The sequence below is a fragment of the Eubacteriaceae bacterium Marseille-Q4139 genome (assembly GCA_018223415.1).
Classification (GTDB): Bacteria; Bacillota; Clostridia; order Lachnospirales; family Lachnospiraceae; genus CABSIM01.
In genome coordinates this window covers 2,578,163-2,635,833 of the sequence record JAGTTQ010000001.1, presented here as the reverse complement: position 1 = coordinate 2,635,833, position 57,671 = coordinate 2,578,163, and the positions used below count along the sequence as shown (strand labels likewise).

The 57,671-nt window shown below is 53.9% G+C and carries 53 protein-coding genes, 1 tRNA gene and 1 pseudogene (2 of these 55 running past the window's edge); 10 read left to right on the top strand and 45 right to left on the bottom strand.

What is annotated here, in order from left to right; all coding sequences use genetic code 11:
* Positions 1-1,332, top strand: partial view of an excinuclease ABC subunit UvrA gene (locus KE531_12410; GenBank protein MBR9954403.1) — the 3' portion only. Its footprint begins 1,203 nt before the window's first position; only the last 1,332 of its 2,535 coding nucleotides appear in the window; its start codon lies beyond the left edge, outside the window; it ends in the stop codon at positions 1,330-1,332.
* 16 nt (positions 1,333-1,348) lie between these two features.
* Entirely contained in the window at positions 1,349-2,125 is a 777-nt protein-coding gene (locus KE531_12405; protein MBR9954402.1) for a protein-ADP-ribose hydrolase, read from the top strand.
* Positions 2,126-2,216: 91 nt separating this feature from the next.
* On the opposite strand, the gene KE531_12400 is transcribed toward KE531_12405, so the two are convergent.
* The gene (locus KE531_12400) at positions 2,217-2,891 is read right to left on the bottom strand and encodes a hypothetical protein (protein ID MBR9954401.1); all 675 of its coding nucleotides are present in this window, start codon (positions 2,889-2,891) and stop codon (positions 2,217-2,219) included.
* Between the two features lie 111 nt (positions 2,892-3,002).
* Positions 3,003-3,812, bottom strand: a complete 810-nt coding sequence (locus KE531_12395; protein MBR9954400.1) for an SDR family oxidoreductase — start codon at positions 3,810-3,812, stop codon at positions 3,003-3,005.
* Between the two features lie 137 nt (positions 3,813-3,949).
* On the opposite strand from KE531_12395, the gene KE531_12390 reads away from it, so the two are divergent.
* A complete protein-coding gene (locus tag KE531_12390) occupies positions 3,950-4,819 on the top strand; it encodes a LysR family transcriptional regulator (GenBank protein MBR9954399.1) in 870 nt (289 codons plus the stop codon).
* 43 nt (positions 4,820-4,862) lie between these two features.
* Here the strand turns inward: KE531_12390 and KE531_12385 are convergent, their stop codons facing one another.
* The 14 genes and pseudogenes from KE531_12385 to gap form a co-directional block, all read right to left on the bottom strand.
* Complete coding sequence (locus KE531_12385; protein MBR9954398.1) at positions 4,863-6,605, bottom strand: ABC transporter ATP-binding protein; 1,743 nt, start codon at positions 6,603-6,605, stop codon at positions 4,863-4,865.
* Positions 6,606-8,408 carry an ABC transporter ATP-binding protein gene (locus tag KE531_12380; protein MBR9954397.1) on the bottom strand — a complete coding sequence of 601 codons (1,803 nt, stop codon included), beginning with the start codon at positions 8,406-8,408 and terminating at the stop codon, positions 6,606-6,608.
* Between the two features lie 118 nt (positions 8,409-8,526).
* The gene (locus KE531_12375; GenBank protein ID MBR9954396.1) at positions 8,527-9,144 is read right to left on the bottom strand and encodes a TetR/AcrR family transcriptional regulator; all 618 of its coding nucleotides are present in this window, start codon (positions 9,142-9,144) and stop codon (positions 8,527-8,529) included.
* A 148-nt stretch (positions 9,145-9,292) separates the two neighbouring features.
* On the bottom strand, positions 9,293-9,421 hold the full coding sequence (locus tag KE531_12370; GenBank protein ID MBR9954395.1) for a hypothetical protein: 129 nt from the start codon (positions 9,419-9,421) through the stop codon (positions 9,293-9,295).
* A 338-nt stretch (positions 9,422-9,759) separates the two neighbouring features.
* Entirely contained in the window at positions 9,760-10,023 is a 264-nt protein-coding gene (locus tag KE531_12365; GenBank protein ID MBR9954394.1) for a Txe/YoeB family addiction module toxin, read from the bottom strand.
* A complete protein-coding gene (locus tag KE531_12360) occupies positions 10,016-10,246 on the bottom strand; it encodes a type II toxin-antitoxin system Phd/YefM family antitoxin (protein MBR9954393.1) in 231 nt (76 codons plus the stop codon). Before KE531_12360 ends, KE531_12365 begins: the two co-directional genes overlap by 8 nt.
* A gap of 306 nt (positions 10,247-10,552) precedes the next feature.
* A pseudogene (locus tag KE531_12355) lies at positions 10,553-10,968 on the bottom strand (PIN domain-containing protein).
* Positions 10,946-11,185: a UDP-N-acetylenolpyruvoylglucosamine reductase gene (locus tag KE531_12350; protein MBR9954392.1), complete on the bottom strand. Its 240-nt coding sequence runs from the start codon at positions 11,183-11,185 to the stop codon at positions 10,946-10,948. Before KE531_12350 ends, KE531_12355 begins: the two are co-directional and overlap by 23 nt.
* A gap of 638 nt (positions 11,186-11,823) precedes the next feature.
* Positions 11,824-13,794, bottom strand: a complete 1,971-nt coding sequence (gene lysS, locus KE531_12345; GenBank protein ID MBR9954391.1) for a lysine--tRNA ligase — start codon at positions 13,792-13,794, stop codon at positions 11,824-11,826.
* A 26-nt stretch (positions 13,795-13,820) separates the two neighbouring features.
* Positions 13,821-14,303: a transcription elongation factor GreA gene (gene greA, locus KE531_12340; GenBank protein MBR9954390.1), complete on the bottom strand. Its 483-nt coding sequence runs from the start codon at positions 14,301-14,303 to the stop codon at positions 13,821-13,823.
* A gap of 100 nt (positions 14,304-14,403) precedes the next feature.
* Complete coding sequence (locus KE531_12335; GenBank protein ID MBR9954389.1) at positions 14,404-14,826, bottom strand: DNA-binding protein; 423 nt, start codon at positions 14,824-14,826, stop codon at positions 14,404-14,406.
* A 70-nt stretch (positions 14,827-14,896) separates the two neighbouring features.
* Positions 14,897-15,649 carry a triose-phosphate isomerase gene (gene tpiA, locus KE531_12330; protein MBR9954388.1) on the bottom strand — a complete coding sequence of 251 codons (753 nt, stop codon included), beginning with the start codon at positions 15,647-15,649 and terminating at the stop codon, positions 14,897-14,899.
* A 22-nt stretch (positions 15,650-15,671) separates the two neighbouring features.
* Positions 15,672-16,877, bottom strand: a complete 1,206-nt coding sequence (locus KE531_12325) for a phosphoglycerate kinase (GenBank protein MBR9954387.1) — start codon at positions 16,875-16,877, stop codon at positions 15,672-15,674.
* A gap of 73 nt (positions 16,878-16,950) precedes the next feature.
* Positions 16,951-17,967, bottom strand: coding sequence for a type I glyceraldehyde-3-phosphate dehydrogenase (gap, locus tag KE531_12320; GenBank protein MBR9954386.1), 1,017 nt, complete (start codon positions 17,965-17,967; stop codon positions 16,951-16,953).
* Positions 17,968-18,254: 287 nt separating this feature from the next.
* Between gap and KE531_12315 the strand changes: the two genes are divergently transcribed.
* From KE531_12315 to KE531_12295, 5 genes are all read left to right on the top strand, one after another.
* Positions 18,255-19,871, top strand: a complete 1,617-nt coding sequence (locus KE531_12315; protein ID MBR9954385.1) for a GHKL domain-containing protein — start codon at positions 18,255-18,257, stop codon at positions 19,869-19,871.
* The gene (locus KE531_12310) at positions 19,856-20,542 is read left to right on the top strand and encodes a response regulator (protein MBR9954384.1); all 687 of its coding nucleotides are present in this window, start codon (positions 19,856-19,858) and stop codon (positions 20,540-20,542) included. Before KE531_12315 ends, KE531_12310 begins: the two co-directional genes overlap by 16 nt.
* A 199-nt stretch (positions 20,543-20,741) precedes the next feature.
* Positions 20,742-21,992, top strand: coding sequence for a sodium:glutamate symporter (locus tag KE531_12305; protein MBR9954383.1), 1,251 nt, complete (start codon positions 20,742-20,744; stop codon positions 21,990-21,992).
* Positions 21,993-22,151: 159 nt separating this feature from the next.
* Positions 22,152-23,177: a TAXI family TRAP transporter solute-binding subunit gene (locus KE531_12300; GenBank protein ID MBR9954382.1), complete on the top strand. Its 1,026-nt coding sequence runs from the start codon at positions 22,152-22,154 to the stop codon at positions 23,175-23,177.
* Positions 23,178-23,205: 28 nt separating this feature from the next.
* On the top strand, positions 23,206-24,012 hold the full coding sequence (locus tag KE531_12295) for a histidinol-phosphatase HisJ family protein (protein ID MBR9954381.1): 807 nt from the start codon (positions 23,206-23,208) through the stop codon (positions 24,010-24,012).
* A gap of 95 nt (positions 24,013-24,107) precedes the next feature.
* Here KE531_12295 and KE531_12290 read toward each other — a convergent pair whose 3' ends face one another.
* The 9 genes from KE531_12290 to nifS form a co-directional block, all read right to left on the bottom strand.
* Positions 24,108-24,587: an ATP-binding protein gene (locus KE531_12290; protein MBR9954380.1), complete on the bottom strand. Its 480-nt coding sequence runs from the start codon at positions 24,585-24,587 to the stop codon at positions 24,108-24,110.
* A gap of 42 nt (positions 24,588-24,629) precedes the next feature.
* Positions 24,630-25,367, bottom strand: a complete 738-nt coding sequence (locus KE531_12285; protein ID MBR9954379.1) for an N-acetylmuramoyl-L-alanine amidase — start codon at positions 25,365-25,367, stop codon at positions 24,630-24,632.
* A 140-nt stretch (positions 25,368-25,507) separates the two neighbouring features.
* Positions 25,508-26,848: an MATE family efflux transporter gene (locus KE531_12280; GenBank protein ID MBR9954378.1), complete on the bottom strand. Its 1,341-nt coding sequence runs from the start codon at positions 26,846-26,848 to the stop codon at positions 25,508-25,510.
* 202 nt (positions 26,849-27,050) lie between these two features.
* Positions 27,051-27,500 carry a DUF5320 domain-containing protein gene (locus KE531_12275; GenBank protein ID MBR9954377.1) on the bottom strand — a complete coding sequence of 150 codons (450 nt, stop codon included), beginning with the start codon at positions 27,498-27,500 and terminating at the stop codon, positions 27,051-27,053.
* 101 nt (positions 27,501-27,601) lie between these two features.
* Positions 27,602-27,692, bottom strand: a tRNA-Ser gene (locus KE531_12270).
* Positions 27,693-27,790: 98 nt separating this feature from the next.
* The gene (locus tag KE531_12265; GenBank protein MBR9954376.1) at positions 27,791-29,203 is read right to left on the bottom strand and encodes an N-acetylmuramoyl-L-alanine amidase; all 1,413 of its coding nucleotides are present in this window, start codon (positions 29,201-29,203) and stop codon (positions 27,791-27,793) included.
* On the bottom strand, positions 29,200-30,276 hold the full coding sequence (mnmA, locus tag KE531_12260; protein MBR9954375.1) for a tRNA 2-thiouridine(34) synthase MnmA: 1,077 nt from the start codon (positions 30,274-30,276) through the stop codon (positions 29,200-29,202). Before mnmA ends, KE531_12265 begins: the two co-directional genes overlap by 4 nt.
* Positions 30,277-30,278: 2 nt before the next feature.
* On the bottom strand, positions 30,279-30,719 hold the full coding sequence (gene nifU, locus KE531_12255) for a Fe-S cluster assembly scaffold protein NifU (GenBank protein MBR9954374.1): 441 nt from the start codon (positions 30,717-30,719) through the stop codon (positions 30,279-30,281).
* Between the two features lie 62 nt (positions 30,720-30,781).
* Positions 30,782-31,981: a cysteine desulfurase NifS gene (gene nifS, locus KE531_12250; protein ID MBR9954373.1), complete on the bottom strand. Its 1,200-nt coding sequence runs from the start codon at positions 31,979-31,981 to the stop codon at positions 30,782-30,784.
* A gap of 288 nt (positions 31,982-32,269) precedes the next feature.
* Between nifS and KE531_12245 the strand changes: the two genes are divergently transcribed.
* Positions 32,270-33,787 (top strand): oligosaccharide flippase family protein, encoded by a 1,518-nt coding sequence (locus tag KE531_12245; protein MBR9954372.1) that lies wholly within the window; start codon positions 32,270-32,272, stop codon positions 33,785-33,787.
* Positions 33,788-33,872: 85 nt separating this feature from the next.
* Here KE531_12245 and KE531_12240 read toward each other — a convergent pair whose 3' ends face one another.
* From KE531_12240 to KE531_12215, 6 genes are all read right to left on the bottom strand, one after another.
* Positions 33,873-36,977 (bottom strand): AAA family ATPase, encoded by a 3,105-nt coding sequence (locus KE531_12240; GenBank protein ID MBR9954371.1) that lies wholly within the window; start codon positions 36,975-36,977, stop codon positions 33,873-33,875.
* A complete protein-coding gene (locus KE531_12235; protein ID MBR9954370.1) occupies positions 36,974-38,146 on the bottom strand; it encodes an exonuclease SbcCD subunit D in 1,173 nt (390 codons plus the stop codon). Before KE531_12235 ends, KE531_12240 begins: the two co-directional genes overlap by 4 nt.
* A gap of 16 nt (positions 38,147-38,162) precedes the next feature.
* Positions 38,163-38,393: a hypothetical protein gene (locus tag KE531_12230; GenBank protein MBR9954369.1), complete on the bottom strand. Its 231-nt coding sequence runs from the start codon at positions 38,391-38,393 to the stop codon at positions 38,163-38,165.
* A gap of 27 nt (positions 38,394-38,420) precedes the next feature.
* Positions 38,421-38,753, bottom strand: a complete 333-nt coding sequence (locus KE531_12225) for a hypothetical protein (GenBank protein MBR9954368.1) — start codon at positions 38,751-38,753, stop codon at positions 38,421-38,423.
* Between the two features lie 35 nt (positions 38,754-38,788).
* Complete coding sequence (locus KE531_12220) at positions 38,789-40,048, bottom strand: DNA polymerase IV (GenBank protein MBR9954367.1); 1,260 nt, start codon at positions 40,046-40,048, stop codon at positions 38,789-38,791.
* A 176-nt stretch (positions 40,049-40,224) separates the two neighbouring features.
* Entirely contained in the window at positions 40,225-40,749 is a 525-nt protein-coding gene (locus KE531_12215; protein ID MBR9954366.1) for an adenine phosphoribosyltransferase, read from the bottom strand.
* Positions 40,750-41,095: 346 nt separating this feature from the next.
* Between KE531_12215 and KE531_12210 the strand changes: the two genes are divergently transcribed.
* Positions 41,096-42,232 (top strand): M23 family metallopeptidase, encoded by a 1,137-nt coding sequence (locus KE531_12210; GenBank protein ID MBR9954365.1) that lies wholly within the window; start codon positions 41,096-41,098, stop codon positions 42,230-42,232.
* Positions 42,233-42,363: 131 nt separating this feature from the next.
* Here KE531_12210 and KE531_12205 read toward each other — a convergent pair whose 3' ends face one another.
* The 14 genes from KE531_12205 to KE531_12140 form a co-directional block, all read right to left on the bottom strand.
* Complete coding sequence (locus KE531_12205) at positions 42,364-42,774, bottom strand: DUF3842 family protein (protein MBR9954364.1); 411 nt, start codon at positions 42,772-42,774, stop codon at positions 42,364-42,366.
* 4 nt (positions 42,775-42,778) lie between these two features.
* Positions 42,779-43,693 (bottom strand): ketopantoate reductase family protein, encoded by a 915-nt coding sequence (locus KE531_12200; protein ID MBR9954363.1) that lies wholly within the window; start codon positions 43,691-43,693, stop codon positions 42,779-42,781.
* A 30-nt stretch (positions 43,694-43,723) separates the two neighbouring features.
* Entirely contained in the window at positions 43,724-44,635 is a 912-nt protein-coding gene (locus KE531_12195; GenBank protein ID MBR9954362.1) for a TPM domain-containing protein, read from the bottom strand.
* Positions 44,632-45,660 (bottom strand): TFIIB-type zinc ribbon-containing protein, encoded by a 1,029-nt coding sequence (locus KE531_12190; protein MBR9954361.1) that lies wholly within the window; start codon positions 45,658-45,660, stop codon positions 44,632-44,634. The genes KE531_12195 and KE531_12190 overlap by 4 nt, the downstream gene beginning before the upstream one ends.
* A gap of 20 nt (positions 45,661-45,680) precedes the next feature.
* Positions 45,681-46,991, bottom strand: coding sequence for an SPFH domain-containing protein (locus KE531_12185; GenBank protein MBR9954360.1), 1,311 nt, complete (start codon positions 46,989-46,991; stop codon positions 45,681-45,683).
* Between the two features lie 33 nt (positions 46,992-47,024).
* Complete coding sequence (locus KE531_12180; protein ID MBR9954359.1) at positions 47,025-47,861, bottom strand: deoxyribonuclease IV; 837 nt, start codon at positions 47,859-47,861, stop codon at positions 47,025-47,027.
* A gap of 13 nt (positions 47,862-47,874) precedes the next feature.
* Complete coding sequence (locus KE531_12175) at positions 47,875-48,774, bottom strand: ABC transporter permease subunit (GenBank protein ID MBR9954358.1); 900 nt, start codon at positions 48,772-48,774, stop codon at positions 47,875-47,877.
* Positions 48,764-49,714: an ABC transporter ATP-binding protein gene (locus KE531_12170; protein ID MBR9954357.1), complete on the bottom strand. Its 951-nt coding sequence runs from the start codon at positions 49,712-49,714 to the stop codon at positions 48,764-48,766. The genes KE531_12175 and KE531_12170 overlap by 11 nt, the downstream gene beginning before the upstream one ends.
* On the bottom strand, positions 49,714-52,185 hold the full coding sequence (locus KE531_12165) for a hypothetical protein (protein ID MBR9954356.1): 2,472 nt from the start codon (positions 52,183-52,185) through the stop codon (positions 49,714-49,716). The genes KE531_12170 and KE531_12165 overlap by 1 nt, the downstream gene beginning before the upstream one ends.
* The gene (locus KE531_12160; protein MBR9954355.1) at positions 52,182-53,309 is read right to left on the bottom strand and encodes a HAMP domain-containing histidine kinase; all 1,128 of its coding nucleotides are present in this window, start codon (positions 53,307-53,309) and stop codon (positions 52,182-52,184) included. Before KE531_12160 ends, KE531_12165 begins: the two co-directional genes overlap by 4 nt.
* A gap of 1 nt (position 53,310) precedes the next feature.
* Positions 53,311-54,015, bottom strand: a complete 705-nt coding sequence (locus tag KE531_12155; protein ID MBR9954354.1) for a response regulator transcription factor — start codon at positions 54,013-54,015, stop codon at positions 53,311-53,313.
* 424 nt (positions 54,016-54,439) lie between these two features.
* Entirely contained in the window at positions 54,440-56,011 is a 1,572-nt protein-coding gene (locus KE531_12150) for an ABC transporter substrate-binding protein (GenBank protein MBR9954353.1), read from the bottom strand.
* A 115-nt stretch (positions 56,012-56,126) separates the two neighbouring features.
* Positions 56,127-57,107, bottom strand: a complete 981-nt coding sequence (locus KE531_12145; protein ID MBR9954352.1) for an ATP-binding cassette domain-containing protein — start codon at positions 57,105-57,107, stop codon at positions 56,127-56,129.
* Positions 57,104-57,671, bottom strand: partial view of an ABC transporter ATP-binding protein gene (locus KE531_12140; GenBank protein MBR9954351.1) — the 3' portion only. It continues 419 nt past the right edge of the window; only the last 568 of its 987 coding nucleotides appear in the window; its start codon lies off the right edge, out of view — the gene reads right to left on this strand; it ends in the stop codon at positions 57,104-57,106. Before KE531_12140 ends, KE531_12145 begins: the two co-directional genes overlap by 4 nt.

The window sequence follows — 57,671 nt, the reverse complement described above, 5'->3', positions numbered from 1 at the left end:
CAGACAACGGGCGTTCTGTATGTTTTGGACGAGCCTTCCATTGGCCTGCACCCGTCCAATGTGGACGGCCTTCTGGCTGTGATCCAGGATTTGATTGCCCATGGAAATTCGGTTGTTCTTGTGGATCACGATATTCGGGTATTGAAGGCCGCGGACTGGCTGATTGAAATGGGAGCCGGTGCTGGCGAATATGGCGGAAATGTCATATCAACGGGAACGATTGATGAAACCATGCATAACCCCCAGTCTTTGATCGGGAAATTTCTTTCCGGGGAAGAACGGGTATCTGTCCAGCAAAAGACGGAGAAATCCAGGATTTTTGAAAACGGAACAATCTCACTTGCTACAAACCCGCTGCATACTGTCCATGCACTCGACCTGAAAATTCCAAAGGGGCGGCTGATTGCCGTTACCGGCGTGTCCGGCTCCGGTAAAACCACCCTTGTTTTAGAAAGCCTTGTCCCTGCATTGCAGGCTAAAATCAATGGAGCGGCATTTCCTAAACATATCAGAGAACTTCAAGCGGATGGAATCCGGCGTGTCAATGTGATCGACGCAACCCCGATCGGAACCAATATCCGCTCCACCGTTGCCACTTACAGCGGTGTTTTGGATGATCTGCGCCGTATTTTTGCCGCTGCTCCGGCAGCAAAAGAGCTTGGGTATAAGGCCGGAGATTTTTCCTATAATACCGGCTTCCTGCATTGTCCTACCTGTGACGGCACAGGGCAGATCACGATGGATATTCAGTTTCTTCCTGATGTAGAAATTGTCTGCCCGGACTGCGGCGGCTCCCGCTATGCAAAAGAGGCGGAGAAAATCCGCTATCTGCCAAAGAAAGCGGACGCCGGTAGAGGAATTTCTCTGCCGGAGCTGATGTCCTGTACGGTAAAGCAGGCGCTGGATCAGATGTCCGGCGTCAAAAAAGTGCGGGAACGGTTACAGGTGCTTTACGATTTAGGACTTGGCTATCTCACGTTAGGGGAGGCCACCCCTGCTTTATCAGGCGGGGAGGCGCAGCGGTTAAAGATTGCCTCCGAAATGGGAAAATCCCAGGAGGACGCTGTTTTCATCTTTGATGAACCCACCATCGGCCTGCACCCCCTGGACACGCGGGTGCTGATTCAGGTGTTTCAAAAACTGATTGACAATGGCGCAACAGTGATTGTAATCGAGCATGACCTTGATATGATTGCCAACGCCGATTATGTCATTGATATGGGGCCGGGCGGCGGGAAATCCGGCGGGCAGATCGTCGCTGCCGGTACGCCGAAAGAAATTGCTGAAAATGAGAACAGTTTGACCGGACGATATTTGAAAAGTCTTGTTTAGAGGGAGGCGGTAACATATGACGCACCGTGAGCGATTGATTTTTCTCATTCAGGCGTTGTTGGCAGAAAGGGAGGAATATACAGGCATCGCCATCCCTTCTGATTACGGCGAACAGAAACAACTGCTGCGGGCCTTGATGAATGTACGGCCGCCGCAGCCCATCGCCCCGGAGATTTTACAGATACAGGACGAATATCTGCAAGCGGAGATCGCCAGTAAGGGAATCACGGAATTGGAATCCTTGCATGAGGTTCAAAAAGGCATTTACCTGTGGAAAGGCGATATTACAACGCTGCGGGTAGATGCCATTGTGAATGCGGCGAACAGCGGCATGACAGGGTGCTATTATCCCTGCCACGGCTGTATTGATAATGCCATACACAGCTTTGCCGGTGTGCAGCTTCGTTTGGAATGTGCAAAGCTGATGAAACGGCAGGGGCATGACGAACCGACAGGAAGTGCGAAAATCACGAAAGCCTATAATCTCCCCTGCGGCTATGTGATTCATACCGTGGGGCCAATCGTAGGACACCAGCCAACGCCCAAAGACCGGGAAACGCTGATCTCCTGTTATCGCTCGTGTATGGATTTAGCCAGACAAAACCATTTGCAGAGCATCGCTTTCTGCTGTATTTCTACGGGAGAATTTCATTATCCCAATCGTGAGGCGGCAGAGATAGCGGTGCAAACCGTCCAAAATTATAAAAGGCAGGCGGCTTGCCCTGCAAAAGTTGTTTTCAATGTTTTCAAAGATGTGGACGAGCAAATTTATCAGTCTATTTTTTCTTCATAAGGGAACAAAAACGGTATGGGGGATATCACAAATACAATTTGTTCTCCTTATAAGACTCCGCCTAATACCTGGCTCTGCTTTTTCTTCCCTCTTATCGTCTCTTTCCCGCCAGCTTTTCGATCTGGCCCGGGCCTGCCTGCGGAAGAAGGGAGGTCAGATACGCTTTTATTCTCTGCCCCGATTCCTCCGGCTCTCTGGCGTACACATGATCCGTAAATTCACGGCCGAAGGCTGTCTCAGGAACCGCGTACCTGGAAATCCCCCATCCGTAGGCATTGCCGTACCGGTCTTTTGCGTATTCAAAGCCCACCGTTGTGACATAGCCCTGCATCTGGAGGCGGCTCACGATCCCATCGAATTCGCCCCGCTTTTTTACGCCGGAAAGCCGTCTCCACTCCTTTGACAAAAGAGACGTGCTGCCTGCCAGGACATCGTAAACGGCCTTGTCCAGGCGGCGGGCGAGGCCATCCTCGTACCGCGCGTCCATATCATAACCGTCCCGGCGGTAGTTGGCAAAATCCAGGAACCACTCCCGGCTGATGAAACCGGCTTTGCCGCTGAAAAACTTCCCATAGGCACAGCCGGTTTCCGCTATGACCGGCCCTTTCCATTCCCAGGGGCCGTCCACACCGTCGGCGAACCACAGCTCCGGCGGCGTATGTTCCTCCACGGAAAATCCTGGGATGCTGTTCTTTAGGAGCGGAAGAAAACCATACGTTTCGACCATGGCCGCAAGGTCTTTTTCTGAACCGATCATTTCTGTCATCTGATGCGCCTCCCATCCGGCGGTATGGAATGCAGGCTCTGTTTTCCATCTGCCTTTTTACATACAGTATATTGCAGATGCGGCGTCCTGAAAAGAGTGAATGTTAAAATCTTATGCTTTCTCCTCTCTGCCGCCGAAAATGCGGCTGTAAAAGGAAAGCTTAAACTCCTCCAGCTTCATGCTCTGGTACTGGTCGTAAAGCTTCCTGCATACATGGTCTGCGGGATAGTTGATCTGATCCTTTCCGTCGTTTACAGCCTCCCATACCGTCTCTGCGGCTTCTTCGGGCCCCGGAAATTCAGCGCCGCCGTCCAGTAAATATTCCCTCTGTCTGGCCGCCGGCTCCTCATAGCCGTCCAGGATATTGACAGGAGTCTGGAAATTGGTCTTCGTGCCTCCGGGAATCAGGGCCGCTGCCTTGACGCCGAAGGGCTTCAGCTCATAGTACAAGGATTCTGTCATCCCCTGCTGCGCTCGCTTGGCCGCACCATAAGCGCCGTCGCGGGGCAGCGCGACGATACCGGCCAGGGAGGTCGTCGTAAGGATAACGCCGGCTCTCCGTTTCTTAAAATGGGGAATGAATTCCTTCGTCACCAGCATTGTGCCAATCACATCCGTATCGAAAAGACGGCGGATCTCCTCATCCGGCAGCATTTCAAACGGCCCCATCATGCCGTAGCCCGCGTTATTAAACAGCACATCCACATCGTACTCCGCCAGGGCTTTCCTGCTGGTTTCCCGGATCTCCTCCGGCTTCGTCAAGTCTAAAGGCATGACAACCAGGTTTGGAAGGGATGTCAGTTCCTCCGCTTTCCTGGGATTTCTCACTGCCGCAATCACACGCCAGCCGCGGCCTGCAAAATACCTGGCTGTTTCCCGGCCGATGCCGGAGGATGCACCTGTGATAAAAATTGTTTTCATGACTGCTTCTCTCCTTACTTTCTTAAAAATTCCGGGACAGCATAATCCGAATCCCGGCTGTCCATTGATTCCGCCTTTATTATATGGTAAGATAGATCATAAGTAAAATTCGTTTTTTATGATATGGAGATAAGCAAATGATGATGAATCGAAATCTGGAACTGTTTCTCAGGGCTGCCGAATACAGGAGCATTACCCAGGCAGCCAGAGCCCTGTACGTCACACAGCCGGCCGTCAGCAACGCCATTGCAAAGCTGGAGGCGGAGCTGGACGTCCGGCTGTTCTACCGCGACAAAAGGAATGGCCTGCTTTTGACCGATGCGGGAGAAAAAATTCTGCTTCTGGCAAAGCAGATGGAGGATCTGGACAACCGGATTTTTCAGACGGCCTACAAGGCAAATCATCTGATCGAAGGCCGCCTGCGGATTGCCGCTCTGACGTCCCTCGTGTCGACTGTCCTCTCGAAAGCGCTGAAGGAATACCGCAGCGCCTTCCCAGGCGTAACCGTTGAAATCCGGGAGGGCACGCCAAAGGATATTTTCCGCATGACCGAAGAGCACGACGTGGATTTTGCCGTCTCCTGTTCCCCTTTCGGGCGGTTCGACGCCATCCCGCTGCGCCGCGACCGCATAGCCGCCATGCTGCCGGGGGAATATCCCGGCCTGTCTGCGGTGGATTTAAACGCCCCGCCGGATCTTCTGATTATCAACCGGCCGGCTTATGACACGATCCAGGAACAGCTCCGCCGTCCGCTTCCATCGGAACAGATTCTCCTGGTGCAGACGGCGGAAACGGCCGTCCAGATGGTCTTAGACGGCGTCGGAATCGGTATCCTGTCCGAATATACGATGGATACCCTGGCCGCCGGGTATCAAAAATATCCCGTCGCGCCGGAAATTTCCTTTGATATCGGCGTATTCGCAAACGACATCCACGACATGACGCCTGCGGCCCAGGAATTCCTGAATCGGATCCCTCTGGTTTTTTCTTCCGAATACGCCGGCTAAACCAAAGTCCCACGGGCTTCTCCGGCTGTCTCGTGAGCAGCTCCTACTTTAGCCGCCACTCAGCGCTCTGTCTCTGAAGCTCTGCCATCCGGCGGTACAGGCCGCCTTTTTCCATGAGCCCGGCCGGAGAGCCTTCCTCCGCCACTTTCCCGTCTGCCAGGACAACAATCTTATCCGCTGCCTCTACCGTCCGCATCCGGTGGGCGATCACCAGCACGGTCTTTCCTGCCAGGAGGCGAGAAAGGGCGCCCTGCACTTTCGTCTCATTCTCCACATCGAGGCTTGCGGTGGCCTCATCGAGAAGGACAATGGGTGCATTCTTAAGAAGCGCCCTTGCGATGGAAATCCGCTGCCGCTCCCCGCCGGAAAGCTTTGCGCCGTTTTCCCCGATGGGCGTATCATACCCTTTTGGCAGACGCCGGACAAATTCGTCGCAGTTTGCTGCTCTGGCTGCGGCCCGCACCTCTTCATCCGAGGCGCCGTGCTTTCCCAGGCGGATGTTTTCCATCACCGTATCGTCAAACAGCACCACATCCTGAAAAACCATGGAATAATCCCGAAGGAGCACCTCCGGATCCACCCCGGAAATATCTACGCCTCCCACCTTGATGGTGCCTTTGGAGACATCCCAGAGCCTCGCCGCCAGACGGGCGCAGGTACTTTTTCCCGAGCCGGAGGGGCCCACCAGGGCCGTCACCTCGCCCTCCTTCGCCGTAAAGCTCACGTCATGGAGAACCTCCTTTTTATCGTAGGAAAAGCATACATGCTCAAACACAATGTCATGGCCCTGGGGATGGAACTCGTCCGCGCCCTCTGCAATGGGCGTTTCATAAATCTCATTCATGCGGTCTGCCGACACCTGGGAAACGAACATTTCCGCAATCAGCGCCAGGCTCTGATCAAAAGGTGCGTAAACGCGCGTGATTACCATCAGGAACAGGAAGAACAGCATGAAATCAATGCTTCCGGAAAGGATCAAGTCTGCGCCCACAAGGATGGTTGTCGCCACGCCGAGGCGCATGATGACGCTTGCGGCATTGACGAAAATCCCGGTGCCAAGCTCGCCCCGGATCGTGACCCTTTCATGGTCGTCGATCTTCTTATTCAGTGCTTCCAGATACCGTTCCTCCTGGTTGGAGGCCCGGATTTCCCGGATATTTTCAAGGGCCTCCTGGATTCCGTCGGAGACGCGGACGGCCGCCTTTTTTGTCCGTTCGGCGCTCCGCCCGGCCATTTTCCGGCTGCCGAACAGCAGGCCGAAGGCCACCGGCACGCCCCACAGGCAGGCGACGGCCAGTCTCCAGTCATAAAAAAGCAGGCAGACGGCGATGACAGCCGTGGAAATGTATGCGCCGTACAGATACCCCAGTACATGCGACCAGACGTGCTCCATGCGGTTCACATCCCCCATGATGGTTTCCGTCAGGTCTGCCAGATCCCGCTTTCCGAAGTAGCCGAGAGGAAGCCTGCGAAGCCGCTCCGCCAGCCCGAGGCGCGTGGCCCTGACCTCGTCGTACACCAGACCGTAGGTGGCCCTGTACTGCTGGTAATGGGTCACAAATGACAAAAGGACAAATAAGAGCACGCCGCCGGTTACAGGGACTGCGCCGGGAAGCGGCTTTCCCTCCGTCAGGGTTTCCATGAAAGCGCTCATGACAAGATACAGGATGCTGACGCCGCCCATGGTAATCAGATTGACGAGAACCGTCCAGAAGGTGCCCTGCTTCGTATTTTTCAGTCCCTGGTCAGTCAGCGCATATTTCCGTTTAAACTCTTTCCCAAACATTTACTCCGCCTCCTTTTCGCTTGTGATTTTCCACCGGACAGCCTGGTTATAGTCGGCCCACATCCTGGCATACAGCCCGCCCGCGGCCGCAAGCTCTTCGTGTGTCCCCTGCTCGGCGATGCGCCCCTGATCCAGGACAACAATCTTATCGGCGCCCACCACCGTGGAAAGCCGGTGGGCAATCATAAGTACCGTGCGCCCCTTTGTCAGCGCATGGAAAGCCTTCTGGATCAGCACCTCATTCTCGGGGTCTGCAAAGGCCGTGGCCTCGTCAAGGACGATGATGGGCGCATCCTTTAAAATTGCCCGCGCCAGGGCGATCCTCTGCTGTTCACCGCCGGAGAGGTACGTCCCTTCGGTGCCGATCTGCGTATCGAGCCCCTCCGGCAGCTTTTCCAGGATATCCCCGCACTGGGCGGCCATGAGCGCGTCCTGTACCTGTTCTCTTGTCGCCTCCGGCCGTGCAGCCCGGACATTTTCCAGGATCGACGTCTTAAACAGGCGGTTATTCTGGAACACGAAGGCCACCTGATCCATGAGGACATGGGGATCTATCTGCTTTACATTGACGCCGCCGACCTCCACCGCACCTGACGTCACATCCCAGAACCTTGGAATCAGGCTGGCTGCCGTCGTCTTTCCGCCGCCGGACGGCCCCACTAGCGCCACGGTCTGCCCCGGCTCGGCTGTAAAGGAAACATGGGAAAGGGCCGGAACCTGTGCGCCGTCGTATGTGAAGCTCACATCCTTAAACTCCACCCGGTTGTCCCTGGGCACCTGCGGGTTTTCCGGCTTTTCAAGGACAGGCGCGCACATCACCTGGTTAATCCGTCCCAATGCCGTGCCTGCCAGCATCATTCCGGAAGCGACAAACATGATTTTTGCAAGGGCGGTGGAAATAATGGAGGAAAACACCGCATAAAAGGCAAAATCCGCAGCAAAGCCTGCAAACCTCCCGTCCGCCCGCGCGCCGGGGGCAAGAAACAGCGCCGCCGGAACCAAAAATACAAAGGCGCCTTCCGTAAACGTCAGGTTGACCGACTGGGGGATCCGGCACACGGCCCCCTGGTAATGCCCGGCTTTGGCGCTGTACTCGTCGATGGCCTGCTTGAACGCCCGGAAGGAATACACCGTCTGCTGGAAAATCTTCACCACCGGGATGCCGCGGACATATTCCGTTCCGGCTTTTGTCATGCGGTCCTGGGCTGCCTGGTATTCTGCCATGATACCGGCGTTTTTCCCGCCCATCATGGAGAACATGGCAATCACCGAGATCACTGCCGCCAGAAGGCAGGCCGCCCCCATACGCCAGTCAAACACCAGCATCATCACCAGCATGGCCAGAAACAGGACAATGGTGCCCACAATGTCCGCCAGGTTGTGGGCCAACAGCGTCTCCGTGTCGGCCGCCGCCGCATCGAGACGGCCGCGGATTAAGCCGGACGCATTGGCATCGAAAAATCCCAGGGGCGCCTTCATCACATGGGCGATGCCCTGCTTCCGGATGTTGGACGCAGTGCGGAAGGCCGCCAGATGCGTGCACATCAGTCCGGCGAAATAGATGAGAATGCCGCCCACCGCAAAGGCAAAAGCCAGCCAGCCGTATCTGGTGACATTCTGCGCCTTCGTCCACTCCGGCGCTGCGGCGATCAGATCTCTGGCCGCCAGCCAGATGCAGAGATACGGCGCCATGCTGAAAAGCATGGAGACTGCCGACAGCGCCAGCCCCAGAAAGGTCAGACCTCTTCGGCTCCCTGCATATGCTAGCAGGACTGCCGCATCGCTCTTTTTTTCTTTTTTCATCCGAGTTACCTCCTTAAAATATTTTTAGTTAGTTTTAGCTAACTTATAGGCAAAAAAAATTGCGTGCAAAACCCGCAGCCGCCCTGCCTGAGAAGCGGGGCGGCCTCACCGTTTTCTGTCACGGCTCCATGAGCTTCATCCAGCCGGCCGTGTAAAATTCCCTGAGCTGTTCCACGTCCTTCATCGCCTGCTCCCGCGGCATATCGTGAATTACGATTTCAAAAAGACCGTTGAGCATGCCACTAGCAATGATATGGCACAGGGATTCGCTGAGGTTTGGGATCTCATGTCCCAGGCGGCGGAGCGTCTCCATGTATTTGAGCGTGCTCTCCACTTCCACCTCCACCATGTTGTGAACGAAATGCTCATAGCCGGTACCCTCAGCTCCGCACAAAAGCAGCTTCACCGGCTCCCGGTGTCCGCAGATATAGTCCACCATCCAGTGAATGCAGGCGCCCGACTCCACGCCCATATGCGACGGCTGCTCTTCCTCCGGCAGTTCGGCAAAGGTCGTGTGCGCCTCCATGAATTTTCCCATGAGGGCGGCGGCGTGCGGCTCTACAATGGAGGCGAACAGGGCTTCCTTGCTGGAAAAATAACCGTAAAAGGCGCCGGTTGTTACTCCCGCATGCTTTACGATCTGCCGCAGGGACGCGCCGAGGAAGCCCTTCTCCGAAAACTCGTCGAGCGCGGCCTGCTGAATCCTTTCTAATGTGTCGGGTGATTTCTCTTCCATGGCAGCCTCCATGTAACAGTGATATATAACAATTTTATAATACATCTATGGGGAGAGGTTTGTCAAGATGGAGTAGGGATGTTGAATATATTTATCATTTATCTTTTTCTTTAAAATAATATGGCTGGTTGTCATAAGGCGTCCTTACTTATCCACCCAACGCCTGTTTTTCCTGCACCCAACTTCCGTCTGACGCCACCAGATACCCGTCCGGTGTTGTGGTATCCGCAAGCATCCTGCCATTGGAATCCAGGTAATAATAAACGCCCTCATCCAGTACCCATTGAGAAACCGCGTATTTCCCATCTTCCTGTCAATACCGATAAGAGCCGTTATCCTGCTCCCAGCCGGCCATCGCCGGAACTGAACTGGAAAACGAAAGAATGACAGACTGGATACACGCCTTTACATAGTTTTGCCTCATCAAACTTCTCTCCTTCCATCTCCCGTTTAGCAAACCCCTGTTTTCCATGTCGAAGGCACTTACAATTTTTTCAGAAATCAGAAATTTTTCAACGCCATATCGTAAAAGCAGAAAAAACCACTTGAATCAGATATGCCCTAATCCAAATAGTCTTATTCTCCATGAAACATATTTCTACCCCAGCATACTTTTTATGAATCAGAATAGTGATACCTGCACGCCAGAATATAAATATTCGATTCATCAATTTTATAAATCAGACGTTCTTTGTCATTGATTCGCCGGCTCCAATAACCAGACAAATTTCCAACCAACGGCTCCGGTTTTCCAATTCCTTCCTTTCCGTTTCTTGAGATATCGTCAAGCAGCTGGTTGATTTTTTTCAAAGTTTTTCGGTCCTTCGTCAGACAGTACACACAATCTTTCCAGCCATTATCCGTAAATACTTTATTCATCCACGTCTGCCTCAACCAAGCTGTGAATGGATGCCATTCCTTTTTCCAACTGTTCTTTCGACTCCATGAGCCAGTCATAATTTGCCTGACTTCCCATCACATAAAGGTTTTCCATCAAATTATTGTAGGCTTCTTCCGACATCATGACAACATTCCGATTATCCTTTCTTGTAACGACCAGAGTTTCATAATCATCGTTCACACGATCCATGTAGAACTTCATAATTTGTCGTACCCTCGCCAGGCTTCGATCTTTACCTTGGAAAGGTCAATCTGTACGCCTGACGCGGGCACGCTGGTAGCCGGTACTGACGTTACGGAAGCCGTTTCTGCCACTGCCCTTTCCACTTTTCCATCGCTCTTTTTCGCGCCCAACGACTTCATTATCAGAATTTTTTTGATTTCTCTAATCCTGTCTTCCCCTATTTGTACCACCATTTGGTACAAAATGGCACAGAATTGGTACAGTCCTATGGAAGTTTCTGTCTGTAATCATCCGCTAATCAGCGTTCTCATTACTCGCTCACCGTCAAAGCAGCTTACAAAATTCGTCCGGTTCTATGCACGGAATACTGCTGCCGCGAAAATCGTCAATATTTCTTGTTACAATATAATCTGCCTGAAAAGATATTGCACACTCCATCTGCAAACAGTCCTCAAAGTCAGAAAACCGTTCGTCTGCTAATGCAGCCAGGATTTTTTCCTTATCAATTCCCTCTACTTCAAACAGCTCGCACACACTTTTCAAGATATTTTTTCGCTCTTCCACACAAAATGCCTTCCTCAGTATAAAAACATATTGGATATGGAATGAGCGGCGATACAGCCTACTGCCTCACCCTGCTTACATGCAAGCAGGATCCTCCTGGCTGCCGAATCGAAAGGTTCCCGGCACAGCAGGTAGTCCAGGAGGACACTGGTATCAACTAATATCCGAAATCCCATACTTTTCCTCCCTGTAATTTTCTAATTCCTTATCATAATCAAGTTCAGGAACCTTTTTTCTGATACCTTCCAGCATTTCAAACGCCTGGTCTTTCGCAGCCTGCTTCTCTGTTCCATAAAGTCCCTTTACGCCCTGCATAATCTGTACGATAAAATACAATTTGTCTTCCGGCATCTGTTCCAGCAAATCCATCGCATTCTTTCTAAGTGTCGTCATCGTCATCACTCCTACTACAACCTTTCATAGGTTATCGATACAATTTTCTGTCACTATCCACTTAATTCTCTCCAAATCCTTTATACTATTATTATATACAACAATCATCCCCTCTTCAATGTTTTCCAGCTAACGATTTTATAAAACATAGATATAAAAATAAGGGCAAGGTTCTATCCCGCCTCGCCCTCTGTGATATCTTCCAAAGCGATTGAAAAGTTGAAGTCCTCTCCTATATCTGCGAGGCTTTAGGCATCTCACTGCACGATTTCTTTGATGAAAAAACCGTCAGTACCCTTTCCACCGACCCGCTGTTAGCGGCTGTCTATCGGTTAAACCCCGAACAGCGCAGCGCACTCACCGCCTTTTTAAACACCTTGCTCAGTGAATAGCAATTTCAAGATACTCCCTGAGATCCGGCAATTCAATCTCTGCTCCCTGAAAGCAAGTATGACGCCGCTTACCAGGCTTGTGTAACAAAAAACAGCCAGATACCGCCGGTTTCCCACAGCAGTATCTGGCTGAATTTCTTCTCCACTCCCGACTTACTCATTTTCAAACAGAATCGTTTTCATAAGCCTACGGATTTTTTTCAAATTGGTACAAAATCTTACGAATAAGATCAGACGAATTTCCTTCTAATAAAGCTTCGCCCCCGCCGGAATCACATCATCTAACATCAGCAGATTCAGTCCTTCCCGTCCGTCATACTCGTACACGGCGGAAATCAGCATTCCTTCAGACGGCACTCCCATCATCACTCGCGTCGGCAGGTTGGTAATCGCCACGCAGGTCTTCCCAACCAGCTCCTCCGGCTCGTAATACTCATGGATACCGCTTAAAATCGTCCGTTTCCTGTCGCTTCCGTCGTTTAACGTAAACTTAAGAAGCTTTTTGGACTTCGGAACGGCCTCGCAGGCTTCGATCTTCACCACGCGGAAATCCGACTTGGCAAAGGTCTCAAAATCCACAAAGTCTTCAAACAACGGCTCGATCTTCACCTTGGAAAGGTCAAGCTGTACGCCTGACGCGGACACGCTTGCGGCCGGCGCCGGCGTTGCGGAAGCCGTTTCTGCCACTGCTTTTTCCGCCTTCCCATCGCTCTTCTTCGCGTCCAACGACTTCATTGTCGGAAACAGCAATACATCCCGGATCGCCGGCGAATTTGTAAGCAGCATCACAAGCCGGTCAATCCCATACCCAATCCCGCCAGTCGGAGGCATGCCGATCTCCAGGGCGTTCATGAAGTCCTCATCCGTCGTATTTGCTTCCTCATCACCTGCGGCGAGGGCTGCCTCCTGGGCCTTAAAACGCTCTCTCTGGTCAATCGGATCGTTTAACTCGGAATAAGCGTTGCACATCTCACGGCCGTAGATGAAAAGCTCGAACCGCTCCACGTACTCCGGCTTATCCGGCTTCCTCTTCGTGAGCGGGGAAACCTCCACCGGGTGATCCATGATAAACGTCGGCTGGATCAGGTGCTCTTCCACGAACTCCTCGAAGAACAGGTTGATAATATCGCCGCGGACATGGCGCTTCTCATACTTGACGCCCTTTTCATCAGCTAACTTCTTCGCTTCCTCGGTCGTCTTAACCTCGTCAAAGTCGATGCCCGTATATTTCTTGATGGCGTCCACCATGGTAAGCCGCTCGAAAGGCTTTCCAAGGTCGATCACCGCATCGGCGTAAGGAATTTCCGTCGTCTTGCAGACCTCCATGGCAACATGGCGGAACATGTTCTCCGTCAGATCCATCATGCCGTGGTAGTCGGTGTACGCCTGGTATAACTCCATCAGCGTAAACTCCGGATTATGTCTCGTGTCGAGGCCTTCGTTGCGGAACACGCGCCCGATCTCATAGACCCGCTCCATACCGCCGACAATCAGCCTCTTTAAGTAAAGCTCCAGAGAAATGCGCAGCTTCACATCCTCGTCCAGCGCATTGTAGTGAGTCGAGAATGGCCTCGCCGCCGCGCCGCCTGCATTTGCCACGAGCATCGGCGTCTCCACCTCCAAAAATCCCAGGCCGTCCAGGTACCTGCGGATGCAGCTGATGATCCTGGAACGCATGACGAAGGTCTTCTTCACGTCCTCATTCATGATTAAATCCGTATATCTCTGGCGGTAGCGCACATCCGTATTCGTAAGGCCGTGGTATTTCTCCGGCAGAATCTGAAGGCTCTTGGAAAGCAGGGTCACGGAATGGGCATGGACAGAGATCTCGCCCATCTTCGTCGTGAACACGATGCCGCGGATTCCAACGATATCGCCGATATCTAACTTCTTAAAATCCTTATAGGCATCTTCACCCAGGTCATCCCTGGAAACATAGCACTGGATATTTCCCTTTAAATCCTGCACATTGCAGAAAGATGCCTTTCCCATGACACGTTTGGACATCATGCGGCCTGCGATGGAAACTTCTTTTCCCTCAAACTCCGCATACTGCTCCTTGATGTCCATGCTGTGCGCCGTCACATCATACTTCGTGATCTGAAACGGATCCCGGCCGTCAGCCTGGAGCTCCGCCAGCTTTTCACGGCGCACCTTAAGGAGCTGGTTTAAGTCCGGCTCCTGATGATTTCCCTTCTGATTCTGCTGTTCTGCCACTTTTTTCTCTCCTCACTATCGGTAAATTAGTCGACTCTCTTGATATCCAGAACCCGGTACTGGATCACGCCTGCCTGGGTCTCCACGTCCACAACGTCTCCGACCTTTCTGCCAAGCAGCGCATGGCCCACCGGGGACTCGTTGGAAATCTTGTTCTGAAGGCTGTTGGCCTCCGTGGAACCCACGAGACGGAACTCGATCTCCTCATCAAATTCCAGGTCATATACCTTCACCTGGCAGCCGATGCTGATCTTGTCTAACTCAATTTCATCCTCTACTACAACCTCGGCGTTCTTAAGAAGCTTCTCCAGCTCCTCAATCCTGGCCTCGATATCTCTCTGTTCATCTTTCGCAGCGTCATACTCTGCGTTCTCGGATAAGTCGCCCTGCTCTCTCGCTTCCTTGATTTTCTGGGCAACTTCCTTACGGCGGTTTACCTTCAGATCCTGAAGTTCTTCTTCGTACTTTTTAAGTCCTGCGTAAGTCAAAATATGCTTCTTATCTGCCATGACGTCTTACCTTCCTTTAATTCTGGGGGCATACTGCCCCTTATGATACATTCAACGTATTATAGCGTAAAGATGCCCCCTTGTCAAGAAGCCTGGCCGACTACAAAAATTTAAAAAGATTAAGCCCGGTCACATCGTCCTTTTCCCTCTCCACGGTGCCGTCAATGACCGTAATCACCATCTCGCAGGTGGCGCTCACAATCCCCTTGTTCATGTGGCCGCCGAACACGTTCCCCTTATCGTCTGCGGCCGCCAGATGGATGTGGCTGTAATATTCGCCGTTCATGGTGGTGATGGTGCCTGTTAAGGACACAATCTCAAGGGCCCCGGAAAACTCGTTCCCGAAATACTGCTTTTTCTCCACGTCATAGACGCCGACAGCCATGGAGCTTAAAGCGCCCAGGGCGCTCACCGTCGCCAGCTTCACATGTTCCGCCTCGGCCGCCTTTTTCATTTCCTCTAAAATTTCCTCTCCCCGGTCAATCCGCACGAACATCGTATTTCCAAATCTTTGATACTCCATAAAACCTCTCCTCCGTCTAAAAAGACGCCCGGGGCCATGGCCGCAGGGCGTCTTTCCTCTGAACCTGTTCTTACTTATTATAATTGACGATATTTCCGAACTCAGCCTTTAAGGACGCGCCGCCCACAAGGCCGCCGTCGATGTCCGGCTCAGCGAACAGTTCGGCCGCATTGCCTGCGTTTACGGAGCCGCCGTACTGGATGCGGATGGCTTCCTTCGTGGCTTCATCGTAGATCTCGCCGATGCAGGCACGGATGGCGCCGCAGACTTCCTCTGCCTGCGCCGTCGTGGCAGTCTTTCCTGTTCCGATGGCCCAGATCGGCTCGTAGGCGATGACCGCCTGCTTTGCCTGGTCTGCCGTCACGTTCTGGAAGGCAATCTTCACCTGCTTGCGCACCCAGTCGATGGTGATGCCCTGTTCCCTCTGGGTCAGAGTCTCGCCGCAGCAGATGATCGGGATCAGGCCGTGCTCGAAGGCCTTTAAAACCTTCTTGTTGACCGTCTCGTCAGTCTCCGCGAAATACTCACGTCTCTCGGAATGGCCAAGGATCACATATTTTACGCCGGCATCTGTCAGCATGTTCGGGGAAATTTCGCCCGTATAAGCGCCCTTTTCCTCAAAATACATGTTCTCCGCGCCAACGGCGATGTTGGTGCCCTTTACAGCCTCTGCCACCGGAATGATGTCGATGGCCGGCACGCAGAAGACTACGTCGGCCTCTTCTGTCGCCACAAGCGGCTTTAAGGTCTCAGCCAGAGCCACGGCCTCGCTCGGCGTCATGTTCATTTTCCAGTTTCCTGCAATGATTTTCCTTCTTGCCATGTTCCTTACCCCTCTTTACAATCTATTTGTCGTTGGCTGCTGCCACGCCCGGAAGCTCCTTGCCCTCTAAGAACTCAAGGGAAGCGCCGCCGCCGGTGGAAATATGCGTCATCTTGTCGCCGAAGCCAAGCTGGTTCACGGCTGCTGCGGAGTCACCGCCGCCGATAACCGTCGTGGCATCCGTCTCAGCGAGAGCCTTTGCAACGGCGATGGTGCCGGCTGCTAACGTCGGGTTCTCGAAGATACCCATAGGCCCGTTCCAGACGACCGTCTTCGCGTTCTTCACGGCATCCACATAAAGGGCGCATGTTTCCGGCCCGATATCAACGCCCATCATGTCTGCCGGCATGGCGTCAACGGAAACGTACTTCGCATCGACAGGAGCGTCGATGGGGTTCGGGAACTCGGCAACAACGGCCGTGTCCACCGGAAGAAGCAGCTTCTTTCCGAGGCTCTCTGCCTTTGCAATCATTTCCTTGCAGTAGTCAAGCTTGGTTTCGTCCACCAGGGAGGTTCCGACTTCCTTGCCCTGTGCCTTTAAGAAGGTGTAGGCCATGCCGCCGCCGATGATTAAAGTGTCGCATTTTTCCAGCAGGTTGGAAATGACGTTTAACTTATCGGCTACCTTTGCGCCGCCTAAGATGGCAACGAACGGGCGGACCGGGTTCTCCACGGCGTTTCCGAGGAAGTCGATTTCTTTCTGCATTAAGTAGCCCACAACGGAGGTGTCTACGAACTGGGTCACGCCTACGTTGGAGCAGTGGGCACGGTGTGCCGTACCGAAGGCATCGTTTACAAATACGTCGCAGAGGGAAGCCAGGTCTTTGCTGAAGGCCTCGCCGTTCTTCGTCTCCTCGGCGCGGTAGCGGGTGTTCTCAAGAAGGATCACGTCGCCGTCCTTCATAGCCTCAACGGCTGCCTTCGCGTTGGGGCCGACTACCTCGTTGTCAGCCGCAAACTTCACTTCCTGGCCGAGAAGCTCGGAAAGCCTCTTTGCAACAGGCGCCAGGGAAAGCTCCGGCTTCGGCTCTCCCTTCGGCTTTCCAAGGTGGGAGCAGAGGATGATCTTTCCGCCGTCGTTTACTAATTTTTTAATGGTCGGAAGGGCAGCCACGAGACGGTTCTCGTCGGTGATCTTTCCCTCCTTTAACGGTACGTTGAAGTCGCAGCGCACCAGCACGCGTTTTCCCTTTACATTGATATCGTCAACGGATTTCTTATTTAACATGGATCCATATCTCCTTTTAAAAAATATTGCAAAAGAGGCCGGCCATCCATGACCGGCCTCTTACTATGAGCCATTAACCTAACTCTGCAAAGTATTTGATGGTGCGTACCATCTGGCTTGTGTAGGAGTTCTCGTTGTCGTACCAGGAAACAACCTGTACCTGATAGGTGTCCTCGTCAACCTTGGAAACCATGGTCTGGGTTGCATCGAATAAGGAGCCGTAGGTCATTCCGATGACGTCGGAGGAAACGATCTCTTCCTCATTGTAGCCAAAGGAAGCGGAAGCGGCTGCCTTCATAGCGGCGTTGATGCCTTCCTTCGTAACGTCCTTGCCCTTAACAACGGCAACAAGGATCGTGGTGGAGCCGGTCGGAACCGGAACACGCTGTGCGGAGCCGATTAACTTGCCGTTTAACTCCGGAATAACAAGGCCGATAGCCTTGGCAGCGCCTGTGGAGTTGGGAACGATATTGACAGCGGCAGCGCGGGCACGTCTGAAGTCGCCTTTTCTGTGCGGGCCGTCTAAAACCATCTGGTCGCCGGTGTAAGCGTGGATCGTGGACATGATGCCGGACTGGATCGGGGCATAGTCATTTAATGCCTTTGCCATCGGAGCCAGGCAGTTTGTCGTACAGGAAGCAGCGGAAATGATGGTGTCCTCTTTTGTCAGGGTGTTCTCATTTACGCTGAATACGATAGTCGGAAGGTCATTTCCTGCCGGAGCGGAAATAACAACCTTCTTGGCGCCGGCTTTGATGTGAGCCTCAGCCTTTGTCTTGGAGGTATAGAAGCCTGTACACTCTAAAACAACGTCTACGCCGATCTCGCCCCACGGAAGCTTGGAAGCGTCTGCCTCTGCGTAGATCTTGATGGTCTGTCCGTTTACGGTGATGGAATCCTCACCTGCGGATACGGTATCTGCAAGAGCGTATCTGCCCTGGGAAGAGTCATACTTTAAAAGATGGGCTAACATGGCCGGATTGGTAAGGTCGTTGATTGCCACTACCTCATAGCCCTCTGCCTGGAACATCTGTCTGAAAGCGAGACGTCCGATACGTCCGAAACCGTTAATTGCTACCTTAACTGCCATTCTTTCATTCCTCCTAAAAAATATATGTGATTGTTAAATTATAATCAACCTACGTTTTATTGTACCTAATATTTCCGGAAATAGCAAGTCCTTTTTTACAAAGTGACCGCGGTTTTTCCTGTTTTTCCGATGTTTTTCCGCCCCCTGGCCCCCGACATGGAAAAATATGCGCCGAAAGTCCGTTTTCTATTCACCGGGACGGCTGGCTTTCCGATTTCCCGGTTGCAACTTCCTTCATTTTTCATTATACTGATGAAGATGAAAACGAAACTTCCCGGAGGTGCGCCATGCTTCAGAAAATCCGAAGCCTTTCCCTTGAAAAACAGATTTTTTTCGGCTTTCTCTCCATCTCCCTATCGCTCCTCACCCTTTCCCTCGGCGTGACCCTGACCTTTGCACTGACGCGTCAGAAGCGTGAGCTTGACAAAAACATCAGCAGCATCGCTGCGTACGTGGCCTCCATGGAACAGGTGACGGCCATGTTAAAGGACGGCTATCCCTATCCGGCGGCCATCCGGGAGCTGGACGCCATCCATCAGTATTTCCCCGACATCAACGTGTTAGCCGTCTACGATGCCAACGGCCTTCGTTTTTACCATACGAACCGGCAGGAAAGCGGTGAAACCTACGTGGAGGGCGAACAGGATGACATTCTGGCCGGAAGCGAGCCCTACATTACCACAGGCTTCGGCACCCGGGGCACACAGCGCCGGGCCTTCCATGCCGTCACCGACCAGGACGGTACTATCGTGGGCTTCGTCATCGCCTCCGTCTTTACTTCCTATATCTCAGAACAGGCCAGGATGCTGCTTCTCCCCTACGCGCTGATTCTCTGCGCCATGATCCCGGTCAGCGTCCTTTTGTCCCATGGTATCGTCCGGCTCCTCCAGTCCTCGCTCATGGGCCATCAGCCGGAAGAGCTTCTCGATTTGTACTTAAAGCAGAGCGACGTCTTAAATACCCTGGAGGAAGGCCTGATTGCCGCGGACCGGGAGGGAAAAATCCTTTTTGCGAACCATGCGGCAAGGCGGATTTTCCCGGAAAATACCAGGCTCCGCGGGCGGCTGATTACCGAGCTTTTCCCGGCTGCGGCGGCCGGCTCTGTCCTCCGCACCGGCGAGGCTTCCTACCACATGCCTCATACACTCTACGGGCACCCGCTCTTTGTCAGCGAAATCCCCATTGAAAACTCGGGCAACATCCAGGGAAGCCTCATGATTTTAAACGACAGGACGGAGATGGAAGCCCTGTCCGACGAGCTTTCCGGGGCAAAGAGCATGCTGGACACCCTGCGGGCCTTCAACCATGAATTTCTCAATAAGCTCCATGTGATTCTCGGCTATCTCCAGACCGGTGAGACAGAAAAAGCCATTTCCTTCATTGTAAACAGCAACCTGGTTTCCAGCCAGGCTGTCCGCCAGACGGCCGACTGTCTCAGGGAATCCAATATCTGCGCCCTCGTCATCGGGAAGATGATGCATGCGGCGGAGCTTGGGATCCTGCTTTCTGTAAGCCATGACAGCCGCTGCGCCGAAAAGGATCTGCTGATGCCTGTCAATTCCTACATCACAATCCTGGGAAACCTCTTAGAAAATGCCATCGAAGAGCTTTCCGCCTGCCAGAAAGAGGTGCGCGAAATCACCCTCGGCGTCTACATAAGCCCCGGGTGCAGCATCATCACCTGCGAGGACACGGGGCGCGGCATCCCGCCGGAGCTTCTTGAACATATCTATGAAAAAGGCGTTTCCTCCAAAGGCGCCGGGCGCGGCACCGGCCTGTTCCTGATCCATCAGATCATTGAGGAATACGGCGGGGAAATCTCCATTGACACCGAAGAAGGCGAAGGCACCTTCTTCACCCTCACATTCGTCAGGAAGGAGAACGATTCATGTATCACGTCATAATCATCGAGGACGACCCGATGGTGGCCGCCATCAACCGCCAGTACACGGAGGTCTGTCCGTCGTTCCGCGTCGACAAGGTCTTTAAAAACGGCACGGAAGCCCTGGAATATTTGAAAAAGCACACGGCTGACCTGATCATCCTGGACTATTACACGCCGCTCATGAACGGCGCTGAGTTCATCGACCGCCTTCACGGCATGGGACAGGCCCCGTCCATCATCATGGTGACTTCCGCCAACGACACGGACATCGTCCGCTCCCTTATCAGCCGCGGCGTCATCGACTATCTCGTAAAGCCCTTTGAATTTTCCAGATTCAAGGCGGCCCTCGACAAGTTTTCCGACACCATGGAATATCTGGAAAAGAAACAGGCGCACTTAAACCAGGATTCCATTGACCAGCTCCTGGCCCATCCTGCCGGCGCCCAGAATGCGCCTGCGCGCCTCGCAAAGGGCTTAAACGAATCGACCCTGGCCCTGATCCAGAGCTTTTTAAAGGAACACCGGGACTCCTATTTTACAAGCGAGCAGATCGCCGAACAGATCCACCTGTCCCGGATCACCATCCGCCGCTACGTCAACTATATGGTAGACACCGGCGAAATCATCAGCATCATCGACTACAACACCGGCGGCCGTCCCTCGATCCGCTACCGGTACGGCGAGGGCTGACGCTCTTTTCTCCATTCTTTTTACTAAAGTTACAAAAACCCGTCATTACTTACTAAAATTGACATCCTCCGAGATTTATTTTATGCTTTTTTCATAGTTTTTTAACAATCTCACGCCGCAGGCCATGACGCCCGGGATCTTCCTTCTCCGGCTGCGGCAAAGGGATTGTTGATCCCAAAAAAGATTGGAGGATGTTTCTATGGAGAATATCATCAGCTATTTCGGTACATTTACTCCTGCCGCAGATGGTGCCATCGCATCATTCAAGTTCGAGTATCTCTGTACGCTGGGGTTTGCAGCCATCGTTATTTTCTGCGGCCGCGCCATTGTCGCCCGTTCCGCAGCCCTGCGCAAATACGCAATCCCGGCTCCCGTTGTTTCCGGTATCATTTTTTCCATTATTATTTCCATCATCAAGGCTTCCGGCACCTTAAGCATTACCTTTGATGCCACCCTGATGAAAGACCTGACACAGAATATCTTCTTCCTCTGCGTCGGCTTCGGCTTCAGTGCCAAGATGCTGCGCCATGCAGGCGGCAAGCTCTGCGTCATGATCGCCCTTGCGGCATGTATCCTGATTACCTGCCAGAACATCCTCGGTATCGCCATCGCCCAGGTGATCGGCATGAACCCGCTTCTGGCTCTCCAGTGTTCCTCCGCTTCCATGTCCGGCGGCGTCGGAACGGCTTCTGCCTTCGGCCCGATCTTTGAGGAATGGGGCGCAGCCAATGCCACAAGCGTCGGCGTTGCCGCAGGTACTCTCGGAAACGTCATGGGTTCCTTAATCGGCGGCCCGGTTGCTGCTTTCCTGATCGCAAAGCACGGTTTAAAGTCTGATCCCAACGACAAACCGGAAGCACAGGCAACCGGAAAGGTCATCGAGTTAAACAACACCAACATGATCATGATGTTCGCCATGACCCTTTTAATCGCAGCACTCGGCATGCCGATCTACTGCCTGCTTGACAACATCCCGATGATCGAGATGCCGAAATTCATCGGCTGTCTGTTCGCCGGCGCCATCGCCCGCAACGTCATGGAAGCTGCCGGAATTAAATTCTATGTTCCGGAAGTAGAAGCCATCGAGCACATGTTCCTGGAGCTTTACCTGGCACTTGTCCTTATGACCACAGACTTCGTTGCCCTTGCACCGCTGGCAGGTCAGATGGGAATCATCCTTCTGGCACAGGCAATCTTCATTGCCATCTTCGGTATTTTCGTATCCTTCAACATGTTCGGACGCGATTACGGCGCAGCCGTTATGACCGCCGGCAACATCGGTTGGGGCTGCGGTTCCGGTTCCAACGCCGTAGCAAACGAGAAAGCCCTGATGGATCAGTACGGATGGCACACGATTGCATGGGTTCTGTATCCATCCTTCGCCGTTATCATCGACGATATTTACAATCCGATCTTCCTTTCCCTGTTCGGAGGATTGTTCAGAGCTTAAAAACAGTCAAATACCCCCTTATCCTTTACATATCCGCCGGTTTTCCCCCAAGAGCCGGCGGATTTTTTTTATGCATGTTTCCAGTTGAAGGACAGCACTGTTTTGTGTTATAGTTATAACGATCTGATAATACGAAAACCACATACGGGATGGGACATCATGAAAAAATATAAAGGAACTGCTGTACTTCTTCTGACTCTGGCCTGCCTGTTTTCAGGCGCCTGTTCTGCCGTTTCCTCCGGGCAAAACGGCCCGCCGGAGAAAAATTCCGGAGAACTCCGTGTCCTCACCATCGGGACGGCCGACAGCGGCGGAACCATGTACCCGGTCGGAAAGGCCATCGCTGATCTCATCGGCGGCACAGACAGCCAGATCAAAGTGAATTTGAGCGCCTCCCACGGCTCCGCCGACAACGTGAGGGCCCTGGAGAACCGCACCATCGACCTGGGGCTCGTAAGCGGCGATACGGCCTACGCGGCCGCACACGGCGAGGGGGAGTTTTCCGGCGCGCCGGCTGAAAACCTGCGTGTCGTGGCGGCTGTATATCCGAGCCTTTCCAACTGGATTTCCCTGTCCTCGTCGGATCTTGCCTGGGTGCATGACCTTCGTGGGAAACGGATCGGCATCGGCCCCCAGGATTCCACCACGGAGCTTTCCGCCAAAATCGTTTTGGATACTGTCGGAATTACCGGCCAGAACTCTGAGCTTTTAAACTGCGGCCTTGGTTCCGGCTCTGAAGATGTAAAAAACGGCACGCTTGATGCCGTCCATGGGTTTGCCGGCATCCCTGTCAACGGGATGGCAGAGCTGGCGGCGGAGGTACCATGTACGGTATTAAAATATACGGACGAGGAGCTGGAAGAAATCCTTTCCTCCAATTCCTTCTACTACCGCGATGTCATCCCGGCCGGAACCTACGAAGGGCAGGACGAGGATGTCGCCACCTTCGGCATCAAATGCCTGCTCTGTGTGAACGCTGACATGAGCGAGGAGCTCGTCCATGAGCTGACTTCCATCCTCTATTCGGGGATTCCGGAATTAAAAGAGGCCCACGGCGCCTTTTCGTCCCTGGACCGGAACGGCTTCCTCTGTTCCGCCCTGCCGATCCCGCTCCATCCCGGCGCCAAGCGGTTTTATCTGGAGCAGGGGCTCATCTGGGACGGCGATGCGGGAGATGTCCCGTAATTTACTGAGGCTTTAAGGAGGATCTGCCATGTTTTCTGACTACCATGTCCATACCTCGTTTTCCGGCGATTCCAAGGCACTGCCGGCCGGACAGGCCCAGGCAGCCTTAAATCTTGGAATGGAAGAGCTGTGCATCACCGATCACCACGATTACGGGACGGGCCACATGACTCACATTGATTTTAATCTCGACATCCCGGCCTATCTTTCCGGGATCGCCGAGCTGAAAAAACAGTTTGAAGGGAAGCTTACGGTGCGCTGCGGCATCGAGCTTGGGCTCCAGCTCCGCACGGCCGATTATTTAAGGGAGCTTGTTCCCACCCTTTCTCTGGATTATCTCATCGGCTCCAGCCATTTCGTCGACGGTTTCGATATTTTTGACCGCCGCTATTATGACGGGCGGACGGAGTATGAATCCTATTTCCGCTATTTTGAGTCCACCCTGGCGCGTATCCGCGCCCTGGACTTCGCCTTTGACTGCCTCGGCCATCTGGACTGCGTGATCCGCTATGGCCCGGAAAAGAACAAAAACTACCGGCCGGCCGACTACATGGACATCATCGACAATATCTTAAAGGCCCTGATCGAACGTGGAAAAGGGATCGAGTGCAACACCTCCGGCTTTAAATACGGCCTCGGTCATCCTCACCCTTACGAGGAAATTCTCCGCCGCTACCGGGAGCTGGGCGGCGAAATCCTGACCGTCGGCTCCGATGCTCACCGGCCGGAAGAGGTGGGCGGATATTTTAAGGAGACTGCCGAGCTGCTCTCCGCCTGCGGATTCCGGTATTATACGGTGTTCAGGGAGAGGAAGCCGTGGTTTTTGAAGGTGTAATAAGCATCCTGTGAACGTGCAGAATGAAACAGGAGGGTATCCCTGAAATCGTTTCATGATTTGGGGATATCCTCCTGTACTTTGAAAAATCTTTTTCAGCATTTCACCCATACGTCTATTTCCGCCTTATCTGGCTTCTCAAACAGTTCCTGAACCTTTTTCACAAGTCCTGCATCCACATAATAGGCTGAAATCTTCTTTTCAGACACTTCCTTGTTTCTTTTTTCTATACGCTTTTTCCACTCTGCATCTGATATATCCAGATAATGTATTTCGCACACAATGTTCCGGGAATGATAAAAGTCCCGTGCCTCTCTTCTTTCCTCTCTCGTCCAGAGCCCAAGATCCATTATTGCACTGATTCCGGCTTCCGCCAGCTCCACTGATTTTGCAAAAAGATATTTTTTCAGGGACGCTGCGTATGCATCATGCTTTTCACCTGCATCCTGTCCAAAGACTGCAAGCATAATTTCATCAACAGACAGAACTGCCGCGCAATTCTCTTTCCGGATGCGGCCGGCATAGGAACTCTTACCGCAGCAGATCTTCCCGCATAGCAATATCACCTTTGCCAACGTGTTTCTCCTTTCAATATGATCCGGGACTCTGCAAATTATCTATTTTCCTGCCCCTTTCACTTCCCTCTTTTCAAAGGACTTCTCCTTCATGGCCGTTCCCACGTCCTCATGGAACTTTTCCCATTCATCCGGGTGATCCACGAAATACTTGGGGCAGATTTTCCCTGTCACGTCATAATGGCGGATCACCGACTCCGGCTCCAGCTCAAACGCCGTGCAGAGATAGGCCGTCAGATCCACCAGGCTCTTGTATGTACTGTCATAAAATTTCCCCGTCTCATCCGGGTGGCAGCACTCGATGGAAATCGTGTCGCTGTTTCGGTTATTGGAGGCGTAAGCCACCTCATATAACGGCACGCACTGAACCACCTCGCCTTCCAGGCCGATGACAAAATGACTGCTGACCGAAGTGGCATTTTCTCCCGTCTGATCCTTCAAGCTCTCAAAATAGTTCCTGTTCTCCCTCGCCGTACTGCATGGGTTCGCCACGTAGTGAACCACAATCCCGCGGACATTCTCCAGGGGCTTTTCCGGCCGGGAATAAGGATTCGGCGTCAGAAGATTTTCCGTCACCCATTCCGGCACCGGCACCTCATGGGGATCCACAGGCTCCTTCCAGAAAATTCCTTTTAAAAACACAAGGACGGCCGCCGCCGCGATCAGCGCCGCAATGCCGAACATCCCAACCAGCAGAAGCTGCCGGAACCGCTCCTGCTTTTTCCTCTCAATCCGCCTTAATTCCCTGCGAAGCTGGCGCTCCTCTTCTTCCTTCCCCATAGAACCTCCTGTTTTGTCCATGAACCTTCTGTCAAACGTCTCTTTCTACAATATACAGCAAAATTCGCTTTCTAGCCATATGTTTCACAAAAATTAAAGGTATTGTAAGACTTTGAAGAAACGCCGGTTCCGGCATGTCCTTAACAGGTCTTTTCCCGCTTTTCTAACAGGAAGAACATGATAAAGCAGAGCGTAATCTGGACGAGGGAGGATGCCGGTGTCCCAAGGCCAATCTGGAACAGGCTTGCACCGGGGATCCTGCTGATCAGATAAACCACAGGGATTCGCACGAGAAATGCCCCAATGATTCCCTGCGCCATGACAAACATGGTCTTTTCCCGGCCGTTATAATATCCGGTAAAACAGAACAGAAACGGCGTCAGGAGACAGTCGATGGCATAGGCCTTTAAATAGCTGTGGGCGGCTTCTATAACTGCGGAATCCTTTGAGAAGATGGACGCCAGCATGTCTCCGTGGAAGAATGAAAGATATCCCATGACGACACCGGCGGCCAGGGAGGTTGCAATCCCGCAGCCAAGAGCCCGTTTCGCCCGCCCCGGATTCCTGGCGCCCATGTTCTGAGCCACAAAGGCTGACATGGACTGCATGTAGGCCGACGGCACCAGCATGATAAAGCTGCACACCTTCTCGCCCACGCCGACGCCTGCCGAGAAGACAACGCCGAAGGAGTTCACGATCATCTGGATCACCAGGAAGGAAATGCCCACCAAAAACTCCTGGAGCGCCACCGGGATGCCGACCTTCAGTTCCAGAACCACATACCGCCTGTCAAAGCGGATGAATTCCCTGGAAAATACAAAGGGCAGCGTCTTTTTCCGGATGAGTCCAAAGGAGAGGAGCACACTGATGGCCTGGGCCGCCACCGTCGCCAGAGCAGCGCCCGCGGCTCCCATGTGGAAACCGGCCACCAGCAGAAGATCGCCTGCAATGTTGATGACACACGCCACAGCCACCGTAAAAAGCGGCGTTTTAGAGTCGCCGATTCCGCGGAAAACAGCTCCCAGCACGTTGTAAGCGACAATGAAAACAGAACCGGCGCCGCAGATCCGCACATAAGCGGCCGTCTGGGAAAGCGCCTCCTCGGGCGCATGCATGAGCACGGAAAGGGTTTCCGCTCCGCCGGCCATCACTGCCGTCAGAAAAACGGCACAAACGCCGAACAGGCAGATGCCACTTCCGATGGCGCGGCCGGCCTGCACCGGCTCACGTCTCCCGATCCGCTCTCCCACTACCACGGTGATTCCCATGGCGAGTCCTGTGACGATCATCGTCATGGTCTGGAGCAGCATGCTCCCTGTCGCCACTCCGGACACATCGGCCGTGCTGGCAAACTGCCCCACCACGAGAAGATCCACGCCGCCGTACAGCGCCTGCAAGAACAGGCTCAAAAGCACCGGGACGGCAAAGCGGACGAGGGAGCCTAAAATGTTTCCTTCCGTAAGATTCTGTGTGTTTTCCATGGTTTCCTCCTTTGCAGTCGAACGCAAAAAAATATCCTCTTGATCTCCAAGAGGCTCTGAAACGGAGATAAAGGGAACCTCCTCTCACGCTGGAACACAGTATATCATAGGCGCGGAACACAGTAAAGAGGGGTTTCCAGTGAAGAAGGTATCGCCCCATCATCTAATCAGATAATTTTGCGACACCTTCTTAATTCCATATCTATGCTATTTCTTCAATTCTGGCTTTCAGCTTTTCAAGTTCACTCTCCAGACGGTTTACTTTCAATAAAAGCATTTCCTTTTCATTTTCTGTTCCTGATGCATCATCCGGTTTCCTGCTTAAATCCAAATGTCCCTCTGCTATCATCTTTATCTTTCTGTTCGTCTCATTTTCTATGGTCAAATACATTTCACGGATATCTCTTTTCATTGTCTCTAGCTCGTCCAGAATTATTTTTGCTTCTTCCGTCATGTTCTCACTCCATTCTATGTAATAATTTGCTTCCTTCGCTCTTATTCTACCGTACCGTCCAAAGAATATCAACACGGAACAGCAAGTCTCCATGACCCAATTTTCGGCCGGAGAGCCGCAGCAGGAGAATAGGGCTCTTTCTGCCAAAGCACAATACGGAACACAATAATTGGGGATCTTTTTCTTTCCTGCAATCACTTGAATCTGCATCCTAAAGAACCCATGAGAATTTGTGAGAAAAGAAAAAAGCCCATAAAACAACGGTTTTACAGGCTTTTTTGATGAGAAATCATCTAAAACGGAGATAGGGGGATTCGAACCCTCGTGCCGGGTATTAGCCGACAAACGCATTTCGAGTGCGCCGCGTTACGACCTCTTCGCTATATCTCCATTTAATTGCCCGGGCTGGTTTTGCGCGGGCAATTACTATTATACATGAAATTTGAAATTTGTGTAGTAGGAAAATGAAATTTTTTTAACTTTTTCTCTTATCCTGCAAAGTAGGAGTCAATGGCCGCGCTGATCCCTGCGGCAATTTTATCCTGATACGCCTCATCCTGGAGAAGCCTGTCCTCCTCCGGGCAGCTTAAAAATCCCATTTCCACGACAGAAACCGGGATCTCGCTCCAGTTGATGTCGCTTAAATTGTCTACCTCCTGGACGCCGCGGTTCCTGGAACCGGTCTGGCCGCAGATCTGATCCACAATCAGCTTGGACAGCGTGTAGCTCTGTCCGTGCAGACCGGCGTTATAGGGGTTCTGGTCGGTCATGCACATGGCAAGCGTCCCGCTGACCCCGGAATTTTCCATGGAATTGGCATGGAGCCTCACCAAAATCTCCGCTTCGCTCTGGTTCGCAATCTGGGAACGCTCGGCGCTGCTTAAGTTTACGTCGTTGCTTTCCCGGATCATCACCACATGGTAGCCTTTATTTTCTAACGCCTGCTCCAGCTTTTTTGCCACCGCAAGCGTCAGTTCGCATTCTTTGACGCCGCTCTCTGTGCCTGTGGCGCCTGCCGGCATCTTGGCCTTCATGGTCTCGGAGCCGGGGCCGATGGGCTCCTTCTCTGCATTGGCCTTGGCCTGGTGGCCTGCGTCGATGGCGATAGTATGTCCGTTAAAGGGGACTTCCGGCGCTCTCGTCTCGGCCGGCCGGCCGTCTAAGCCGGTCTGTCCATCGCCGCCTGCCGGGTTTCCGGCCGCTTCGGCTTCCCCGGCCGCCGGATTCCCAGACGTTCCATCTGCATTCCCCTCCGGCACTCCACCTCCGTCAGCCGACATGCCCTCACTGCCGCCGGACTCTGCCTGGGCGGCCGCGCCGGAAGCCGCTGCCGGCTCTGCCTCTTCACTGCCCGTATCCGACGTCTCCGGCTCCTCATAGACCTCCGTGAAAGCAGCCGCCACATAGGCTGTTCTGCCGTTATAGAGAACCTGGCACCATTCGTCGGAAATGCCGGTACGGTTGAGCGTGCTCCCAGCCTTTAACTGAACCAGGATCCTGGCGTCCTCCCGCGGTTCCTCGCGCACATTGACGACCTCAGCCGTCAGCGCCACCACGTCCTCCGTCTTCGTAAACGTGACACCGGCCACCGCTTCACTCTCTCCATCTGCGGAAGCCTCCCCGTCCGCAGATGTCTCCGCATCGGAGGCACCGTCGGCAAACTTAAGGTTCCCGTTTTCATCCATCGTCAGGACGCGCATGGTCTCCCCGCTCTCACTTCCGGCCTCTTCCCCCGGCGCCTCCGCTTCTCCGTTAACACTGGTACTCTCCAATCCGGATTCCAGCGCCTCCAGGCTCACAGCTTCATATTTTCCGGCGCTGCATCCGCCGAGGACAGCCAAAAGACAGGCAAGAGACACCGCCAGAAGAACCTTTGCGGGGGTTCCGTCACGTTTTCTCATCGGATCGTGCCACCTCCCACAATATAATCCTTTTCATAGAAAACGACAGCCTGTCCCGGCGTGATGGCCCTCTGGGGCGTCTCGAACCGGCATTCCACGATTCCGTTTTCCAGCTCTCTTATGATACATGGCGCGCCCTTATGGCTGTACCGGATCTTTGCCGTCACTTCCATCTCCCGGCCGCCAAGGCCCTCGATGGACATCCAGTTTAGGTTTTGGCAGGTCAGCCTGTCGGAAAATACCTCATCGGCATCCCCGATCACAACCTCGTTGGTCTCCGGCCGGATCTCCGTCACAAATACAGGATGTCCCATGGCAAGGTTTAGCCCCTTCCTCTGTCCCACCGTGTAATGGGTGATCCCTTTATGGTGGCCCAGAACATTCCCGTCCCGATCCACAAAATTCCCGGCGCCGGGGACATTTTCCTCATTTTTTTCAATAAATCCCGCATAGTCGTTGTCCGGGATGAAGCAGATTTCCATACTGTCCTTTTTCCCGGCCACGTCCAGGCCATTTTCAGCCGCAATGGCGCGGATTTCGTCCTTCGTGTAATCTCCCACCGGCATCAGCGTGTGGGAGAGCTGCTCCTGGGTCAGGTTATAGAGGGCGTACGTCTGATCCTTCGCCGCCGTCACCGAATTGCGGATCGTGTACCTGCCGTTTTCCAGCCGCTCGATGCGGGCATAATGGCCCGTGGCGATGTAGTCCGCCCCAAGCTCCAGGCTCCTGGTAAGGAGGGCGTCCCATTTCACGTACCGGTTGCATGCAATGCAGGGGTTCGGCGTCCGGCCATGGAGATACTCGTTCACAAAATAGTCCATGACGTTTTCCTTGAATTCCCTCCGGAAATTCATCACGTAATAGGGGATTTTCAATTTCCACGCCACTTTTCTCGCGTCCTCCACGGCGCTTAAGCCGCAGCATCCGCCGTTTTCTTCCATGTCTTCCGGGTTCTCCTCCTGCCAGATCTGCATGGTGACGCCAATGACATCGTATCCCTGTTCCTTAAGCAGGCAGGCGGCGACCGAAGAATCGACGCCGCCTGACATGCCTACCACTACTTTTTTCTTCATTCTTAATATTCCTCGTCCTCATCGTGCTCGCTGATGTCGGATTTCGGTTTCTCGAGGCCTTCGATCTGGATACCGTGCTTTTCGGCATAATCCCAGAGTGCCGCGTGGATCGCCTCCTCCGCAAGCAGGGAGCAGTGTACCTTCACCGGCGGAAGCCCGTCTAAGGCCTCCATGACGGCCTTGTTCGTCACCTGCATGGCCTCCTCGATGGTCTTTCCCTTTACAAGCTCCGTCGCCATGCTGCTGGTGGCCACAGCCGCGCCGCAGCCAAAGGTCTTGAATTTGCAGTCACGGATGATATGGGTCTCATCGTCGATATCGAGATAAATCCGCATGATGTCCCCGCATTTTGCATTTCCGACGGTTCCGACGCCGCTGGCGTCCTCTATTTCACCCACGTTTCTCGGGTTCTGAAAGTGGTCCATTACTTTTTCTGAATACATAGATTGATCTCCTGTTCTTTTTCTTTCCCTCTGTCGTCTGTTTCCGGTCTCTTCTGCGGCAGTTAGCCTTTCGTGTCCTGTTTTTCCCTGCTCTTTACGAAGTCCTCATAGAGCGGGGACATGGAACGGAGGCGCTCCACGATCCGCTTGACGCTTTCCACCGTGTAGTCAATGTCCTCCTTCGTCGTCTCCTCGCTTAAGGTCAGGCGCAGGGAACCATGGGCAATTTCATGGGGCAGCCCGATGGCAAGCAGCACATGGGACGGATCCAGGGAGCCGGACGTACATGCGGAACCGCTGGAACCGCAGATCCCGTCCATATCCAGCATGATAAGCAGGGACTCTCCCTCGATAAACTGGAACGCAAAGTTTGCATTGTTGGAGAGACGTCTGGCCGGGTGGCCGTTAAGCCTCGTGTAGGGCACTTCCTCCATCACGCGGCGGATCAGGTAATCCCTTAACTCCGTCTCTTTCTTCCGGTTCTCCTCCATGTGTTCCATGGCAATTTCCACGGCCTTTCCCATGCCGACGATCCCGGGCACATTCTCCGTGCCGGCGCGGCGCTTTCTTTCCTGGGCACCGCCGTGGATAAAGGAGCGGATTTTTACGCCCTTCCGGATATAGAGGATGCCGACGCCCTTGGGGCCGTTTAACTTATGGGCGCTGGCGCTTAACATATCAATATTGCACTCGTCCACATCAATGCGCTCATGTCCGAAGGCCTGGACGGCGTCGGTGTGGAACAGGATTCCATGTTCTTTTGCGATTGCACCGATTTCCTTAATCGGCTCGATGGTGCCGATCTCATTATTTGCAAACATCACGGAGATCAGGATCGTATCGGGACGGATGGCTTTTTTAAGCTCCTCCGGATCCACAAGGCCGTACTCATCCACCGGAAGATACGTGACCTCAAATCCTCTCTTTTCGAGATACTGGCCTGTGTGCAGAACCGCGTGATGTTCAATCTGTGTCGTAATGATGTGTTTTCCCTTGGAAGCATACGCCTCGGCCGCGGCCGTAAGCGCCCAGTTGTCGGACTCGGTGCCGCCGTTCGTAAAATAAATTTCATTGGCGTTTGCTCCAAGAGCATTTGCGATTACTTCTCTGCTGTGGGCCATTGCCTCTTTGCACGGTGTGGAAAAAGAATACACCGAAGATGGATTTCCGTAATTCTCCGTATAAAACGGGAGCATCGCCTCCACGACCTCGGGACGCACCTTCGTCGTGGCCGCGTTGTCAAGATAAATTACTTTCTTCATAAATCCGCCTTTCCGTAAATACAGGTTAAAAGCCTCATCTACTATTGATTTACCGTCCCCCGTTTCCGGGAAACTATTCTACATTATAATAATATTCCGGGGGGATTTCAACAGGAATCCTGAGAATTAAGAAAAATATAATAATATCAGGAATCATTATCAGTATCTGGCGTATTCCGCGCCTTGACCGGTTTTTCCTGATGCCAGCCCCGGGATTTTCCTTCCGTTCCGAATAATCCGCTCTTTTTTTTGCATACAATGTAGCAATTTCCTTTCCCGGGAGGCCGCATGACTGATTTTTTTAAGAAGCATACCCTGATCGCCGGCGCAGTCCTTCTTACCGCCGCAGGCTTTCTCTCCAGGATCCTCGGATTTTTCTATAAAATTTTCCTCTCCCGCGCCATCGGCGCCGAGGGGCTCGGGATTTATCAGATGATGTTTCCCGTTTACGGGATCTGCCTCTCTCTATGCGCCGGTTCCCTCCAGACGGCCATCTCCCGCTTCACGGCCGCATGTCCTTCCAGGGCCAAAAAGACGCTTTTCACCGGCTTTGCCATCTCTTTCTCCATGGCGATTTTCCTGGCGGCACTGATCTGGCGTTTTTCCGGCTTCCTCGCCGTCCATGTGCTCATGGAACCGCGCTGCGCTCCTTTGCTTCCTGCTTTTGCACTGGCAATCCCCTGTTCTGCCCTCCACTCCTGTATCTGCGGATATTATTATGGAAAAGAAAAAGTGCAGATCCCGGCCTTCTCCCAGTTAGCCGAGCAGGGAATCCGGATGTTTGCCGTCTTCCTTCTCGCTGACATCTGCCGGGAAAAGGGCATCGAAATCACCGTCTCCCTGGCGGCCGCCGGCCTTCTTATCGGCGAAGCCGGTTCTGCCCTGTTCACGCTCCTGACCTTTCTTTTACTGGAAAAGGATGGCGATACCCGGCCGGATCCCCACGCCCCCTCCATGGCTTCCATCGCCATTCCTCTCATGGCGCTGGCCCTGCCGCTCATGGCAAACCGGCTCGTCATGAATCTTTTAAGGAGCGCCGAATCCATCCTGATCCCCAACCGGCTGGCTGCCTTCGGCTTAAGCCAGTCCCAGGCGGTCAGCACGCTCGGCGTCCTAAACGGCATGGCCATGTCCTTTATCATGTTTCCCTCGGCCATCGTCAATTCCCTGGCCGTCGTCCTGCTTCCTTCTGTTGCCAGGGCACAGGCAGGCGGCGACAGCCGCGAAATCACCAGGCGCATCGCCATGTCCTTCCGGTACAGCCTCTACATGGGCATCCTCTGCGTCGGCATTTTCACCATCTTCGGGGACAGCCTCGGCGTCCAGGTCTTTAAAAATGAGGAAGCAGGAAGCTTCATCACAATCCTTGCCTGGCTCTGTCCGTTCCTCTACCTTTCCACCACCATGGGAAGCATCTTAAACGGCCTCGGGAAGACAACCACAACCTTCCTTCATCATCTGGCCGCCCTGCTTTTCAGGCTCTGCTTCATCGTAATCGGAATCCCGAAAATCGGCATCCTGGCATACCTGTGGGGGATGCTGGCAAGTGAGCTCCTTCTGGCGCTCTTACATATCCTGGCCTTAAGAGAAGCCGTCGGCTTTTCCGCCAACGCCTGGGAAGTCATCGTGAAGCCTGTGTTCTGCCTGGCCGTGGCTCTAGGGATTTACCGCATTTTTCCTGATTCGTTTCTCTTTGCCTCCGGCCTTCCCGAATTTTTCGGCACCTGCCTCCGCATCCTGATTGTCTGTACCTGCTACGGGCTCATGCTGCTTTTCTTTCACCGTCCTGCCGGAAGCGAATCCTGAGGCTTTCGGCAGGATGTCTTTCTAAGTCCTCGAGAGGCCTGGGGTACGGGATGTCTTCCACAGCCCCCTGGAAACCACGCCTTTCTCAGTCCTCAATAGACCAGGCGGCCCGGCTCCCCTGTTCGCCCTTCGTGACGATGAGTTTCTTTCCGATCTGCGCCTTCAGTTCGTTCACATGGGAGATGATGCCGACCATGCGCTCATCGCCTGCCAGGTCGTGAAGCACGCGGACAGCCAGTTCCCGCGTCTCGTCGTCCAGAGCGCCGAAGCCCTCGTCCACAAACATGGCTTCCATTCTCACGGCGCCCGCCTGGCTCTGCACCACGTCGGAAAGTCCCAGCGCCAGGGACAGGGACGCAAGGAACGACTCGCCGCCGGACAGGGTTTTCACATCCCGCTCCTTTCCCGTCGCCATCACGTAGACATTCAGCTCCAGGCCGGAATGCCCCTGGCCGCCCATGTCCTCAAGCTGTCTGCATTTTAATTTCAGTTTTCCGTCGGACAGCTTCAGAAATCTCCGGTTGGCCGCCGTCAGGATTTTCTCAAAATACTGTCTCTGGACATATGTCTCAAAGTCAATCTTTACCTTTCCTTTCAGGTTCCCGCTGGCTGTCTGCCAGAGGCCGTCGTATAAAAGGAAGGCCTCGATGAGCCCGCCGCTCTCCCGTTCCTCTGTCTCCATCTGCAAAAGGATGCTTTCGTGGTTTTGGACGGCAGCGGAAATCCCGTCCCGCTTTTTCTCCAGGGATCCCTTCTTCTCCCGAAGCTTCCGGATCTCTTCCCGGAGCTCCCCGGCCCTTTCCTCCGAGGCCTCCAAAAGACCGGTCTCCAGCGTCTTAACGGCCGCCTTAAGCTCTGCCAACCTGCGGAAATATTCCTCCGTCTGCGCTCCCGCCTCCCTGGCCTCCTCTGTCTCTCTCCATGCCAGGGATGCCGTGTACTGCTCTCTTGTAAAGCCGCTGTCCTTCCAGACCTGGTTCCATGTGCTTCCTGCCTCTTCCTGCTCTCTTTTCCTTAAAATCAGGTGCTCTTCTGCCGAACGGCACGCCTGTCTGGCGGAGGAAGCCGTCTCCGCGGCCTGTTTTTCCTTCTGCCTGGCCGCTTCCGTCTCTGCCTTCTTCCGGCGAAGCTCCTGCTCCAGCCGTTCTTTTTCCGTAAGCAGCGCCTCTTTCGAGCGGAAGAAAAGCTGCTTTTCCAGCTTCCCTATTTCTTCCTCCAGCTTCAAAACCGCTGCTTTTTCCAGCTCCTCGGAAAGACGGCAGTCCTGCATGCTCTTTTTCGTTCTTTCCAGCTCTTCTCCCAGGGACTTTCCGGTCTCAGCCGCGTCCGTTCCCTCTTTCTTCAGGAGCAGAAGCTCTGCCCGCCGGCGCTCCATCGTCTCCTTTTTCTCCGCCATATTCTCCGGAAGCCGTTTTTCTTCCTCGCAGAGCTGGCGCTCCTTTTCGGAGATTCCCGTCATTTCCTTCGTAATCTCCGTCCCCAGCGCTTCACAGAGTCCCCTTTTCTCCTCCCGCTTTGCGGATGCACGCTTCACTTCTTCTTCCGTGGGCGCGCTCTCTGCCAGGGCCGCCGGGGCCGGGTGGCTGACGGCTCCGCAGACCGGGCAGGGGAAGCCGTCTTTTAACCTGTCGCGGGCAAGGATCCCGGCCTGTTCCCGGAAAAACTGCTCCTGAAGCTCCTGGTACAGCCGCTCTGCCTCCGAAAAGGCCTGTATCCGTTTTTCCTGCTCCCGCTTCATGGCTTCCAGACGTATCTTTCTCGTTTCCAGCGCCTTCCGCTCTTCTTTCAGCCTGGCTGCCGTTTCCTCAAATGCGGCCAGCTCCTTTAAGGAATGCTCAAGCTCCGCAAGAATGGGAGCCGCCTCTGAAAAGGCCTGTATCTTTCTCTCGCACTCGCCGATGGCCGATTCCAGCTTCTCCTTCCTTTCCTTTAACGCGAGCCCACGTTTTGCTTCCTCTTCCGACTGCGCTCTCCGCTCTGCCGCCTCCGTTTCCAGCTCTGCCTTCCGTCTCCAGTCCTTTTCCTCCTGCTCCAGCTTTAAAAGCTCCGTCCTGTATAGCGGCTCTTTTCTTCCAAACTCTTCTTCGGCGGCAAGCAGTACCTGTTTTGCCTCCGAAAATCCGGCTTCGGCCTCCGAAAGCGCCTTCTCAGCGGCCTCCCTGCTTCTTTCGGCAGCCGCCGTCTGCCGCTCCGCCTCCAGATACCGGCTCTCATAGGGCCTCATCCCATATGCCTTCGCGGCTTCCTCATATCTGGCCTTCCATGCCGTGTAATGCGCCTCTTTTTCTTCTTCCCTCCTAAGCTCTGCCTTTTTCTCTTCGTACTGGCGGGCCTGTTCCGCTGCCTTTAAAAGCCTTCCGTTTTCCTCCAACGCCTTCTGGAGGCTATCATCCAGCTCCGCTAACTCCCGGTCGGCCGTCCGAAGCTGTCCCTGTTCCTTACAAAGAAGCTCAGATAAAAATTCTGACGCCTCTCCCGGAGGCAAAACCTCTTCCCGGCAAAGCTTCTCCAGCCGGGCTTCGTCTTCGCTTCCCGCTTCCTCCGTAAGTCGGATCGACCGGACATGGGCCCTCAGCCGTTCCTCGCCCGCCTGAATCTGATCCTTTAACTGCTTTCTCTTTTTGTTCAGCTCCTCTTCAGCGTCCCGGCAGGGCCCGGTGTGGAAAATTGTGGAAAAAATCTTCTTCCTGTTTTCAGAGCTGGCATGAAGGAGCCGCAGGAAATCTCCCTGGGCAATCATGGAAATCTGCGTAAACTGCTCCCTGTCGATTCCCATGATCTCACAGATTTTTTTATCCGTCTCCCGGTTCTTCCCCCGGAAAGCCGTCCCGTCTGGAAGCGTCAGCTCCACCCTGGCCGCCGCCTTCACAAGGCCGCTTCCCCGCTTCTTCTCTCTCATGTATTCCGGGCTCCTGAAAACCGTGTAGATCTCTCCGCGATAGGAAAATGTAAACTCCACATAGGTCTCGTCTTCAGACCCGGCATACTGGCTCCGCATCATCCTGCCGTCCCGTTTTCCTCCGCTTGTCTCCCCGTAAAGGGCGAAGGTAATCCCGTCAAAAATCGTCGTCTTCCCCGCCCCGGTATCCCCGGTAATCAGGAAAACGCCCCGGCCGGCCTTCGTAAAATCAATGACCGTCTTTCCGCCATAGGAGCCGAAGGCACACATTGTCAGACAAATCGGTTTCATGCTTCCTCCTCCCCTCCTGCCTCCAGTCTCAGGAAAATTTCTTCCATGGCTTTCCTCTGGTTTTCCTTCATTTCTGCGCCCTGCATCTGTATGTAAAATTCCTCAAAAAGCTCCGGAAGGCTCTTTTTTTCCGCCGGCAGCTCTTCTTCAGAAAATTCCCGCCGCGTCCTGCTGTTTTCCACCGTCCACTCCAAAAGGTTCGGATAATGCCTTGAAAGCACGCGTCCCGGCTCGTAAAGCTCCTCCTCATCCGTCAGGACGGCACTGACAAAATCTTTGGGATCTGCTGCCGAGAGCGTCTCTTCGGAAATCAGCTCCGAGAGCTTTCCCCTGATTTTCCTCACATCCCTGAGAGGCACCAGAGGAATTTTTTCCACCGTCACGTCGCCTTTCTTCCCGAGCGTCACTTCCAGAATCCCTTTCTCCTGTCCCGCCTCCGAAACCGAATATTTTAACGGCGAGCCGCAGTAGCGGACATGGTCTCCCCCGACGGACTGTGGACGGTGAATATGGCCGGCCGCCACATAGTCAAACGTCTCCACAGCCGAGACCTCCACGTTGTCCTGGCCGCCGACGGAGACGGTCTCGGAATCCGACCGCTCCGGGCTTTTTCCGTTCCATGTAAAAAACTGATGGCAGACGAGGACGTTCCGCGCGGAAAAATCCGGCTCCATCTGCGCGATCACGGCCCGTACGGCCTCATCGTATGTCTTTACCTGCTCCATCCCTTCGATTTCACGGATGAAGGAAGGGCGCAAAAAAGGAAGAAGATAAAAATTCACCTCTCCCTCCTTATCCTTTCGTACCAGCTTCTGCACCCTGGGATTTTCCTTTCCCGGCGCCATGCCTGCAATAAATATCCTGTTTTTCTCGAACAGACGGCTCCCAAAGGCCAGCCGCTCCTGGGAATCATGGTTCCCGCTGACGATAAACACCTCCAGCCCCTGCTCCATGGCGGCAAGGGACGTGAGGAAGCCGTCAAATACCTCAACGGCCTCCGCAGACGGCACCGACTTGTCGTAGACATCCCCGGCAATCACGATCACGTCCGGCTTCCTCTGCTCCGCCTCTTTTAAAATCCGTCCAAGGATATACGTCTGATCTTCGATCAGGCTGAATCCATGGAGCTGTTTTCCGATATGCAAATCCGATAAATGAAACAGCTTCATTTACATCTCCCTTTTCCTATTCGTCAAATTCCACGGTCACGTAGTAGCCGCGCTCGTTCTCCACAATCTCCTTCACGATCCCCTTCCGGCTCTTTAACCGCTCCGTGAACTTAAAAAGTCCCGACATGGCTACGGCCGGCTCAATCATGTAGTTGACGTTCACCGGCGTCACCGACTCGCTGACCTCTACCTCCTGGCCCACCGTCACGAGGCCCGGACGTTCCATTTTAAATACAATTTCTCTCATGTTCTTCTGCCTTTCCGGCCCGTTTCCTCACAGGCCCTCTTCTGTCTCCATCACCCAACGGCATTCTTCCAGGTAAAAGATCAGCCTCACCGGCCGCCTGCGGCCGCCAAGCGTCATGCGGCACTGGTACTCCACCGCCGGCACGCCGCAGTAATACTTTTTCTCCGCCCAGTCCACCTGAAGATCCCGCACCATGATAAGCTCCCCGTCTTCGTTCGGAAACTTTACCGCCAGAGGCAGTGTCTCGCCGCGGCTCGTGAACCAGCATTCACATGCCACCTCCCGCTGTCTTCTCCTGCCTTCCTTCGACTCGAAGCCCTCAAATACCCGGCTCTCTCTTCCACCGATTCCAAATGCCATATTCCGTCAGCTCCTTTTTTCCGTATTTCCTCCTTCTACTGAATTTTCTCCTTTGTATAATCCACCGTGCGCCTTTCCCTGGTGATCCCGCCGGCCATATGGTCGAGGGAGGACTTAAGAAAAGAAGCCCGCATCACCGCATCCTGCCCGTGGCGCTTCCGGATATTGTCGAGGGCTGCGTCCAGCTTTTCCAACTTCTCATAGTCCGTACCGTCAAAAATATTGAGCTGTCTGGCCTCGCCTTCTCCCAGGCGCCCCGTATGGATCCCGAGGTGCCGGATAGGCGCGCCGTCCCAGAGCTCGTCAAACAGGCGGCAGGCCGCCGTATAAATCTCCATGGTAATATCGCTGGCCGCAGGAAGCACCGTCTGGTGGGAAACCGTATGAAGGCCGCTGTCCTTAATGCTCACCGAGACAAGCTCCGCCTTTTTCCCGTGCTTCCTTAACCTGGCCGCCACCGTTTCCGCCAGAGAAAGCAGGACGCGCCTGGCCGTCTCCCGGTCCGTCACATCGAAGGCAATGGTCGTGCTGTTCCCATAGCCCTTGTTCTCCGGCGGCTCCGCCTCCACAAGCCCGGCATCGCGGCCGTTGGCAAAGGCCCAGATCACCTCGCCGTGCTTTTTCAGATGGGCCTTTAGAATCCGCACATCGGTACAGGCTAACTCCCCGATGGTTTCGATCCCGAGATGGTTTAGCTTCCGCTCCGTCGCCGAACCCACCAGGAACAGCTCCCTTACGGGAAGATGCCACATTTTTTCCTGGATTTCCTCTGGAAACAGCGTGTGCACCTTATCCGGCTTTTCAAAATCCGAAGCCATTTTCGCCAAAAGCTTATTGGAGGACACTCCGATATTCACGGTAAATCCCAGCTCCTCCCGGATCCTGTCCTTTAAGGCCGCGGCCGCCTCCCTCGGTTCCCCGAACAGCCGCTCCATTCCCGTCATATCCAGAAAAGCCTCGTCCACACTGAACTGCTCCACCTGGGGCGAATATTCCTTTAAAATTTTTATCAGCGCGGCCGACGACCGTTCATAAAGGCCGTAATGAGGCGCAACCAGCATAAGCTCCGGGCATTTTTTCTTCGCTTCCACCACGGTTTCTCCTGTCCGGACGCCGTACTTTTTGGCCGGAAGGGATTTGGCGAGAATAATTCCGCGGCGCTTTGCCATATCGCCTCCCACCGCCGACGGAATTGTCCGGAGATCCAGTGTGCCGCCAAGATGCTTTAAGCGGTACACCGCCTCCCAGGAAAGGAACGCGCTGTTTACATCCACATGAAAGACAACTCGTTTCATGTCTCTATTATAACCGAACGTATGTTCTTTGTAAAGTGGAAAATTTCGGTTTTTTGATTGGGACTTCTGACAAAATCGGCCGGCAGCGCAGAAATATTTCCTTTTCTGCGGCTGCCGGCCTGTTTTTCGTTCAGACGGCGGTTCCCGGTACATGTCTCCTCTTCCCGGCGTCCGTCTTATTTTCCCTCATAGACGATGGCCGATTCCACCTGATAACCGGCCAGCTTCTCCCGTCCCTTAAGGCCGGCAAGCTCCATGACGAAGCAGATTTTAACCACTTCTCCGCCCAGGGACTCCACCAGCTTTATGATGGCTTCTGTCGTCCCGCCTGTGGCGATCAAATCATCGACAATGACAACCTTCTGGCCAGGCCGGATGGCATCCTTATGGATCTCGATTTTCGATGTCCCGTATTCCAGGTCATACTCGGCGGACACCGTTTCCCGCGGCAGCTTCCCCGCCTTCCGAACCGGGATGAAGCCCTTATGGAGCATGTAGGCCACCGGCACGCCGAAAATAAAGCCTCTCGACTCCGGCCCGACCACCAGGTCAAACTCCGTGCCCTCCACCATTCCAAGGAGCTTATCCACGGCCAGATGAAGCCCGTCTGCCTCCTGAAGGATGGATGTCACGTCCCGGAAAATGATTCCCTCCTCGGGAAAGTCCGGTATGCTGATTACATACTCTTCCAGTTTTTTCATATTTCTTTTCCTCCAAACCATTTGATCGTAACAGTTCAGCCATGCAGACACATATGGCAAAATGCTGCGTGGGAGCTTGCTCACAGAGCAGCATTTTGTCATATGTGGATATAGGGCGGACGCCCGACATGAATCATTTGACGGCCAATATCATTTTTCATTGGTCTATACAATAAAATCCGTCAAATTATGAATGGTATGGCTGAACTGTTGCATTTCATCTCATAACTGCCCTGCCGGGTCATATTCCCCGGCATGTCCGCATATAATTTTCAGAAAAAAGTATTCCTGCGGGACGTCCTTTCGTCTCCGCAAAAATCCGGATACGTCCAGGAGAGTGTATGCTATGAATCCATCGAACATCCCAAAATCCACTGTCATCATAGCCGTCCAGCTTTTCATCCTCTTTCTTCTCACCGGCTCCCTCTGCATCAAGAGCCGGGAGGCTGCCTCCGAGGACTATTTTCTGGCCCGGGAGGACTCCGAAAGCGAAAGCGGCGAAACAGGAGAAGCTGACTACATCCGCTGGGTGGACTTTACCGTTCCCGCCGACGTCTTAAAAAAAGCCTTCCGACTGGACGTGGAAACATGCCAGGCAGACATCCATCTAAACTGGATCGATCTTCTTGCCTGGCTCGCAGCCAAATACGGCGGGGATTTTTCCCGCTTCTCTGATGCAGACTTAAATTCTCTGGCCGAAAAGCTGAAATCCGGCGCTTCCATGGAAGAGCTGGCCGCAGACCTTCCTTATTATGCCTATTATAAGGAAGCCTACACCGCCGTTTTAGGCGGCATGGTCGGATACTTCGACGAGGAAATCGACGCCTCTGCCCAAAATCCTGCGGCCGAGACATCGCCGGCAGCCGGTGATGACGGCTCTCAGACTGCCCAGGAAAAGACCTGGGTCACAAAATACGGCCTCAAGGCTTTCTCTCCCATTGCCAGGGATTTCCCGTACAGCGACTACGACGATTTCGGCACTTCCCGTTCCTACGGCTACACCAGAAAGCACCTGGGCCATGACATGATGGGGCAGGTGGGCACGCCTGTCATCGCCGTGGAGTCGGGAACCGTCGAAGCCCTGGGCTGGAACCAGTACGGCGGCTGGCGCATCGGCATCCGGAGCTTTGACAAAAAGCGGTATTACTATTACGCCCATCTCAGGAAAAATTATCCCTACCAAAGCGACCTTGAAATCGGCAGCACCGTCACAGCCGGGGACGTCATCGGCTATCTCGGGCGCACCGGATACAGTGCGACGGAAAACACCAACAACATTTCCACGCCCCACCTGCACTTCGGCCTCCAGCTTATTTTTGACGAATCCCAGAAAGAGGGAAACGGCGAAATCTGGATCGACTGCTATGAACTGATAAAATTCCTTCAGATGAACAAAAGCCGGGTCTATAAGGTAGAAGGCACGAAGGAATGGGAGCGGGTCTACGGATTAAAAGATCCCGCCGTCCCCGTGCCGGAATCTTAGGATTTCCCGGGCTCCCCGGGGCAGCCGCCCATACTGGATCTGCCTTCCAAGGTCGGCTTTTCCCGGGCCCGTATCTGTCCCGGCCTGCGTCTCCGCTGCCCCTTTTCCCCGGCTTCCTGCCCTCATAGCCCCTACTCGTCCCGGAGTCTGGCCACCTCTTCCACGGCCAGCCGCACGTACTCCCCGAGCGGCAGCTCCTTAAGGCCCACAACAAAATGCTGGCAGCGGTTTACCGGGAGCAGCACCTTCTTTGCACGGCTTCTCCCGATGGCCGCCGCCATGGCCGGCGTGATCTCCCCGAGAAGGGAATCGGCAATCACGATGCCCAGGGGCCCTACGATCACGTCCGCTGTCCCGCTTCCCACAATCGCCGGATTCTCCCCTGTCGCGCCCTCGTCGGCTCCTGCCTTTAACATGGCCGCCGTCGCGGTGCTGTTCGTCCCTATGGCCAGGATCTCATCCTGGGGAAACGCCTTTTTCATCTGCTCGACGATGCTTTTCCCCATCTTGCCGCCCTGGCCGTCTATCACCATAATCTTCATGCTGCTATTTCATCCCTTCCTCAAGCTCCTGCAGCTTCTCATATAAAAAATCATTGACCGGCACCGAAATCCCGTGCTCCGCCGCCAGACGCCGGATCGTTCCCGAAAACAGCTCCTTTTCTGTCCTGCGGCCGGCCATGATATCCTGGCACATGGACGTCCGCCCGTCGGGATCCAGATGATCCAGAAGGTCAAGCCACGAAGCGATGTCCGCCTCCGTCAGCTCCACCTCCTCGAAAGCAGCCGTCCGCATCACCTCGCGCATGGCCTCCACCATCATGGTTCTGGCCTCGCCTTCCTTCTGCACAAGCCGGTACGGCGCCTTGTAAATGGCCGTCACCTGATTAACGCCGTCATTGAGCATCAGCTTGCTCCACATCTGCCGTCTGATGTCCGCCGGAACCTCATAGGAAAGCCCGGTTCTGTCAAACAGCTCTGTCACGGCCGCAAGCTTCTCATCCCTGCTCCCGTCCGGATTTCCCACGGAAATATATCCCATGTTCCGGTACGTCACCGCATTCCCGTCTTTCCCGGCATCCATGCCCTGAACGCAGCAGTAAACCACGTGCCCGGCGCCGAACTCCTTTTCCAGCATCTGCTCGCTCAATACGCCGTTTAACACGGAAAGGAGAACCGTCTTCTCCCCGACAAACGGCCGCGCCGTTTCAATAGCCGCCTCCATCCCAAGGAACTTCACGGCAAAAATAATCAGATCCACCGGCTCCGCCTCTGCCGGCGTCCGGTACTGGAAACCGCAGGGCTCTCCGTTTGAGTATGTCTCCGACGCCCGGTATGCCTCTGCCCGCGCCTCATCTGCCAGGAAAAACACCTGGCTGTTTCCCAGACGGCCGGCCAGCCATTTCCCGTACATCACGCCCAGGGCTCCCTTTCCAATAATTCCGATCTTTTCTATTTTCATCTCTGATATCCCTCTCTTCGTTTCCGCGCCCTAAAATTTCCGGCTCCCGCCGCCATGGATGCGGCCGCCCGTCCTGTGAACCGTAGAACGTCCGCCGCCGGAAAGACCTCTCCCGGAGAAGCCGCCGGATCGCCCGCCGGGCCCGCCGCCGCGGTTCTGGGCCGAGCGGATCACCTGCTGGGTAATATAGCTTCCAAGGAGCACCTCGCCAAGGCCGGAGCCAAGCCGGAACGCGCTGTCCTTCCGGTAAGACAGCCGGAAATTGGCCGCCATGCGGTCGTCTTTCCTGCCCTTTTTATAACTCTTGGACACGGACAGCACGGCCGCGCCCCCGCAGACAGCCGCCAGAAGAAGCGCCGTCAGGAACTCAAACACGGTAATCCGGCGGTAAACGCTCACCCTGCCAGTCTCCTGGTCGTAGGTGAACTGATCGCCTGCAATCCCGTTTTCATAGCAGACTTCCACATCCGAAAGGAACACGGAGGCCGCCTCATAATACTCTTCGTCCACCATCCTTTCATACACGTCGTCCAGGATGGTCTCCACCCGCACATCCGTGAGATATCGGATCATCTTTCCCGAGGTGGACACGGCAATCTCACGGTTGTCCATATCCAAAAGAAGCAGGACACCGCTTTTGTCCGAGCCCTCTCCCAGCCCGTTGTCATCATAAAAATAGTCGGCAAATTCCTGACCGCCGTAGCCCATGGCGTCGCCGGCCGTCACAATGGCCAGATCCATGTCCATATCCGTCCGCTGGCTTTCGATGGCCGCAGAAAGAGCTGCTTCCTCCTCGTCGGAAAAAATCCCCGCCATGTCATAGACCCTGTCATAGGTGCTCTCAGCTCCGGCCAGCGAAACCCTTGCAAGCGCAGGCCCGGCAGGAAGAATCAGAACGGCCGAAAAAAGGCAGGCCGCGATCCCTTTTCTCCATTTTCTCAAATCAGCCACCCCCCTGCCAAAAGAAACAGGAAGACAGGCACAAACACAGCGCCGAACAGCGCCGCCAGCTTTCCTTTATCCACAGGGAGCTCGCCGTTTATTTTCCCCGTCTGTCCATTCATTGCAAAATAGTAAAGCTTATCCTTTTTCCGGTCGCGGTATGTCATGACCCACACAGGAAGGAGGGCATATTTCCATGAAGCGTTCCGGATCTCAACGCTCTGATCCTTTACCCGCACTGAATCATAGCCGCCCATGCTCCCCCGCAGGTTCTCCTCCGCGTAGGCGCGCACCTCCGCCTCCACCTCGTTTGTATATGTATGGCTGTCCATGTCGCGCTTTTCCGCCTGGAAGCCGGATAAGTATTCCATGCGGAACGGTTCCAGCTTCTCCATGTCAAAGGGCAGGACGCCTTCCACCAGCTCATGGTCGGCTCTGGAGAGGGCATTCCTGGCCATGTTTTTCACGTCCAGCTCCCCGGCCCGCTCCACCTGGTATTTTTTATGCTCCGTATAGCGGATGTTTCCGGCCGTCCAGCTCCGCAGCTTTTCCGCCTCCGCCGTCATCTTCCCTTCTGCCTGGCAGCTATACATCAGATACGGGAAATAGACGCCTGTAAATTTCTCGATCTGGCTTTCCGAAAAAAAGGCCCGCGGAAGGAATTTCTTCTTCCCAATCCAGCCGGAAAAAATTTCCAGCGCCCGCTTCCGGTCCAGCGCAAAGGGGATCACATAATCCGGCAGGAATTCCCCGGAAAGCCGGCCTGAAACGATGACCGGGCTGTGGCAGTAATAACAGAAGGCCGCGGCCGTCGTCTCCTCCGCCACCAGCTCTGCGCCGCAGTTGGGGCAGGTACAGACAACCGCCGGCGAAGCTCCTGCCTTCTCCTCCGCCTTTTTCGCCAGCTCCTCCATCTCCTGCTCTGTGAACGAGGAGAGGCAGTATTCGCACTCAAAGGACTGGGTGGCCGGATCAAATTTCAGGCCTCCGCCGCAGTTGGGACATTTATAGTTTACAAGTGCCATAGGCTCCTCCTCTTACGGGATTATGGTCTTGGCTTCCCGCACTCCGAGCAGAATTTTCCGCTGTTCACAGTTCCGCAGGAGCACGTCCATGTCCCCGACACCGCCGGTCTCGGGCTTCCGCATTCCGAACAGAATTTCCCGCTGTTGATCGTCCCGCAGGAACACGTCCACGTCCCGGCCGCTCCGGCACCAGGGCTTTGCATGCCGGCCATTCCCGCCGCCGGATTTGCCATGCCAGCTCCGGCCTGCGTTCCCATGGCGCCAGCGCCCATTCCGTTTCCGGCCTGTGTCCCCATGGCGCCGGCGCCCATTCCGTTTCCGGCCATTCTTCTCTGGTTCTCCATCTGCATCTGCTGCATATTGGCCGCCGATGCCGCCCCCATGAAGCCTCCGCCGGTCTGCATTCCCATGCCGATCCCCATGAAGCCGGCCATGGCGCCGCCTGCATTGGAGCCTGCCTCGCCGATTCCCTCTGCGATCCGGCCCTGCACATAGCCCTCCCGGATGGAGGCGTCGCTTAACATGGCGCCGCGGTTTCTCAAGTTGATGAGCTCCTGGGACTCCTCGTCGTAGGAAATGCTTGCAATTCCCACCGACTGAATCTCCATTCCGCGCATCTTCCGCCAGTCCTCATCCAGCACATTTGCCATGTATTTTCCAAGCTCGCGCCCTCTGGACGTCACGAAGGAAATCCGCGTCCCGTCGGCAGACATCTGGTTGATGGCCGTCTGGAAGGCCTCCAAAAATTCGCTTAAATACTGCTCGTTGATGTCCTCCACGTTGACATATTCGCGGTTCTTCGGAATCACCTCCGCATAAAAACGGAGCGGATCCGTAATTTTGATGGAATACGTGCCGTGGGCCCTGAGAAACAGCTCTGCGTTGTAAAAATTGTCAAAATAGTTGACCGGCGTCCTGGTGCCGAACTTGATTCCCTTGATTTCCTGAAGGTTGATAAAATAGACCTTCTGCTCAAAGGGCGATTCGCCGCCGAACCGGATCCGGTTAAAGGACTCCTTTAAGGTTTCCCCGAATTCCCCGTTAAAAAGCGACGGCATGGAGGAATTGTTCACCGTATAATAGCCCTCCTCAGCCGTGTAGTCCACGACTTTTCCGCCGTCCACCAGCATCATAAACTGGTTCGGATACACCCGGATCATGGAGCCGTTGGACACCGTTCCGGCTGTCCCCTTCACATTTTCTCCTCTTCTCGTGAGGACGCCGGGCGCAAACACGGTAGAATCGCTCATTCCGCCGGCCTCAATCACCTCGAGCCACTGATCTGCCAGACCGCCTGAAATGGATCTGACTGCTGCTTTTATAATTCCCATATTCCGGAAACCTCCTTACAATTTTCTCTGTTTTTACGGTTCCACACGCTTTGATTTTAAAAGCGCAATCTCCCTCGCATAGCCGTCCAGCTCGTTGGGCGTCTCGAGGCAGAACGGCAGGTCTTTCAGGGCCGGATGGTTGATGATCCTCACCATGGCGTCTAACCCGATATGTCCCTCCCCGATCCGCGCATGACGGTCTTTCCTGGCGCCGAGCGGGTTCTGGCTGTCGTTTAAATGGATGGCCTTCAGCCTGGAAAGGCCCACCACCCGGTCAAACTCAGAAAGCACGCCGTCCAGGTCATGTACAATATCGTACCCGCCGTCCCAGACATGGCAGGTATCCAGGCAGACGCCCATTTTTTCCTTAAGCTCCACCCGGTCTAAAATCTCCTTAAGCTCCTCGAACCGTCCGCCGACTTCACTGCCCTTTCCGCACATGGTTTCTAAGAGCACCGTCGTCGTCTGTTCTTTCTTTAAAAGCCCGTTTAACTGATCCGCAATCAGGCGGATTCCTGTCTCCATTCCCTGCTTTACGTGGCTTCCGGGATGGAAATTATAGAGGTTCCCCGGCAGATATTCCATCCGCTTTAAGTCATCCTCCATGGTATTTCTCGCAAATTCCCGGATCCGCTCCTCCGCGGCACAGGCATTCAGCGTATAGGGCGCATGAGCCACCAGCGTCCCGATCCCGGCTTCCTCCTTTATTTTGAGGAACGCCGCCACATCGTCTTCGTCGATGGCCTTCGCGCTTCCGCCGCGTGGGTTCCTGGTGAAAAACTGGAAAGCCGTCGCATGTATTTTCAAGGCATCTTTTCCCATGGCCGCAAAGCCCTTTGCACAGGAAAGATGGCATCCAATCTGAAACATTGTTTTTCCTCCGTTATCGTTTGTCTCTCCCTGCAGGATTCAGGAAATATACGGCAGCACTCACAAAAATGGCAGCCAGCACAAGCTGGACGGCGAGGCTGAAAAGCGTCCAGTGCTCCGTCACGAGATTTTCCGGCCTGGAGCCGAGAAACTGCCCCAGAGACAGGATGCTTTCGGAGCCGGACACCTGATTCTCCATGATCTCAGAAAACGTCACCACCGGGTTTAACAAAAGCAGATACACGGCGGCGCCGGAATCCGCCTTCGGAAGCATCTCCCCTGGCTCCGGCGTCAGCCCGTTGATCTTTAGCTGTGACATATGGAGCGCAAACTGGTTGAGCATATACGTCCCGACTACGACGGTCAGAAGAATCCCATACGTGCAGACATTGGAAAAATTCGACCGCTTCATAAAGGACGACGACAAAATCCCGACGCCTCCCGTGAACATGGCAACCGTCACAAAGCACACTAGAAGAAGGGCCAGATCCGCAAAATCTACGCCTCCATAGACGAAAGTCAGAAGCAGCACCGGGAAGCTGGATACCACAAGGAGAAGAAGCTGGCTGAATGCCGATATCAGCTTTCCCATGATAATCTGCCAGGACGTCATCTGCGTCGTAAAGAGCAGATCCAGCGTCTGACGCTCCCGCTCTCCGCTGATTCCGGCCGACGTAAGCGCCGGCATGATAAACATTAAAAGCAGAAATTCCAGCGTCGCCACAAAAACGTACAGTTTAAGAAAGCTGGCATACTGGATATTGGCTGAAATCCGGATCTGGGCCACAACAGAAAACATGTTTAACATGGCCGCAGCCGCAAGAATCCCGTTGAACACGAAAACAATGAGCGGGAAGCGGAAGCTTCTGCTCCGCACAATCAGTTCCCGCAAAAGTACAGGATTATCCTTCACCGGCGATCACCTCCGTCTCCAGGTCATGATTGGTAAGCTGCATGAAAATCGTCTCCAGATCCCCGTGCTCCCTCAAGAAGCCGCTCACGGGAATCCCGCCGTCCACCAGCGTCTTTAAAAGCTCCGCCTCCTCTTCCTTCTGGCCGGAAAAGCTGACGACAATGTCTTCGCCGCGGATGGAAATGGTCTGGACGCGTGGATCCTGCCTGAGAAGCCTTACGGCCTGCTCCTGCCCGCCGCAGACGGAAATCAGAAGCGGGTTGGAGGCGTTGACTTTTCTTAAGATTTCCGCCATGTTCCCGCTTAAGACAATTTTTCCCGCATCGATGATCCCGATATCCGTGCACATCTGCGAAAGCTCCGACAGGATGTGGGAGCTGACTAAAATGGTTTTCCCCTCGGCGCAGAGCTCCTTTAAAAGCTCTTTAAACTCCATCCTGGTCCGCGGGTCCATGCCGGAGGTCGGCTCGTCCAGGACGAGAAGCCGCGGATCATGGATCAGGGCCCGCGCCAAGCAGAGTCTCTGCTTCATTCCCCTGGACAGGCTGTCCACATAGAAATCCGCTTTTTCCTCCAGCTTCACCTGCTCTAAAAGCTCTCCGCAGCGTTTTCTCGCCACAAGCCCCGTAATTCCATAGCAGGCTGCAAAAAATTCCATATATTCTGCAACCCGCAGGTTGTCATACATGCCGAACTCATCCGGCACATAGCCGAATTCCTTATTGATCTCACGGCCGGCCCGCAGGGCATCCTTTCCTGCAATCTGCACCGTACCTTCATCCGGCCGGAGAAGGCCTGTAATAATCTTGATGGCCGTCGTCTTTCCGGCTCCGTTCGGCCCCACAAAACCATAGAGGGCGCCTTCCTCAATGTCCATGTCAAGGCCGTCCAACGCCGGGAAGTTTTTAAATTTCTTTTTCAGTCCCCGGATCTTAAGCATCAGCGTTCCCTCCCTGTCACCATCAGAAGCGGAAGCGATGCGTTGGCGCCGTTCTCACTCTCGCCGTTGATGTATTTTACTGTCAGGCTGTTGCTCGGAGAAAGGTATTCTTTCAATTCCTCATAGGAGAAATCCACCTGCTCCAGATCCACCTGGTCATAATTTTTCGTGCTGTAATTGTAAAAATAAGCCTCCCCTTTAAACTGTTCCAAATAGTAATATTTCAGATTTTCCAGGAACACTTCGGACACCGGAAGAAAAGATAGCTTCTCCACCCGGATATCGCTTCCCAGATAATATTCCAAAATCACCTGCTCGCTTCCGTACATGGTCGAATAGCTGGAATAATAGTTCCCGCTTCCCGTCGTCACCTTCGGCGTTTTCATAAGGCCGCTGCGGTAGACAAGACCGTCCTGTTCTGTGACAAGATCCACCGTGCACGTATAGAGCGTCATGCCATCAGCAGAGTCTTCGTCAGCCAGGAATGCCCCAAAGGCATCTTCGTCCGGCCCAAAAGCCGCGATCCGCGCCTCTGGAGTAAAACCACCGTAATAATTGGAGAGATAGAAAGAATACAGGCTTGTTCTCTCCTGTGCCATCAGATATTCCTCGTTGCTGATGTCCACATCAAAATAGACATCGCCCCCGCTCAGCTTGTCTGCCAGAATGTAGGTCATGTCAGCCGGATACGTGAGCACCTCGCTGCCGTCCAGCACCTTTGTCTCTCCCGGCCCCAGCTCCCCGATCATGACTGCCTGGCCGTAGAGGATCAGCGCCGCATTTTTTAACGGGAACGAAAAATGGTTTGTTACGGTTCCGGAAATCCTGCCGTCAAAGTAGAGAAGCTCTGCTCCGATGCCCTGTCCCGTTTCGTTTTCCGAGCGCTTTTTCAGCTTGAAAAATTTCGGAGAAAATGCCTGGGATTTCCGCACGGTAATTTTCGTTTCCTCAGGCTCGTATTCCATTGTCAGGTTTCCCGTCTCTTTCCCCTGCATGGTCCCAAGCGGCTCGTCGTCGTATCTCGCCAACCTTGTGACGGGCGTCACCGAATATTCCGGCTTCAGCCTGACCGTATAAGGGCGGCTGTCCGGCGTTCTGGCATTGAGGTAAGCCGTCTCATAGATCTCCTCTTCCGACACATCCCGGATCGCCGCATACGTGAAAAATTCCGAGCGGAACCTGGTTTTTTCTCCGATCAGGTACACCGACGCAGACGCCAGGAACGAAAACACAACCAGTGACACCCCGTAATATCTCCGCAGCCCCTTTTTCCGCAGAAACAGGTAGAGTCCAGGCCCTGCCGCGAGAATATAGACAAAAATCACGATCCCGTAAAGCGCCATATTGGGAAGCCGGTCAGGACTCCCCGTATTGACAAGACTCTGGGCATTCCAGTATGCCATATCATACCCATAGGCGCCGTAAAAATACAGGTTCTGGAGCTCGCTCTCTCCCACAACCGTGACAAAGAAATTTTCCGCATAATTTGGATTTCTTCCCGCAAAATCCGAAAGATCCCCGAGATCCAGCGAAAAAATCCCAGCCTTCCCGCTTCCCTTTTTCACGGTCGTGAGAATCGGAAGCTCATCGCTCGCCATGACCTCATCCCCGCCCGGGATAGAAAGCTCTGCACAGACGGCGCGGATCACAGCATCCTCCTGCGAATTTTCACCATACTGGGCACCCATGTTTAAGACGGCAGGCTTCGGCGCCTCATAGGGCACTTCCACCAGCTTTTCCGTAAACGGGCCGAGGGTATCAGACACCCGCTCCCCCGTTCCAAAGATCAGGATTCCGCCTGATTCCATCCACTGCCAGACGGCCTTCTGCTGCTTTTCTGACAGGGAGGACGTGTCAAAATTATTGATGATGAGCACATCCAGCAGATCCAGACCGCGCACATCCGACGGGAGTGTGGACGCGTCGAGGGGAATCAGTTCCGACCGCAGCATCCCGTAATTCAGACTCACCCGGTTCAGATATCCGATTTCTTCCACCTGATCGTCCAGCGCGCCAATGTAAAGATTTCCGGTGTCCTTGGGAATCTGAAACTCCAGCATCTCCTCCCGCAGCATATCCCCGCTTTTGTCTTCCAAGCGCACAAGGATTTCGCCGCTCTTCTGACCCAGAAGCACATAAAACGGAAGCATCACCGTCTCTCCCGGTGCTGCGGATACGGGATACCTGTATTCAAAAACCTCCGATTCCTGCTGCTGTTCCGTGGATTCCAGCGTGCAGAAGCTTATGGTTCCCTCAAAAGGCGCCGGCGACTGGCAGTACAGCTCCACCGTAACCGGCACATGACTCCCGATCCGCCCGACATTTCCGTAAACCGGCGTCACTTCCATATAAATGTCATCTGCCGCTCCTGTATCCCCATAGCTCACGATTCCAAAAGCCAGTATCCACAAAACAGCCAGGAGGAGACACATGATTCGTTTTTTTATCGTTATCTTCTTCCCTTTACTCATCCTATTGTCCCGAAATTTTCTCTCCGAATGTCAAAATTTACCTTCAGTTTCACCGTAAAAACCGTCCCGTTTAAATCGCTGGCCACGGAAATCGTGCCTCCGTGCATGTCCACAATGTTTTTCGCAATGGCAAGCCCAAGCCCGGTTCCGCCTGTATAGATGGAGCGGGACTGTTCCACCCTGTAAAATTTATTGAAAATAAGAGGCAGCTCTTCCGCCGGGATCACATAGCCGTAATTCGTCACGGAAACCGTCACGATCTCCCCGTCGGAATGGATTTTCACGAGAATCTTTTTCCCCTCCGCCCCGTATTTGATTGCATTGTTAATCAGGTTGTCAAACAGACGGGCCAGAAGGTTCCCGTCGGCAGTGATCACCTGCGCCGGCACATTGCTTTTCAGCTCATAGGTCAGATCTTTGTCTGCAAAGCTCGGGTAAAACTCTTCAAGGAGCTGGCTTAACAGCTTTACTATATCCAATTTCCCCACATTCATGGAAATTTTACCATAATTCAGCTTCGTAAAACCGAACAGATCCTCAATGAGCTTCTCCAGGCGTTTTGATTTCGTATAGGCAATATCAATGTATTTCTTCTGCATTTCCGGCGAAAGCCTGTCGCCGCTTTTGGACAGCAGCTCCAGATAGCCGATGATCGAGGTCAGAGGCGTCCTGAGATCATGGGCCACATTGGTAATCAGCTCATTTTTTGTCCGTTCTGCTTCCCGCTCCTTCTCCATCAGATTCTGGATGTCGGCTTCCATCTTATTCAGGTTGGCGGCCATGGCCGAAAATTCATCGTCTCCAAGGATTTCCACATGGGTATTCAAATCGCCCTCGGAAATATTCCGGATTGCCGCCGAAATCTTTCCGATGTACCGCACCGTCTTTCGCTGGAGCAGGAGAAAGGACACGGAAAAGACTCCGATTCCCACCAGCACGTAAAAAATTGATGCGATAGTCTGCACGCGGAAAATGCGTACCAGAAACAGGCCTGCATACTCGGTCTTTTCCAGATAGTCCACGAGCATGCTGACATTGGTTATCAGAAAGACTTCCACCAGGCATGCGATAACCGTACTGTACAGAATATTTAAAATCAGCCGGGCATAGAAGCTTCTGCTCATATCATTTTTCAATTTTATAGCCTACCCCCCAAACCGTTGTGATGATCTTATTCTGGCGGGTGTCCTCCTTCATTTTTCCGCGGAGGCGGCGGATATGTACCATAACGGTATTGTTGGCCTCGTAGACCTTTTCATTCCACACCTTTTCAAAGATCTCATCCGTGCTGAACACACGTCCGGGATTGGAGGCGAGCAGGTACAGGATATCGAATTCAATCGGCGTCAGCTTGATTTCTTCGCCGTAAACGACTACCCTGTGATTGTCCTTGTTGATGGTAAGGCCGCGGATTGCGATCTCGTTCTTCACATTCTGCCCCGTGTTGCTGTTGGGGTTTAGCTGTGTGTAGCGTCTGAGCTGTGACTTGACCCTGGCCGTCAGCTCCAGCGGATTAAACGGCTTTACCACGTAGTCGTCCGCGCCCGTTCCCAGGCCCAGGATTTTGTCGAGATCCGTGGATTTTGCGCTTAGCATGATGATCGGGATGTTGTTGGTTTCGCGGATTTTCCGGCACATCTCCAGGCCGTCCATTCCCGGCATCATGATATCGAGGAGCACGAGATGGATCTCCTCTTTTTCCAAAAGCTCCAGCCCGTCCTGGGCGTTGTTGGCCTTAAATACTTTATATCCGTCGCTGACAAGATAAATTTCCACCAGATCTGCAATTTCCTTTTCGTCGTCCACCACAAGAATGTTAATCTGTTCCATGAAACGCCCTCCTATGTTCCAATCCTTTGTTATCCGTTTTATGCGGCTTTAACGCCGCATCGTTATCAATGGCTCACCGGCTCTTTTCCGGCATGCGCCGGTAAAATGAACGCTTTGCGTCCATTTTGTCCCGCCCTTCGCGGCCGGACAGCCTCCGGCGGATTTCAGTGCCCGGTCTTCTGCGGTGAACGCAGAATCCGGTATGCGCCGGTAAAATGAACGCTTTGCGTCCATTTTACCATATATCCTCAAAATTTGCCTTACATTTTTATAAATTTGTGGTGGGAAGTTCTGTCATGGAGGGCACAGGCGCAGACATACGCCGGACTTCCCTTTTAAAACGTCTTCAAAGGGGCACCGGCCCGCACCCTTTTCGTGCGGGCCAGATGCCCCTTTTGGTATTTATCGTCTGTATGTTCTGTTTTTAGTCCACATAAACGACGGCATTCTCGAACTGATGCGCGCCGATCATGCTCAGCTCAAGCCCTTCCAGGTTCTTCGTGGCGCCTAAAATCTTCACCTCGTTGTAAAGCGGGATCACCGGAGTCTCGTCGTTCTGGATCTCATACATGGTCGTCAGAAGCTCATCGCGTTCCGCCTCATCGACCGTCACCAGCCACTTGTAGTATGCCTCGTCGTATTCCGCACTGCTGAATCTGGAATCGTTCCTCGTCATTCCGGTCGGAAGGATGTTGGATAAGGTGTACTCTGCATGGCCGCTGTTGCAGGAATAGAAGTGCAGGGACATGCCGTACTCGTCGCCTGCGTCGATTCTCGCGTCGATGGTGTTGGCATCCTGGACAAGAATCTCCGCATCAATATTGATGGCTGCAAGCTGTTCCTGGATAACCTGGCAGATCTCCGTATTGGTCTGCGTCGAGCTTGTCCAGATTTCCATGGAGAAGCCGTCCGCACAGCCGGCCTCCGCCATCAGGGCCTTGGCCTTTTCCAGATCGTAGACGTGCGGTTCCTTTACTGCTTTATACTCGGTTACGCTCTCCGGCACAATCGCGTAGGCAACGGTTCCGTATCCGTAGCAGACTGCCTGCACAATGGCTTCCTTGTCAATGGCATACTCAATGGCCTGGCGCACGCGCTTGTCGCTTAACGGCGTCGCCGACTGGGTGTTCAGATAGAACATAACGATCTTCATGGACGGCGTCGACAAGAACTGGAGGTCATCGTTGTCAATGATCTTGGCGGCATCCACATAGGGAACCTCATAAGCCACGTCGATCTCGCCTGTCTCAAGCATGATCGTCCTCTGGCCTGCCTCCGGAACAATCTTCATCGTCAGATACTGCGTCTTTGCCGGGCCGCCCCAGTAATCCTCAAACCGTTCCAGCGTATAGTAATCGCCGGTCACATATTCCTTTAACTTGTAGGGGCCGCTTCCGATGGGCGCCTTCGCAAAGCCCTCTTCTCCGACCTCCTCGAAATAATTCTTCGGCATGATGCCCCAGGCCGGGTCCGTAAGCTGGTAGATAAAGGACGGATGCGGCGTCATGAAATGCATAATCACCGTGTGGTCGTCCTTTGCCTCCAGGTTGTCCACGTCCACATATTCTTTGTAGGCGTTGCCGCTCTCGGCCCTCTGCTTAAAAGTGAAGATTACGTCCTCGGCGGTCAAAGGATCGCCGTTATGGAACGTGACGCCCTCCCTGATGTTTAGCTGTAAGGTCAGGTCATCCACCCATTCATAGCTCTCTGCCAGACTGTTTTCCAGATTCATCTCACTGTCATACGAAAGAAGCGTATCGTACATATGGTTCGTCAGGGAATAGGCTCTCTCCTGCGTTCCGATACACGGGTTCATGGTCGTTAAGTCAGAGCTCTGGGCAAAGACGATTTCGTCTTTAATCTTCCGCTCCCCGGAGGCCTCTGCCTGCGCCCCTGCCGTATCGGCTGTGCCGCCGGCATCGGATTTCTCCTGGGAACATCCTGCCAGGGAGAATACCATGGCTGCCGCTAAAATCAGTGCCGTCATTTTCTTCATACCGTTTTTCCTCCTTTATCATGGTTCTATTGTGCAAAAGACGTGCCGCCTGAGGAAACGCTGATTCCATCGCCGTTTCCCTGATGCCTCAAACGGAAGTGCATGGAAAACGATTTTATCCGCGCTTTCCCAGCTCTCCGCAGAGATGGCAGGCCACAAAATGGCCGGGCTCCGCCTCACGCATTTCTACTTTTTTCGTCTCACAATCCGGCCTCGCATAAATACAGCGTTTCGCAAACCGGCAGCCTTCCGGCACATTGATCGGGGATGTCAGCTCCCCTTTTAGCACGACGCAGTCCATTTTCTGATCCGGGTCCGGCGTCGGGATCGCCGAAAGCAGGGCCTTCGTATATGGATGCATCGGATTTGCAAACAGGGCCTTCGGCTCTGCCAGCTCCACCATCTGCCCCAGGTACATGACCATGATCCGGTTGGACAGATGCTTGACAACGCTTAAATTATGCGTGATAAACAGGTAGGTAAGCCCCAGCTTTTCCTGAAGATCCTGCATCAGGTTCAGTACCTGTGCCTGAATCGAGACATCAAGGGCCGATACCGGTTCATCGCAGACGATGAATTTCGGGTTCAGGGACAGCGCCCTCGCAATGCCGATCCTCTGGCGCCGGCCGCCGTCCAGCTCATGCGGATAGGAATTGGCAAACCGCTTGGCAAGCCCCACCAGTTCCATCATCTCGTCGACCCGCTTCTGGATCTTATCCTTTTCCTTTGCCTGATAAATCCCCTGGATGATGAGCGGAGCCGCAATGGACTGGCTCACGGTCATCCTGGGATTCAGGGATGAATACGGATCCTGGAAAATGATCTGCATATCCGATCTCGTCTGCTTCATCTTTTTCTTGTCGTATTCCAGGATATTCTCCCCGTTAAAAATCACTTTCCCGTCCGTCGGCTCATGAAGCCGCAGGATTGCGCGGCCCAGAGTGGACTTCCCGCAGCCGGATTCCCCGACGACGCCCAGGGTTTCTCCAGCCTTTAAGGAAAACGAAATGTCGTCCACGGCCAGAAGCATTCCGCGGGGAGTGGAAAAGTATTTTTTCAGGTGTTCCACCCGAAGCAGTTCTTTCGCTTCGCTCATGTTGCGCTACCTCCCCTCAGATTTTCCTTCGCCCGGAAGCACCTTGCCGCATGCTCTCCCCCGAGCGGCTCCATCGGCGGTTTTTCCGTCCGGCACCGCTTCAGGGCGAACTGGCACCTGTCACAGAAGCAGCAGCCCGGCGGCAGCGCCATGGGATCCGGCATCAGCCCTTCGATTGGGTGCAGCCGCCTTTCATCCACGTGAATTTTCGGGATGGAATTCATAAGCCCGATGGTGTACGGATGGCTCATATCCTTAAACACTTCATGGACCGTTCCGTACTCCACCACCTCGCCGGCGTAGATGATCGCCGCCTTCTCGCAGGTCTGCGCCACAACGCCAAGATCGTGTGTGATTAAGATCGTTGCCGTATGGAACTGCCGCTTTAAATTCTGCATCATTTCCAAAACCTGCGCCTGGATTGTCACATCCAGTGCCGTAGTCGGTTCATCGGCGATCAGGATCTTCGGGTTGCAGGCCAGCGCAATCGCAATCACCACCCGCTGCTTCATCCCGCCGGAAAACTGGTGCGGGTAATCGCCGGCGCGGTCTGCCTTGATGCCC

Excerpts from the sequence above, each read along its gene's own strand:
- KE531_12235 (MBR9954370.1), bottom strand. The coding sequence starts at position 38,146 with ATGAAGCTGTTTCATTTATCGGATTTGCATATCGGAAAACAGCTCCAT.
- KE531_12395 (MBR9954400.1), bottom strand. The coding sequence starts at position 3,812 with ATGAAAACAATTTTTATCACAGGTGCATCCTCCGGCATCGGCCGGGAA.
- KE531_12365 (MBR9954394.1), bottom strand. The coding sequence starts at position 10,023 with ATGAATAAAGTATTTACGGATAATGGCTGGAAAGATTGTGTGTACTGT.
- KE531_12220 (MBR9954367.1), bottom strand. The coding sequence starts at position 40,048 with ATGAAACGAGTTGTCTTTCATGTGGATGTAAACAGCGCGTTCCTTTCC.
- KE531_12335 (MBR9954389.1), bottom strand. The coding sequence starts at position 14,826 with ATGGAGTATCAAAGATTTGGAAATACGATGTTCGTGCGGATTGACCGG.
- KE531_12215 (MBR9954366.1), bottom strand. The coding sequence starts at position 40,749 with ATGAAAAAACTGGAAGAGTATGTAATCAGCATACCGGACTTTCCCGAG.
- KE531_12180 (MBR9954359.1), bottom strand. The coding sequence starts at position 47,861 with ATGTTTCAGATTGGATGCCATCTTTCCTGTGCAAAGGGCTTTGCGGCC.
- KE531_12245 (MBR9954372.1), top strand. The coding sequence starts at position 32,270 with ATGACTGATTTTTTTAAGAAGCATACCCTGATCGCCGGCGCAGTCCTT.
- nifS (MBR9954373.1), bottom strand. The coding sequence starts at position 31,981 with ATGAAGAAAGTAATTTATCTTGACAACGCGGCCACGACGAAGGTGCGT.
- KE531_12230 (MBR9954369.1), bottom strand. The coding sequence starts at position 38,393 with ATGAGAGAAATTGTATTTAAAATGGAACGTCCGGGCCTCGTGACGGTG.
- KE531_12210 (MBR9954365.1), top strand. The coding sequence starts at position 41,096 with ATGAATCCATCGAACATCCCAAAATCCACTGTCATCATAGCCGTCCAG.
- KE531_12155 (MBR9954354.1), bottom strand. The coding sequence starts at position 54,015 with ATGGAACAGATTAACATTCTTGTGGTGGACGACGAAAAGGAAATTGCA.
- KE531_12360 (MBR9954393.1), bottom strand. The coding sequence starts at position 10,246 with ATGAAGTTCTACATGGATCGTGTGAACGATGATTATGAAACTCTGGTC.
- KE531_12310 (MBR9954384.1), top strand. The coding sequence starts at position 19,856 with ATGTATCACGTCATAATCATCGAGGACGACCCGATGGTGGCCGCCATC.
- KE531_12375 (MBR9954396.1), bottom strand. The coding sequence starts at position 9,144 with ATGGAAGAGAAATCACCCGACACATTAGAAAGGATTCAGCAGGCCGCG.
- KE531_12380 (MBR9954397.1), bottom strand. The coding sequence starts at position 8,408 with ATGAAAAAAGAAAAAAAGAGCGATGCGGCAGTCCTGCTAGCATATGCA.
- KE531_12205 (MBR9954364.1), bottom strand. The coding sequence starts at position 42,774 with ATGAAGATTATGGTGATAGACGGCCAGGGCGGCAAGATGGGGAAAAGC.
- KE531_12185 (MBR9954360.1), bottom strand. The coding sequence starts at position 46,991 with ATGGGAATTATAAAAGCAGCAGTCAGATCCATTTCAGGCGGTCTGGCA.
- KE531_12200 (MBR9954363.1), bottom strand. The coding sequence starts at position 43,693 with ATGAAAATAGAAAAGATCGGAATTATTGGAAAGGGAGCCCTGGGCGTG.
- KE531_12240 (MBR9954371.1), bottom strand. The coding sequence starts at position 36,977 with ATGAAACCGATTTGTCTGACAATGTGTGCCTTCGGCTCCTATGGCGGA.
- KE531_12300 (MBR9954382.1), top strand. The coding sequence starts at position 22,152 with ATGAAAAAATATAAAGGAACTGCTGTACTTCTTCTGACTCTGGCCTGC.
- KE531_12295 (MBR9954381.1), top strand. The coding sequence starts at position 23,206 with ATGTTTTCTGACTACCATGTCCATACCTCGTTTTCCGGCGATTCCAAG.
- KE531_12280 (MBR9954378.1), bottom strand. The coding sequence starts at position 26,848 with ATGGAAAACACACAGAATCTTACGGAAGGAAACATTTTAGGCTCCCTC.
- KE531_12165 (MBR9954356.1), bottom strand. The coding sequence starts at position 52,185 with ATGAGTAAAGGGAAGAAGATAACGATAAAAAAACGAATCATGTGTCTC.
- KE531_12265 (MBR9954376.1), bottom strand. The coding sequence starts at position 29,203 with ATGAGAAAACGTGACGGAACCCCCGCAAAGGTTCTTCTGGCGGTGTCT.
- KE531_12325 (MBR9954387.1), bottom strand. The coding sequence starts at position 16,877 with ATGTTAAATAAGAAATCCGTTGACGATATCAATGTAAAGGGAAAACGC.
- gap (MBR9954386.1), bottom strand. The coding sequence starts at position 17,967 with ATGGCAGTTAAGGTAGCAATTAACGGTTTCGGACGTATCGGACGTCTC.
- KE531_12145 (MBR9954352.1), bottom strand. The coding sequence starts at position 57,107 with ATGAGCGAAGCGAAAGAACTGCTTCGGGTGGAACACCTGAAAAAATAC.
- KE531_12315 (MBR9954385.1), top strand. The coding sequence starts at position 18,255 with ATGCTTCAGAAAATCCGAAGCCTTTCCCTTGAAAAACAGATTTTTTTC.
- KE531_12405 (MBR9954402.1), top strand. The coding sequence starts at position 1,349 with ATGACGCACCGTGAGCGATTGATTTTTCTCATTCAGGCGTTGTTGGCA.
- KE531_12150 (MBR9954353.1), bottom strand. The coding sequence starts at position 56,011 with ATGAAGAAAATGACGGCACTGATTTTAGCGGCAGCCATGGTATTCTCC.
- KE531_12170 (MBR9954357.1), bottom strand. The coding sequence starts at position 49,714 with ATGCTTAAGATCCGGGGACTGAAAAAGAAATTTAAAAACTTCCCGGCG.
- KE531_12305 (MBR9954383.1), top strand. The coding sequence starts at position 20,742 with ATGGAGAATATCATCAGCTATTTCGGTACATTTACTCCTGCCGCAGAT.
- KE531_12390 (MBR9954399.1), top strand. The coding sequence starts at position 3,950 with ATGATGATGAATCGAAATCTGGAACTGTTTCTCAGGGCTGCCGAATAC.
- KE531_12225 (MBR9954368.1), bottom strand. The coding sequence starts at position 38,753 with ATGGCATTTGGAATCGGTGGAAGAGAGAGCCGGGTATTTGAGGGCTTC.
- KE531_12350 (MBR9954392.1), bottom strand. The coding sequence starts at position 11,185 with ATGACGACACTTAGAAAGAATGCGATGGATTTGCTGGAACAGATGCCG.
- KE531_12160 (MBR9954355.1), bottom strand. The coding sequence starts at position 53,309 with ATGAGCAGAAGCTTCTATGCCCGGCTGATTTTAAATATTCTGTACAGT.
- KE531_12400 (MBR9954401.1), bottom strand. The coding sequence starts at position 2,891 with ATGACAGAAATGATCGGTTCAGAAAAAGACCTTGCGGCCATGGTCGAA.
- nifU (MBR9954374.1), bottom strand. The coding sequence starts at position 30,719 with ATGTATTCAGAAAAAGTAATGGACCACTTTCAGAACCCGAGAAACGTG.
- KE531_12190 (MBR9954361.1), bottom strand. The coding sequence starts at position 45,660 with ATGGCACTTGTAAACTATAAATGTCCCAACTGCGGCGGAGGCCTGAAA.
- KE531_12285 (MBR9954379.1), bottom strand. The coding sequence starts at position 25,367 with ATGGGGAAGGAAGAAGAGGAGCGCCAGCTTCGCAGGGAATTAAGGCGG.
- mnmA (MBR9954375.1), bottom strand. The coding sequence starts at position 30,276 with ATGAAGAAAAAAGTAGTGGTAGGCATGTCAGGCGGCGTCGATTCTTCG.
- greA (MBR9954390.1), bottom strand. The coding sequence starts at position 14,303 with ATGGCAGATAAGAAGCATATTTTGACTTACGCAGGACTTAAAAAGTAC.
- tpiA (MBR9954388.1), bottom strand. The coding sequence starts at position 15,649 with ATGGCAAGAAGGAAAATCATTGCAGGAAACTGGAAAATGAACATGACG.
- KE531_12385 (MBR9954398.1), bottom strand. The coding sequence starts at position 6,605 with ATGTTTGGGAAAGAGTTTAAACGGAAATATGCGCTGACTGACCAGGGA.